Annotated in this window: 61 protein-coding genes (2 of these 61 cut by a window edge); 36 read left to right on the plus strand and 25 right to left on the minus strand. The window is 46.1% G+C overall.

The genetic code is table 11. The features are described 5' to 3' along the window. Positions 1–419 carry the 3' end of a hypothetical protein gene (locus AC0IYG_RS20595; RefSeq protein ID WP_471712940.1) on the plus strand. The gene continues 529 nt to the left of window position 1, outside the view, so only the last 419 of its 948 coding nucleotides appear in the window; its start codon lies off the left edge, out of view; it ends in the stop codon at positions 417–419. Positions 420–455: 36 nt separating this feature from the next. Next, positions 456–1268, plus strand: coding sequence for a DUF5672 family protein (locus AC0IYG_RS20600; protein ID WP_471712941.1), 813 nt, complete (start codon positions 456–458; stop codon positions 1266–1268). A 4-nt stretch (positions 1269–1272) separates the two neighbouring features. On the opposite strand, the gene AC0IYG_RS20605 is transcribed toward AC0IYG_RS20600, so the two are convergent. Then, positions 1273–2163, minus strand: coding sequence for a glycosyltransferase (locus tag AC0IYG_RS20605; RefSeq protein ID WP_471712942.1), 891 nt, complete (start codon positions 2161–2163; stop codon positions 1273–1275). A 102-nt stretch (positions 2164–2265) separates the two neighbouring features. On the opposite strand from AC0IYG_RS20605, the gene AC0IYG_RS20610 reads away from it, so the two are divergent. From AC0IYG_RS20610 to AC0IYG_RS20625, 4 genes are all read left to right on the plus strand, one after another. Beyond that, on the plus strand, positions 2266–4221 hold the full coding sequence (locus tag AC0IYG_RS20610) for a sialate O-acetylesterase (protein ID WP_471712943.1): 1956 nt from the start codon (positions 2266–2268) through the stop codon (positions 4219–4221). Between the two features lie 24 nt (positions 4222–4245). Then, entirely contained in the window at positions 4246–6381 is a 2136-nt protein-coding gene (locus tag AC0IYG_RS20615; protein WP_471712944.1) for an outer membrane protein assembly factor BamB family protein, read from the plus strand. Positions 6382–6510: 129 nt separating this feature from the next. Next, positions 6511–7512: a bestrophin family protein gene (locus tag AC0IYG_RS20620; protein ID WP_471712945.1), complete on the plus strand. Its 1002-nt coding sequence runs from the start codon at positions 6511–6513 to the stop codon at positions 7510–7512. A 5-nt stretch (positions 7513–7517) separates the two neighbouring features. Beyond that, complete coding sequence (locus AC0IYG_RS20625; protein WP_471712946.1) at positions 7518–8237, plus strand: hypothetical protein; 720 nt, start codon at positions 7518–7520, stop codon at positions 8235–8237. Here the strand turns inward: AC0IYG_RS20625 and AC0IYG_RS20630 are convergent. The 4 genes from AC0IYG_RS20630 to rluF all read right to left on the minus strand — a co-directional run bounded on the left by AC0IYG_RS20630 (position 8234) and on the right by rluF (position 12192). Next, the gene (locus AC0IYG_RS20630; RefSeq protein WP_471712947.1) at positions 8234–9310 is read right to left on the minus strand and encodes an AI-2E family transporter; all 1077 of its coding nucleotides are present in this window, start codon (positions 9308–9310) and stop codon (positions 8234–8236) included. The genes AC0IYG_RS20625 and AC0IYG_RS20630 overlap by 4 nt on opposite strands. Positions 9311–9452: 142 nt before the next feature. Next, positions 9453–10166, minus strand: coding sequence for a hypothetical protein (locus AC0IYG_RS20635; RefSeq protein WP_471712948.1), 714 nt, complete (start codon positions 10164–10166; stop codon positions 9453–9455). A gap of 15 nt (positions 10167–10181) precedes the next feature. Beyond that, entirely contained in the window at positions 10182–11432 is a 1251-nt protein-coding gene (locus tag AC0IYG_RS20640) for a serine hydrolase (protein ID WP_471712949.1), read from the minus strand. Positions 11433–11451: 19 nt separating this feature from the next. Beyond that, positions 11452–12192, minus strand: a complete 741-nt coding sequence (gene rluF, locus AC0IYG_RS20645) for a 23S rRNA pseudouridine(2604) synthase RluF (RefSeq protein WP_471712950.1) — start codon at positions 12190–12192, stop codon at positions 11452–11454. Between the two features lie 170 nt (positions 12193–12362). On the opposite strand from rluF, the gene AC0IYG_RS20650 reads away from it, so the two are divergent. Together AC0IYG_RS20650 and AC0IYG_RS20655 are read left to right on the plus strand one after the other, a co-directional pair. Beyond that, positions 12363–13661: an acetylxylan esterase gene (locus AC0IYG_RS20650; RefSeq protein WP_471712951.1), complete on the plus strand. Its 1299-nt coding sequence runs from the start codon at positions 12363–12365 to the stop codon at positions 13659–13661. Between the two features lie 15 nt (positions 13662–13676). After that, positions 13677–14996, plus strand: coding sequence for a Gfo/Idh/MocA family protein (locus tag AC0IYG_RS20655; RefSeq protein WP_471712952.1), 1320 nt, complete (start codon positions 13677–13679; stop codon positions 14994–14996). A 47-nt stretch (positions 14997–15043) separates the two neighbouring features. On the opposite strand, the gene AC0IYG_RS20660 is transcribed toward AC0IYG_RS20655, so the two are convergent. Both AC0IYG_RS20660 and AC0IYG_RS20665 read right to left on the minus strand, forming a co-directional pair. Then, positions 15044–15400 (minus strand): hypothetical protein, encoded by a 357-nt coding sequence (locus AC0IYG_RS20660; protein WP_471712953.1) that lies wholly within the window; start codon positions 15398–15400, stop codon positions 15044–15046. 170 nt (positions 15401–15570) lie between these two features. Beyond that, positions 15571–15897, minus strand: a complete 327-nt coding sequence (locus AC0IYG_RS20665; RefSeq protein WP_471712954.1) for a tetratricopeptide repeat protein — start codon at positions 15895–15897, stop codon at positions 15571–15573. Between the two features lie 95 nt (positions 15898–15992). Here AC0IYG_RS20665 and AC0IYG_RS20670 point away from each other — a divergent pair, with 95 nt between their 5' ends. The 14 genes from AC0IYG_RS20670 to AC0IYG_RS20735 all read left to right on the plus strand — a co-directional run bounded on the left by AC0IYG_RS20670 (position 15993) and on the right by AC0IYG_RS20735 (position 30348). Then, positions 15993–16730 carry an electron transfer flavoprotein subunit beta/FixA family protein gene (locus tag AC0IYG_RS20670; protein ID WP_471712955.1) on the plus strand — a complete coding sequence of 246 codons (738 nt, stop codon included), beginning with the start codon at positions 15993–15995 and terminating at the stop codon, positions 16728–16730. 36 nt (positions 16731–16766) lie between these two features. Next, on the plus strand, positions 16767–17738 hold the full coding sequence (locus AC0IYG_RS20675; RefSeq protein WP_471712956.1) for an electron transfer flavoprotein subunit alpha/FixB family protein: 972 nt from the start codon (positions 16767–16769) through the stop codon (positions 17736–17738). A gap of 242 nt (positions 17739–17980) precedes the next feature. Further along, positions 17981–18577, plus strand: a complete 597-nt coding sequence (locus AC0IYG_RS20680; RefSeq protein ID WP_471712957.1) for a bifunctional nuclease family protein — start codon at positions 17981–17983, stop codon at positions 18575–18577. Between the two features lie 132 nt (positions 18578–18709). Continuing rightward, complete coding sequence (locus AC0IYG_RS20685) at positions 18710–19588, plus strand: cell division protein FtsX (RefSeq protein ID WP_471712958.1); 879 nt, start codon at positions 18710–18712, stop codon at positions 19586–19588. 47 nt (positions 19589–19635) lie between these two features. After that, entirely contained in the window at positions 19636–19851 is a 216-nt protein-coding gene (locus AC0IYG_RS20690; protein ID WP_471712959.1) for a DUF3098 domain-containing protein, read from the plus strand. Further along, entirely contained in the window at positions 19848–20627 is a 780-nt protein-coding gene (locus AC0IYG_RS20695) for an undecaprenyl-diphosphate phosphatase (RefSeq protein ID WP_471712960.1), read from the plus strand. The genes AC0IYG_RS20690 and AC0IYG_RS20695 overlap by 4 nt, the downstream gene beginning before the upstream one ends. 28 nt (positions 20628–20655) lie before the next feature. Beyond that, positions 20656–21357 (plus strand): tRNA pseudouridine(55) synthase TruB, encoded by a 702-nt coding sequence (gene truB, locus AC0IYG_RS20700; RefSeq protein WP_471712961.1) that lies wholly within the window; start codon positions 20656–20658, stop codon positions 21355–21357. Then, complete coding sequence (locus tag AC0IYG_RS20705) at positions 21354–22280, plus strand: bifunctional riboflavin kinase/FAD synthetase (RefSeq protein ID WP_471712962.1); 927 nt, start codon at positions 21354–21356, stop codon at positions 22278–22280. The genes truB and AC0IYG_RS20705 overlap by 4 nt, the downstream gene beginning before the upstream one ends. Positions 22281–22384: 104 nt before the next feature. Beyond that, a complete protein-coding gene (locus tag AC0IYG_RS20710; protein ID WP_471712963.1) occupies positions 22385–23767 on the plus strand; it encodes a mercuric reductase in 1383 nt (460 codons plus the stop codon). 5 nt (positions 23768–23772) lie between these two features. Next, complete coding sequence (locus AC0IYG_RS20715) at positions 23773–24741, plus strand: ABC transporter ATP-binding protein (protein ID WP_471712964.1); 969 nt, start codon at positions 23773–23775, stop codon at positions 24739–24741. Further along, positions 24741–26318 (plus strand): ABC transporter permease/substrate-binding protein, encoded by a 1578-nt coding sequence (locus AC0IYG_RS20720; RefSeq protein WP_471712965.1) that lies wholly within the window; start codon positions 24741–24743, stop codon positions 26316–26318. Before AC0IYG_RS20715 ends, AC0IYG_RS20720 begins: the two co-directional genes overlap by 1 nt. After that, the gene (gene egtB / locus AC0IYG_RS20725) at positions 26290–27456 is read left to right on the plus strand and encodes an ergothioneine biosynthesis protein EgtB (protein ID WP_471712966.1); all 1167 of its coding nucleotides are present in this window, start codon (positions 26290–26292) and stop codon (positions 27454–27456) included. The genes AC0IYG_RS20720 and egtB overlap by 29 nt, the downstream gene beginning before the upstream one ends. A gap of 19 nt (positions 27457–27475) precedes the next feature. Then, a complete protein-coding gene (locus tag AC0IYG_RS20730) occupies positions 27476–28417 on the plus strand; it encodes an L-histidine N(alpha)-methyltransferase (RefSeq protein WP_471712967.1) in 942 nt (313 codons plus the stop codon). Between the two features lie 62 nt (positions 28418–28479). After that, a complete protein-coding gene (locus tag AC0IYG_RS20735; protein ID WP_471712968.1) occupies positions 28480–30348 on the plus strand; it encodes a CocE/NonD family hydrolase in 1869 nt (622 codons plus the stop codon). A gap of 1 nt (position 30349) precedes the next feature. Here the strand turns inward: AC0IYG_RS20735 and AC0IYG_RS20740 are convergent, their stop codons facing one another. Next, positions 30350–31693, minus strand: a complete 1344-nt coding sequence (locus tag AC0IYG_RS20740) for a sigma-54-dependent transcriptional regulator (RefSeq protein WP_471712969.1) — start codon at positions 31691–31693, stop codon at positions 30350–30352. A 3-nt stretch (positions 31694–31696) separates the two neighbouring features. After that, positions 31697–32122 (minus strand): response regulator, encoded by a 426-nt coding sequence (locus AC0IYG_RS20745; protein WP_471712970.1) that lies wholly within the window; start codon positions 32120–32122, stop codon positions 31697–31699. A 183-nt stretch (positions 32123–32305) separates the two neighbouring features. Here AC0IYG_RS20745 and AC0IYG_RS20750 point away from each other — a divergent pair, with 183 nt between their 5' ends. Further along, positions 32306–32926 (plus strand): YceI family protein, encoded by a 621-nt coding sequence (locus tag AC0IYG_RS20750; protein ID WP_471712971.1) that lies wholly within the window; start codon positions 32306–32308, stop codon positions 32924–32926. Here the strand turns inward: AC0IYG_RS20750 and AC0IYG_RS20755 are convergent, their stop codons facing one another. From AC0IYG_RS20755 to AC0IYG_RS20790, 8 genes are all read right to left on the minus strand, one after another. Further along, positions 32927–33691, minus strand: a complete 765-nt coding sequence (locus AC0IYG_RS20755; RefSeq protein WP_471712972.1) for an SDR family NAD(P)-dependent oxidoreductase — start codon at positions 33689–33691, stop codon at positions 32927–32929. Positions 33692–33783: 92 nt separating this feature from the next. Beyond that, positions 33784–34344 carry a helix-turn-helix domain-containing protein gene (locus AC0IYG_RS20760; RefSeq protein WP_471712973.1) on the minus strand — a complete coding sequence of 187 codons (561 nt, stop codon included), beginning with the start codon at positions 34342–34344 and terminating at the stop codon, positions 33784–33786. Beyond that, on the minus strand, positions 34335–34691 hold the full coding sequence (locus AC0IYG_RS20765; protein ID WP_471712974.1) for a hypothetical protein: 357 nt from the start codon (positions 34689–34691) through the stop codon (positions 34335–34337). The genes AC0IYG_RS20760 and AC0IYG_RS20765 overlap by 10 nt, the downstream gene beginning before the upstream one ends. A 37-nt stretch (positions 34692–34728) precedes the next feature. After that, entirely contained in the window at positions 34729–34998 is a 270-nt protein-coding gene (locus AC0IYG_RS20770) for a UBP-type zinc finger domain-containing protein (protein ID WP_471712975.1), read from the minus strand. Beyond that, entirely contained in the window at positions 34998–36224 is a 1227-nt protein-coding gene (locus AC0IYG_RS20775; RefSeq protein WP_471712976.1) for an NAD(P)/FAD-dependent oxidoreductase, read from the minus strand. Before AC0IYG_RS20775 ends, AC0IYG_RS20770 begins: the two co-directional genes overlap by 1 nt. A gap of 44 nt (positions 36225–36268) precedes the next feature. Beyond that, positions 36269–36658, minus strand: a complete 390-nt coding sequence (locus tag AC0IYG_RS20780; RefSeq protein WP_471712977.1) for a response regulator — start codon at positions 36656–36658, stop codon at positions 36269–36271. 34 nt (positions 36659–36692) lie between these two features. Next, on the minus strand, positions 36693–38093 hold the full coding sequence (locus tag AC0IYG_RS20785; protein WP_471712978.1) for an ATP-binding protein: 1401 nt from the start codon (positions 38091–38093) through the stop codon (positions 36693–36695). A gap of 118 nt (positions 38094–38211) precedes the next feature. After that, positions 38212–38571 (minus strand): hypothetical protein, encoded by a 360-nt coding sequence (locus AC0IYG_RS20790; RefSeq protein WP_471712979.1) that lies wholly within the window; start codon positions 38569–38571, stop codon positions 38212–38214. A gap of 109 nt (positions 38572–38680) precedes the next feature. On the opposite strand from AC0IYG_RS20790, the gene AC0IYG_RS20795 reads away from it, so the two are divergent. The 3 genes from AC0IYG_RS20795 (at position 38681) to AC0IYG_RS20805 (ending at position 44283) form a co-directional block, all read left to right on the plus strand. Beyond that, positions 38681–39430: a DUF72 domain-containing protein gene (locus tag AC0IYG_RS20795; protein WP_471712980.1), complete on the plus strand. Its 750-nt coding sequence runs from the start codon at positions 38681–38683 to the stop codon at positions 39428–39430. A 36-nt stretch (positions 39431–39466) separates the two neighbouring features. After that, positions 39467–42217 (plus strand): DNA ligase D, encoded by a 2751-nt coding sequence (gene ligD / locus AC0IYG_RS20800; RefSeq protein WP_471712981.1) that lies wholly within the window; start codon positions 39467–39469, stop codon positions 42215–42217. Positions 42218–42369: 152 nt separating this feature from the next. Continuing rightward, positions 42370–44283: a PAS domain-containing protein gene (locus AC0IYG_RS20805; RefSeq protein ID WP_471712982.1), complete on the plus strand. Its 1914-nt coding sequence runs from the start codon at positions 42370–42372 to the stop codon at positions 44281–44283. A 2-nt stretch (positions 44284–44285) separates the two neighbouring features. Here the strand turns inward: AC0IYG_RS20805 and AC0IYG_RS20810 are convergent, their stop codons facing one another. Together AC0IYG_RS20810 and AC0IYG_RS20815 are read right to left on the minus strand one after the other, a co-directional pair. After that, on the minus strand, positions 44286–44882 hold the full coding sequence (locus AC0IYG_RS20810) for a hypothetical protein (protein ID WP_471712983.1): 597 nt from the start codon (positions 44880–44882) through the stop codon (positions 44286–44288). Between the two features lie 4 nt (positions 44883–44886). Continuing rightward, positions 44887–45696, minus strand: a complete 810-nt coding sequence (locus AC0IYG_RS20815; RefSeq protein ID WP_471712984.1) for a metallophosphoesterase family protein — start codon at positions 45694–45696, stop codon at positions 44887–44889. Between the two features lie 161 nt (positions 45697–45857). Between AC0IYG_RS20815 and AC0IYG_RS20820 the strand changes: the two genes are divergently transcribed. From AC0IYG_RS20820 to AC0IYG_RS20850, 7 genes are all read left to right on the plus strand, one after another. After that, positions 45858–46307 (plus strand): hypothetical protein, encoded by a 450-nt coding sequence (locus AC0IYG_RS20820; RefSeq protein WP_471712985.1) that lies wholly within the window; start codon positions 45858–45860, stop codon positions 46305–46307. Between the two features lie 129 nt (positions 46308–46436). Then, a complete protein-coding gene (locus AC0IYG_RS20825; RefSeq protein WP_471712986.1) occupies positions 46437–46970 on the plus strand; it encodes a hypothetical protein in 534 nt (177 codons plus the stop codon). A gap of 169 nt (positions 46971–47139) precedes the next feature. Next, positions 47140–47610 (plus strand): helix-turn-helix transcriptional regulator, encoded by a 471-nt coding sequence (locus AC0IYG_RS20830; RefSeq protein ID WP_471712987.1) that lies wholly within the window; start codon positions 47140–47142, stop codon positions 47608–47610. Between the two features lie 120 nt (positions 47611–47730). Beyond that, positions 47731–48267: a DUF4199 domain-containing protein gene (locus AC0IYG_RS20835; protein WP_471712988.1), complete on the plus strand. Its 537-nt coding sequence runs from the start codon at positions 47731–47733 to the stop codon at positions 48265–48267. A gap of 314 nt (positions 48268–48581) precedes the next feature. Next, on the plus strand, positions 48582–49025 hold the full coding sequence (locus tag AC0IYG_RS20840) for a DUF6597 domain-containing transcriptional factor (RefSeq protein WP_471712989.1): 444 nt from the start codon (positions 48582–48584) through the stop codon (positions 49023–49025). Beyond that, complete coding sequence (locus AC0IYG_RS20845) at positions 49000–49350, plus strand: helix-turn-helix domain-containing protein (RefSeq protein ID WP_471712990.1); 351 nt, start codon at positions 49000–49002, stop codon at positions 49348–49350. Before AC0IYG_RS20840 ends, AC0IYG_RS20845 begins: the two co-directional genes overlap by 26 nt. An 86-nt stretch (positions 49351–49436) precedes the next feature. Further along, a complete protein-coding gene (locus AC0IYG_RS20850; RefSeq protein WP_471712991.1) occupies positions 49437–50261 on the plus strand; it encodes an NAD(P)H-binding protein in 825 nt (274 codons plus the stop codon). 55 nt (positions 50262–50316) lie between these two features. On the opposite strand, the gene AC0IYG_RS20855 is transcribed toward AC0IYG_RS20850, so the two are convergent. Both AC0IYG_RS20855 and AC0IYG_RS20860 read right to left on the minus strand, forming a co-directional pair. Beyond that, positions 50317–51117, minus strand: a complete 801-nt coding sequence (locus AC0IYG_RS20855; RefSeq protein WP_471712992.1) for an alpha/beta hydrolase — start codon at positions 51115–51117, stop codon at positions 50317–50319. Between the two features lie 182 nt (positions 51118–51299). Next, positions 51300–51686: an SPW repeat domain-containing protein gene (locus tag AC0IYG_RS20860; RefSeq protein ID WP_471712993.1), complete on the minus strand. Its 387-nt coding sequence runs from the start codon at positions 51684–51686 to the stop codon at positions 51300–51302. Between the two features lie 195 nt (positions 51687–51881). Here AC0IYG_RS20860 and AC0IYG_RS20865 point away from each other — a divergent pair, with 195 nt between their 5' ends. Next, positions 51882–52088, plus strand: coding sequence for a hypothetical protein (locus AC0IYG_RS20865; protein ID WP_471712994.1), 207 nt, complete (start codon positions 51882–51884; stop codon positions 52086–52088). Positions 52089–52209: 121 nt separating this feature from the next. On the opposite strand, the gene AC0IYG_RS20870 is transcribed toward AC0IYG_RS20865, so the two are convergent. Next, a complete protein-coding gene (locus AC0IYG_RS20870) occupies positions 52210–52797 on the minus strand; it encodes a Crp/Fnr family transcriptional regulator (RefSeq protein ID WP_471712995.1) in 588 nt (195 codons plus the stop codon). Positions 52798–53026: 229 nt separating this feature from the next. On the opposite strand from AC0IYG_RS20870, the gene AC0IYG_RS20875 reads away from it, so the two are divergent. Further along, positions 53027–53620, plus strand: a complete 594-nt coding sequence (locus AC0IYG_RS20875) for an NADPH-dependent F420 reductase (RefSeq protein ID WP_471712996.1) — start codon at positions 53027–53029, stop codon at positions 53618–53620. 20 nt (positions 53621–53640) lie between these two features. Next, a complete protein-coding gene (locus AC0IYG_RS20880) occupies positions 53641–54012 on the plus strand; it encodes a nuclear transport factor 2 family protein (RefSeq protein ID WP_471712997.1) in 372 nt (123 codons plus the stop codon). Positions 54013–54083: 71 nt separating this feature from the next. Here the strand turns inward: AC0IYG_RS20880 and AC0IYG_RS20885 are convergent, their stop codons facing one another. From AC0IYG_RS20885 to AC0IYG_RS20895, 3 genes are all read right to left on the minus strand, one after another. Continuing rightward, positions 54084–54836 (minus strand): SDR family NAD(P)-dependent oxidoreductase, encoded by a 753-nt coding sequence (locus AC0IYG_RS20885; protein ID WP_471712998.1) that lies wholly within the window; start codon positions 54834–54836, stop codon positions 54084–54086. Between the two features lie 74 nt (positions 54837–54910). After that, entirely contained in the window at positions 54911–55900 is a 990-nt protein-coding gene (locus AC0IYG_RS20890; protein WP_471712999.1) for a helix-turn-helix domain-containing protein, read from the minus strand. A gap of 12 nt (positions 55901–55912) precedes the next feature. Continuing rightward, positions 55913–56243, minus strand: partial view of a polysaccharide lyase family 8 super-sandwich domain-containing protein gene (locus AC0IYG_RS20895; protein ID WP_471713000.1) — the 3' portion only. Its footprint extends 1856 nt past the window's final position; only the last 331 of its 2187 coding nucleotides appear in the window; its start codon lies beyond the right edge, outside the window; its stop codon occupies positions 55913–55915.

The raw sequence follows: 56243 nt of genomic DNA on the forward strand, positions 1-56243 counted from the left end.
CCTTATACAAATCGTGGCTGGACGTTGAACCTGATAACACCTTCGCAAACACGATCGTGATGGCGCGCAGCGAGCGTTACCGCAACTACACGATCAACTACAAATTCCTGAATAATTATCCGAATATCGTCTTCATAGGCGTTGAGAGCGAGTATAACGACATTAAAAAGACCATCCCGGGCATCAAATGGGTTCAGGTGGATGAATTTATGCAGATGGCGCGGATCATTAAGGGTGCGAAATTCTTTATCGGCAACCAGTCCTTCCCCTTTTCCATTGCAGAAGGTTTGAAGGTGCCGCGGATCCTCGAAACATCTTTTGACGTGATCAATGTGGTTCCCGAGGGAGAAGACGGATATGATTTCTTCTTTCAGGAACACCTGGAATCGCTGGTCCAAATGCTTGACAGCCGCAAATAGCGCGCATTATTTCGAACACCCTGACTTCTAAATGAAATGAGTAGCACCAAAAAAGTTGCTGTTATTGTCCCTGTTTACAAAACGCAGCTTTCAGACTACGAAAAGATTTCGGTTCGGCAGTGCAAGAAAATCCTTTCAAACCATCCGATCATTGCCATTAAGCCCAGCACACTGGATCTTTCAGCGCTGGGCAACGATAACATTTTCAAGGATTCCGTCAGTTTTGACCCGGCATTTTTCGAAGGCGTGCAGGGCTACAACAGGCTGATGCTGAGCCCGGAATTTTATCAAACCTTTCTGGATTACGACTTCATCCTCATTTATCAGCTCGATGCATTTGTGTTTAAAGACGAGCTTTTGCAATGGTGCGGCAGCGGCTATGATTACATTGGCGCGCCCTGGCCAAAGCGGCTGGAAGAGCCTGATATCGTGAAAGCGCTCAAAACGAGGACCATTACTTTGTATCACATTTGGAAAAACACAACTGAAAATGGTTTGCCGAGCCAACGGCAGTTCGATAATGTGGTGGGAAACGGCGGATTTTCACTCAGGCGGGTCAAGAAGTTTTTCAAACTCGCTGCGACCATGCAGGATAAGGTGAACGAATATCACCAACGGACGGAACACCAGTTTCACGAAGACGTGTTTTGGAGCATTGAAGTGAACAGAACATTCAGCAGACTAAGAATTCCGTCATTTAAAACGGCTTACAAATTTTCGATTGAAAATAATCCCGAGCGCGGCGTGCGCTTCAACAAAGGCTTGCCATTCGGGTGTCACGCGTGGGACACCAATGATAACCTGCCCTATTGGAAGCCGTATCTGATCGAAATGGGCTATACATTATAATCGCTTAACGACGCATTTTCGCAACCCTCCGCAAGTCGACGAACATTTTATACCATTTCAATTTGCCAAAAATGCGGGAATGCCGCGCGTCCCAGCAAATCTTCATCAGCTCCTGATAAGTTCTGCCTTTGTCGAGCTGCTTTTCAAAGAACCGCTTAAACGCACGCCTTTCATATTGCAAAAGGTTTTTTTCATCCAATCCATCCACATTAACGGGAAGAATGTGGCTCCATTTCCGGTGCACCTTTTCAATTTCCGCTTCCCATTGCGCACTGAAATCGCCCTCGGAAAAGTGGCTTAACAGCACTTCGTATGTTACAGCAATGTCATAATCACGGCCAACGGACAATGAAAAATCAATGTCGTAGGCGTGGAAATGTTTCAGGAGATTCTGGTCAAAAGGCGTTTCCAGCGCAATGTTCTTGTGCGTCACCATCCAGCAGCCGTCAATGCTCGCGACCAGGGAAAGCTTTTCATTTTTAGGGTTTCTGTAATCCCAGAATGCTTCCCTTCCTGAATATTTGAAACCTTGAATGAGGTTGCAGTAAAATTCTCCATTCACTTCAAGATCAGCATTATACCAGCTCGAAGGAACCACCGATTTGTAACCGCCGCCTGCCACGCCCAGTAATCCGAGGTTTGGATTTGAAGCGAATGTGGAAAGCACTTTTCTGCCCCAATCGGCCGTTTTCATTTCAATGTCTTCGTGCATGAAACAAAGGACGTCATACTTCGCAGCACGCGCGCCTTCATTGTATAATTCACAAATTCCCTTCTTGCCCTGGCTGTTATCAAAAGCAATGATCTCATGCGCGACGCCAATGGTCTGCGCAATGTTCTCTTTTACCAAAACAAGATCCTGAGAATTGGCCGAACAGATTATAATAGAAATCATACTATGCTTTAAATATGCAGCGGAAACTTCCAAAATTAGCGTTTTAAGTAGAAACTACACCCCGGCGGCATTTTATAGACGTTATAAAACTTATCTGATTCGATGAAACGCATTTGCATTGTCTTCCTCCTTTTAATTCAAACTTCCGTTTTCGCACAAGTCAAGTTTGCCCGTTTATTTTCAGATCATGTGGTCTTGCAGCGGCAAAAACCAATTCCTGTGTGGGGCTGGGCTAAGGCGGGGGAAAAAGTGAATGTAACGCTTGGACAACAAACTGTGCAGACCAAGACGGATGCCTCCGGAAAGTGGACAGTCCGTTTTAATGCATTGGAAGCAGGCGGTCCGCACGTGCTTAAAGTGTCAGCGAAATCGGGTCAAGCGACTGTTAATGATGTGCTTATCGGTGAAGTCTGGCTTTGTTCCGGGCAGTCGAATATAGAGTGGAATGTTGCTTCGGCGAAGGATTATGAAATTGAGAAAAAGAACGCAAACTTTCCACAGATCAGACATTTCAAAGTGGAGCACCTTGTGACTTTGCAACCGGAAAATGATCTGAAAGAAGGTGATTGGAAAATTGCTTCCGAAGAAACCGTAGGCAATTTTACAGCCATCGGCTTTTTCTTTGCCCGCGAATTATATCAAAAGCTCAATGTGCCCATCGGCATTTTGCATTCATCTTGGGGCGGTTCGCAGATTGAAGGCTGGATCAGTAAAGAAGCGATGGAGACAGATCCTGAGTTGCAAACGTATGCTCAAAATTTGCCGAAGACGTGGGAAGAAGCTGATGTAATGATGGATACGAAGCTCCGAAAAACACTTTTCAAAAAAGAAAATTACACACCAACGGCAGCAGATGAAAAGCAATATATCAGCGGAAATGCAGATTTTTCGACCTGGCTAAAAACTGGCGACCCCATCGGTCAGTGGGATTGGAAAGGACTGATGGGTTACCGCGGCAATGCATTTATGGCAAAGGAAGTCGCTATGCCGGCTGACATGGTTTCGAAAGAGACAACATTATCACTCGCAGAAAACGACAGCCCCAATAAAATTTACATTAATGGAAAACTGATTGCCGAAACTGCCGCAAAAGGCGTGCGTAAGATCACGGTTCCGGTTAACACGTGGAAAGAAGGCAAAAATCAGCTGGTGATTGCACACGGCGTTATGGTGGGCACGTCATGGTTTGGGCCGGGAATGATGGGTGACGCAAATGACCTTTTTGTCCAGGCCGGAAACAGTAAGATCAGCTTGGCAAAAGATTGGCTGCTGATGCCCGCATTCTCTGAAAAACACAACTACGCGCACTTGATGAACAATGTCGGAACCAGCATTTACAATGCTATGATCGTCCCGCTGATTCCGTTTGCGATGCGCGGCACACTCTGGTATCAGGGCGAGTCGAACACGCTCAGAGCTTACCAATATCGCCGGGCGTTTCCGCTCATGATCAACGACTGGCGCAAGCGCTGGAATGATGAATTTTCATTCTATTGGGTGCAGCTTTCGAGCTTTGGCGGTGACGCAAACAGTAATAAGGGCAGCAGCTGGGCCGAGTTGCGTGAAGCTCAAAATATGACGCTTAGCCTTCCAAAAACAGGCATGGCGGTTTCAACTGACGTGGGCAATCCAAACAACATTCACCCGACAAACAAACAGGATGTGGCGCACCGGCTTGCAACCCAAGCATTGAAACAGGATTATGGTCAAAACATTCCCTATAATTCTCCATTGTACGAAAAAGCCCAGTTTCAGAACGGTAAGGCTATTATTTCATTCAAGCATGCAGAGAATGGACTAATGGTTAAAGACCGTTATGGCTATCTCAAAGGCTTTGAAATTGCAGGAGAAGACAAGAAATTCTATTATGCAAAAGCCGAGATCAAAGGCAACACCGTCGAGGTTTCAAGTCCGGATGTAGCCACGCCGGTAGCCGTGCGTTACGCGTGGGCCGATGCACCCGAGGAAGCCAATCTTTTCAGTAAAGACGGTTTTCCAGCCAGCGCTTTCCGCACGGATGACTGGCCCGGCATCACGGTTAACGGCAAGTTTCAATAATCAGCACCTCATTCTATCAGTTATATGTTAAAGCCTCTGTCCGTCTTACTGGCTGCGTCTGCCCTGTTTCTGGTTGCTTTGCAGCAGCAGGATTTTGAAATAAAACCCGCTGAAAACACGGAATGGCCTGAATATCTGGGTGGTCCCGACCGAAATCATTACTCACCGCTGACGCAGATCAACCGGGAGAATGTGAACAAACTGAAAGTTGCATGGACGTATGCTATGCCGGATTCGGGGCAGACGCAGGTGAATCCGATCATTGTCGACGGCGTGCTATATGGCGTTACGAACACGGTCCAGGCATTTGCGCTGGATGCAGCCACGGGAAAGCAGATCTGGATATTCGGCGATAAATCAAAAAACGGCTCCAACACCAGTCGCGGGCTGACTTACTGGAGCGACGGCGCAGATAAGCGCATTATGCACGCAATGGGGCCGCATTTATACGCGCTGGACGCTAAAACCGGCAAGCCGATCGAAAGCTTTGGTGAAAACGGAAAAATCGATCTGAGAACAGGCCTTCCGGAAGTGGCGAAAGACAAATATCTTGTTTCCAACACCCCAGGGACGATTTTTGAGGATCTGATCATCATGCCGATCCGCTTATCGGAGGATTCCGATGCTGCTCCGGGCGATCTCAGGGCGTTTAATGTGCGGACCGGGAAGCTCGTCTGGACTTTCCATACGATTCCATATCCTGGTGAATTTGGCTATGAAACATTTCCGCCGGATGCTTACAAAAACACTTACACGGGAGCTGCTAACAACTGGGCAGGCACTGCCATTGACCGGAAACTTGGCATTCTTTATGTTCCGACAGGCTCGGCAGGATATGATTTTTATGGTGGAAAAAGAAAGGGAGCAAATCTTTTTGCCAACTGCTTACTCGCGCTCGACGTTCGCACGGGCAAGCGCCTCTGGCATTTTCAAACCATGCACCACGACATCTGGGACCGTGACCTCCCCGCCCCGCCCAACCTGATTACCGTAACGCAAAAAGGTCCCGATGGCAAGCCACGGAAAATCGACGCCGTTGCGCAGGTCAGTAAGCAGGGATATGTATTTGTTTTTGACAGGGTTACGGGCAAACCACTGTTTCCAATCAACGAAGTTAGTGCCCCGAAAACTGCTTTGCCCGGCGAATTCCCGTGGCCTACGCAGCCCGTTCCAACAAAACCAGCTCCTTATGCAAGGCAAGCGCATACATTGACCGAAAAAGACATCAGCGAATATGCGCCTGATCATGACTCACTCGTGATCAAATTCAAGACTTATCAGAAAGCATTGTTCGCCGCACCGAGCCAGGAAGGCACAGTAATCTTGCCCGGATTCGATGGCGGTGCGGAATGGGGCGGTGCTGCCGCTGATCCTCAGGAAGGCATTTTATATGTGAATAGCAATGAAATGCCGTGGATCCTCACCATGAAAGACACACCAAAAGCGAGCGAACTTTCTGCATTGAGCCCAGGTGAAAAAGTTTACACGACTTACTGCGTGACGTGCCACGGCCCGCAGCGAAAAGGCAATGCAAAAAGCGGTTATCCTTCGCTGGTGGACATTGGTGCGCGCCGCGACAGGAACTTTGTATCGCAGCTCATAACATCCGGAAAAGGCATGATGCCTGGATTTACAATGCTCACCGCTGACGAAAAACAAGCGCTCGTTTCGTTTCTGTTTGGTGACGAAAAAGTGGAAGCAGCGTCCACGGTGACAGCTTCAAAGAAAACTTATTTGCCTTTTCAAAGCACGGGTTATAACAAATTTTTGGATGCAAATGGGCTGCCCGCCATTGCACCGCCGTGGGGAACGCTCAATGCAATTGACCTGAATACGGGTGAATATCTTTGGAAAATTCCTTTCGGCGAAGTGGAAGCGCTCAGGCAAAAAGGCGTTCCGACAACCGGCACAGAGAATTACGGCGGCCCGGTCGTGACAGCAAGTGGATTGCTGTTCATTGCGGCAACCAAGGACGGGAAATTCAGGGTTTTTGATAAAAAGAATGGAAAGCTTTTGTGGGAAACAATGCTTCCTGCGGCTGGTTTTGCAACGCCGTCTACTTATGCAGTTAATGGCAAACAATATGTGGTGATCGCCTGCGGCGGAACCAAGCTGGGCACCAAAAAAGGCAATCAATATGTGGCTTTTGCTTTGGAATAAGCAAAACTTCCAGCGTCGGTTTCGGCAGTTTTATGTTTAAAATTTTCTGCTTCACGCAAACAAATTCAGGGATTGCGATTTTAAGTGAAATATTGCGGCCAGTTCAACCTCATCTGTCGCAATCCCTGCATGTATACCGCGCGTGAAATCAAATTCGGGATCGTTTTTTCATTTGCATGGAAAACGATCCTTTTCTTTTTTGTCTATGCCTCGCTCCTTTGTCTAGCGAGTTATTATTCCGGCATCACGCTCGGAATTTCTTTTGTCCCGATCGGATTGATCGGAACGGCCGTCGCATTTTATGTCGGTTTTAAAAACAATTCTTCGTACGAAAGGCTGTGGGAAGCGAGGCGGATCTGGGGCGCAATTGTCAATGCCAGCCGCACCTGGGGGACTTATACAATCACATATATCCAACCGCTTCCTGATGATCCGGCTTTCAATCACAACGAAGTCCGCAGTCAGCTCATTCACCGCCAAATTGCATACATTAATGCAATCAGGATTCAACTGAGGGCCAAAAGCGCCTGGAATGACACGACTTCCACAGCACACAACATTGTGAAAGATCAAGTTGAACACCATGATTCGCCACTGCTGCATTCAACAAGCCAGTTCATGCGAACGGAAGAAACGCAATATGTTTTGTCCAAAAAAAATCCGGCAACGCACATCATGAAAATCCAGGCTAAGCAACTCGACGATGCATTTCGCAAAGGGGCGATTAATGAGCGTTTTTACGTTCAAATGATGACCGTTGTGCAGGAATTTTACAACCAGCAAGGCGCTGCGGAAAGGATCAAAAACTTCCCGTTTCCACGTCAGTATGCCTATTTCAGCAAAATATTTGTCTGGCTTTTTATCCTCATTCTGCCATTCGGACTTGTTAATGAATTCGCCAAACTAGGCAACGAAATGATCTGGCTGGCCGTGCCGAGTTATATGATCATCGGATGGGTTTTTAATACGATGGAAATTGTGGGCGACACTAGTGAAAATCCTTTTGAAAACGCAATCAATGACGTTCCTATGACCGCAATTTGCCGCACGATAGAGATTGATCTGCGCGAAATGCTGGACGAAGAGAACATTCCCGCACCGATTACTCCGGTCAATAACATCTTAATGTAAACCCCATGCTCGAAAAAGTACGCCAGTTCTTTCCGGACGCAGTCTCTTCCAGTGACTTTGTCCTCAACATTTACAAAAATCTCGCGGCACATAACCTTGCTCCTGAGCAGATTATGCTAGCCCACTCCATTTGCTCAGATGATGTGAACAGCATTGAATATCCCGAAGAAGGCCGGCAAATGCTGGGGCCGTTTAACCTCGGCGGGCTGAATGGTTATCCGTTTACGGGTCTGACGGGCATGAGCGCTTTTGCACATCACGTTCCCGAGGAAGGCGCCGCGCTAATCTTTTACGCACCGCACATTGGTGTTAGCAATTCAGGCGAGCTTGGTAAAATCATCCGCGTAGGCCAGCATGCGGAATCCAGCTGCTGCGGGGCCGCGGCGCTGGCTTTAAGCCGTTTGCAAAATGATGAGATCACGGCAGGTTCGAAACCGGCTGATGATTACCAGCAGCATTGCTTGCAGGAATTTCTGTTAAATCAAAAAGAACGTGTGATTTCGTCAGAATCGCCCATTAAGGAAGCGACGGAAGTTATTTTGGAAGAATCGGGCTTAATGATTGATCGCCTCGTTCAACAAACGAGCTTTACCGGAAAATATCTGTTTATCGTGGGTGCCGTCATCATCAATACGGATTGGCATTTCGGCTCATTCCTGGAAATGCGGAGGTTTGAAGAATGGGACATTCAAACGAAAACGAAAGTGCGCGACTTTATGGCCTAAGCACTGTCGCGCTCATCCACCTGGTGTTGCACGCCTTCCAGGTCCTTCACCGGTTTTTCATTGCCCATCAGAAAAGCAATTGATTTTGTGTTAGGCAAATACTGGAATGTTACCCGCATAATGCCTGTGAGCGGGATGGCGATCACGGCACCGGCCACGCCCCAAAGAACGCCAAATGCCACAACCGACGTGATGGTCATAAACGGGTTCAAGTCTACTTCCTTACCAACCACATACGGCTGCGTGATGTAATTATCGATCATTTGCGCAGCCGTCATTACAATCAGCACGATCAGCACGCCGGACGGTCCGCTGGAAACCAATGCTAAAACCGCCGCCAGTCCGCCACCAATCGCATTGCCGACATATGGTATAAATGAAAAAACGGCTGCTATTAATGCGAGCAGGAATGCGTATTTAATGCCGCCGATCATAAAACCGGTTCCGTACAGGATGGCCAGAATGATCATCGCTTTAAGCATTCCATAAAAGTAACCGCCGGAAGTTTTGCGGATTTCCTTTAATGCTTTTCTAACCCGAATGTGATCTTGCTTAGGAAAATTAAGCAATATAAATTCCTTAAACCGCTCGCGCTGAGACAGTAACAATACGACATACACAATGATCAGGATAATGTTGGCAATGGTCGCTCCTATTGATCCGATCGCCGCCGGACTTCCGTTTCCAAGTTTGGAAAGCATTGTTTTGGCTTGTTCAAGCTGTGCATTCTGATCAAGGCCTGATTTTTCCTCGATAAAACTTTGTGCATCTTTTAAATACTGCACCGAAGTCTTTTCAATCTCAGGCCAGTCTCTCGAAATCATTCGCACCTGAATCGTAATCAGCGAACCTAAGAAGACCAAAAACAGCAGCAGAACGGTTGTGCTGCCTGCAACGGCCCAGCCTTTTGAAATATTTTTCGACATCAGCCAATCCATGATCGGAATCAGCATCATTGAGAGAACGACGCCAATGGCAAGCGGCGCCAGAAATGTTTTACCGAAATACAAGCCCGCCGGGATAGCGATCAGTAACAATACCCAACCTAAAATTTTTACCAAGTCGTCCTTCATGGAGTAGTTTTTTACAACAGAAGGTTTTAAAAAATCATTCCAACCGGCCCATTACGCGGTTTTAGCTGGATTATGACAAGTTACCGCCCCATTTCCGTTGTAGTGTATACGTTTTTCGACAGTCAGCGAAACGGTCGCTTTGCTATTCCAGACTGCTCGCAAACGACAACGCTTTTTTCAGATCTTCCTCCTTTTCGAAGTTGATCTCGTTGTCTTTCAGATAAGCATTCAGTGCTTTTTTATTTTTGGGAAAAACGCGAAGCAGGCTCGGGCGGTTCGCCAGTATAACACGTTCATTTTTATCGATTAAAAAGAAAATTGCCCTGCGCCTGAGAATGATCTTTTCATTGCCTTCCAATGTCTGGAAATTGCCGGTTTGATTAATGAATGACGAATAGCTGGAAATGGCCGAGGTTGCTGAATATTGATCGTAAGACGCATATTTTTCATTTCCCATTCTCACGAGAAACTGCTTTTTACCCAATTTAACGCCACCGAAATCCTCTATCGCGTGTACATGCCCATGGCCTTTCAGATAATAATATAGATTGTCGCCGACGAAGACTTTGGAAATGTAATCATTGTCAGTCAGCAGCAGTGTGTCTTTTTTAGGATCAATAAAAAGCACTTCTCCGTGAACCAGACTGTAATTTAACTTTGCTTTCGAGATTTTCCCGGTCCTGAACAAAACCTGTCCGTCCTGAAATTTATCAAACTGGTAACGCTCATTGAATGGGATGATCTTGCTTACGTCAGAACCGTTTTTAACACGATAAACGTCTTTTACCGGCTTTTGCGCCAGCGTAACTTTGGCCAAAATGATCAGCACGAAAAGCAAGCAGGAGACCTTCATCATGGCGCAAACATTGTTTTAATATTTCATGATAAATTTAGACAAATCTGGCAAAAATTCCTTCTTTCGGGCCAACTCATATTGATAAATCACTTGACCCAGATTTTTCATGAATGGATAGCAAATTTCCTTGTACTCATACTTGTCATCATTATACACGCCGTCTTCGTTTGAATGCACAACGGCGCTCAGCATGAATTCGACCTTATGCTCGAAATCTACGATAAATGCATTGTCAATGATGAAGCCGTACGAATCGCCATATTTGTTAAAAATGCGAATATTTGACATTGGTTCGGCTTCCTTATCCGCTCCGTAAAAAAGGAATTTTGCGTACAGCAGCCAAAACTCCTTCGGATCATATTTAGGAAAATCACTTTCCGTCGGATATTTGCTCATGTAAGTGTAAATAAGCTTGTAGTCCTCAGCCGTCAATCCAAAACGCTCGCTGGCCGGGAATGCTTCCGGGAACATCAGTTTCTTCATCACCGCCTGCTGATCCGTCAGACTGAACGCATTTTTATTGGCCATATTAAAAGGCTTTTCCACAAAACGGTCGGAACTATCCATATAAGCCTTTCCCATTAATGTGTTGGTCAGCGCGAGCGGATAATTTTCAGGATCAAACTTTCCATGCTGATAATAAACGAGACTATCGCCTTTGTAAAACGTGATGGGATTGGTGTGGCGGGAAGTCAATTCGGTGTCTTTAACGGCATAGCGGTTCAATATCCGGCTCGTCGTGAGGCCATATTTTTTTAATTTCTGGTTGATTTCCGCTCTGCTGATAAATTCATAAAGCCGGTTATAGGCATCATTATCACTGACCAGGAGGATTTTCCTGATATAATGTTCAAGTGACGGCATTCCGTTGGCTGATGAACTGTCTCTTTCCACAGCGGTTTGCTTTGCGAATGCAGCGCCCGTTCGCATTGTGCTTTTCACGGTTAATCCTTTTACATTCAGCTCATTAATTTTTTCAAGCGCAAAAATAACTGTGGGCAGCTTCACCGTGCTCGCCGGAAAAAAGTAATGCAGGTCGTTCAGGTTGTAGCTGAAAGTTTTGAAATGCGGAACATTGTTCTTGTCCCGGTCGATTTGGGTGTACAAGATCTGGACTTCATGCTTCGCAGGGTGGTTCAGAATCTCTGAAAACAGCTCCGGTTTGCTCCTCAACAGGCTTTCAAGCAACAGTGTGTCCGACCGTTGCGCTTCACAGATTATGGAAAATCCGGTCATTAAGAGCAATAATGTGGAGAGACGAATCATATTTCTGATGTTTTAAAACTCACTCTTCCCAGCCTGACAAATAGGAACCTTCCTCAGTTTTCACGGAACCGGCGACAGCCTCATTAATCGTTTTCATTTCGGCATCTGTCAAGTTGCGCCACTTTCCGGTTGACAGGTTTTCGAGCGTCACATTCATGATACGCACCCGTTTCAGCTTGGTAACATGGTAACCCAGATATTCGCACATGCGGCGGATCTGGCGGTTAAGGCCTTGCGTTAACACAATTGTAAAAACGTGGCTGCCTTCTTTTCGGACAAAACATTTCTTGGTAACCGTTCCCAAGATCGGCACGCCAGACGACATTTTTTGAATGAAATCAGGTGTGATCATTTTATCGACCGTCACCACATATTCCTTTTCATGATTGTTACCGGCGCGCAATATTTTGTTTACGATATCGCCATCGCTGGTCAGAAAAATGAGTCCTTCCGAAGGCTTGTCCAGCCTGCCGATCGGAAAAATGCGCTCCGGGTGCCGGATGTAATCGATAATGTTTCCTTTTACGTCCCGCTCGGTTGTACACGTGATGCCCACCGGCTTGTTGAAAGCAATGTATACGGCCGTTTTTTTGACTTTCAGCAGCTTGCCATCGATTTTCACCTCGTCCACTGCCGTGGCTTTATCGCCCAAAACCGCAATGCGGCCATTCAGCATGACGCGCCCCTGCTCCACTAATTTGTCCGCCTCCCGCCGGGAGCAAAATCCTGTTTCACTAATAAACTTATTTATCCTGATCAAAATCGGTGTTGTTAACCCGGCTTTCCAATGCCGGCCATGCCATTATACCAGACAGCAAATTACTGCAAATCATAAAAATTATCCCGTTTTTATAAAAGATTCAAGCACATTGCCTCTTTTGTCACCTGAGATAAAACAATTCACATTCAAAAGATGAAATCTGTCCACTTATGAAAAATCGTTTTTTACCAATTGCTTTCCTTTTCTGGCTTTCCATCATTACTGCCCTCGCCCAGCCTGTGAGGCGTCCGGTCGAGGTCGTCGTAACCACCAACCGCGAAGACTGGACTTACAAAACAGGTGAAAAAGTGCAGTTCCTGGTTACGGTCATGCGCAATGGAAATTTGGTAAAAGACGCATCGGTGCGCTATGAAATCGGTCTTGAAAAACTTGACCCAACCATTAAAGAAACCAAAACAGCAGCTGATGGCAAACTCACGATTGAAGGCGGAACGCTTAAAACGCCCGGATTTTTGAGATGCATTGCATGGGTTGTTGTCGATGGCATTGAATATCGCGGTCTGGCCACAGCTGGTTTTGACCCATTGAAAATTGAGCCCACAGTTGCTAACCCGCAGGATTTCGACGCATTCTGGACGAGCGCCAAACAGGAATTAGCAACTGTTCCTATGGACGCAAAAATGACATTGTTGCCCGAACGCTGCACGGAGAAAGTAAATGTATATCACCTTAATTTACAGAATAACAGAAAAGGTGTGCGTGTCTACGGCATATTGAGCATTCCGAAAAAAGAAGGAAAATATCCTGCGCTGTTGCGGGTTCCAGGCGCTGGCGTGCGTGCATATTATGGCGACGTTGTCACGGCTGAAAAGGACATTATTACGCTTGAAATTGGCATTCACGGGATTCCTGTTACAATGGATCCGTCCGTTTACACAGACATGGGCTTGGGGTTGCTGAATGGTTATCCGGCATATAACATGGACGATCGGGACAAATTTTATTACAAAAGGGTTTACCTCGGCTGCGTCCGCGCCAATGATTTCCTGACCAGCCTGCCGCAATATGATGGCACAAACCTGGCCGTGACAGGAGGAAGCCAGGGAGGCGCTTTGTCGATCATTACAGCAGGTTTGGATCCGCGTGTAAAATGGCTCGGCGCATTTTATCCAGCATTAAGCGACGTTACGGGTTACCTGCACGGCCGTGCGGGCGGATGGCCGCATTACTTTGATAAAAACGGCATTCAGGGAAATAATACGAAAGAAAAAGTCAACACGGTGGGTTACTATGATGTGGTGAATTTCGCGAGACGCGTCAAAGTCCCGGGGTTGTACATTTGGGGATTCAATGACGAAACGTGCCCGCCCACGTCTATGTACGCAGCCTATAATGTAACGACCGCTCCGAAAGATCTGAAACTGTTCCTGGACACCGGCCACTGGACTTATCAGGAAGAAAAGGACATTATGAACAATTGGCTGATAGAAAAATTAACCAAAAAATAGACTAAACACCTTAACATGGATCGCAGAACATTTATAGAAAAAACGGCCCTCGCAGGTGCTGCACTATCCGGTGCCGCATTTTCATCTTTGCCGCTTTTGAGTGCCGTAAGTCGGGCCGCTCCTTATAAAACCGCACTAATCGGAACGGGCTGGTGGGGCACAAACATTTTGCGCTGCGCCATTCAGTCGGGCGAAAATAAAGTGGTTGCGCTTTGCGATGTGGATGATAACCAGCTCAAAACGTGTGCAGCAGAAGTTTCCAAACTCACGCCAGACAAGCCCAAGCTTTACAAGGATTACCGCGAGCTTTTGGCCAAAGAAAAACCCGAAGTTGTGATTGTCGCAACACCGGATCACTGGCATGCGCTGTGCTGCATTGCGGCCATTGAATCGGGCGCGCACGTTTATGTGGAGAAGCCCATTTCGCACACCATTAAGGAAGGACGCGCGATGGTGAACGCCACGCGGAAACATGGCAAAATCGTTCAGGTGGGCACGCATAGGCGTGTTTCACCGCACAATGTGTCGGGAATGGAGTTTCTGAAATCCGGAAAAGCAGGGAAAATCGGGATGGCACGAGCATTCGTACATTACGGCGGCGGACCGGGTCAGAAAACACCCGATTCTGAGCCGCCGCAAGGATTGGACTGGGACTTTTATTGCGGCCCTGCACAGTTGCTGCCTTATAACAAAACCATGCATCCGAGGGGATTCAGAAATTATCTAAACTTCGCGAACGGAACATTAGGTGACTGGGGCATTCACTGGCTCGACCAGGTGCTCTGGTGGTCGGAACAAAAATATCCGAAGAAAATATATTCAACAGGCGGCCGGGCCATCAGACAGGATAACACGGATGCGCCGGACCATCAGGTTGCTGTTTATGATTTTGATGGCTTTACTTTGGAATGGGAGCACCGGAACTTTGCGGCTAATAATGCAGAGAAAACGCATCCGCAGCAAGCAGTAGGCGTTTATTTCTACGGAACCGAAGGCACATTCCACATGGGCTGGCTCGATGGCTGGACATTCTATCCTACTAATCCCAACAAGCCGGTCATTCACCAGGATGCGCAGCTCAACAAGCCCGACGATCAAAATATCCAGCAACTTTGGGCGAATTTCATTGAGTCAATCAGAACCAACAAGCCGCCGGTTTGCGAGATTGAGATCGGTCAGCGCTCAACCAATGTTGCATTGCTGGGCATGCTGTCTTATAAACTTGGCAGAAGCATTATCTGGGATGGTGAGAAAGAAACGATTCAGGGCGACGCTGAAGCGAACAAGCTGCTGAGCAGAGAATACCGGGGTGATTGGAAATACCCGCAGGCTTAAAAAAATTCAGGGATTGTTACGCTACGGTAACAATCCCTGACAAAACCTTAGTCTATTTTAACGACTTCGGCTGGAATATTATATTGATCAATGATTTCACGCGTGAAACGGACATGCCCGCGTGGCGCCATCAGATATAACTTAGCACCTTTCATGCCGGCAAGCTCGCTTAGCAATTTCCATTTTGAAATGCTTCCGCGCAGCTGATCTGTTTTCACCGACACTTCAAGATAATGTCTGTTGAACATATTTACACCAGTCACATCCGGGGTAAATTTGGCATTGTCAGCGGCTCTTTCATATGACTTAGGCGTTTCATAACCTTCCATATTGGCCTGGATATCCTTAAACCCATGCGCCTGTGCCCACTTTACCACAAGTGGAATAAATAATTCCTTTTCCATAATATTAAATGAATAATTTTTTCTGTCCCGTCACCCAGGGAATTCCATAAAAATCAAACTAAACTGAGCAGAGGAAGTGTCTTACCGAAAGCAGTCTGGAATGTAGTATTCTTACTAATCATGAAAGGTACAGGATTTTGTGCTAATCAGCAAATTTTTCCACCATTCACTTAGTCGTCCAATTCGTCCAGAAAACCGTTGTAAGCACGCTGCAGCTCCTGCTGGGCCTTTGTGTTTTTTTGTAACAGTGCGAGCGCCACGCCCTTGCGATAAATTTCCTCAGCCTTTTCAAATTTTTCCAGCCCAGCAAAAAATGCACCAGCATGATAGTAAGTAGGAAGGTAATCCGGATGCTGATTTAGCAGAATATCGAAAAACCGCTCAGCTTCGGCCGCATCCGATTTGCTATACTCAATCGCGAGCGCGTAAACATTAAAAGGATCGTCAGGATCTTCCTGGTAAAAGCTGAGCAGACTAGAAAGTAAGGCGCTATTCATTGTATATTATTATGCTTGCATACTATTTAAGATTTCCCTTAATTTGCCCGGACAAAGATATTTCCAAATCAGAAAATTCAGATAACTAAAAGCTCATGAAAATACTCGTTTGTATATCCAATGTGCCCGATACAACTGCTAAGATAACATTTACGGACAACGACACCAGACTTAATAAGACCGGTGTTCAATACATTATTGGCCCATATGACGATTATGCCCTTGCCCGGGGTGTGGAATTGAGAGAGCAATCGGGTGGTTTGCTGACCGTCCTGCACGTGGGTGAAGCCGATGCAGATCCGCAGATCCGCAAAGCGCTGGCGATCGGTGCCGATGATGCCATCAGGGTGAATGCGGATCCGCTTGACTCCTATTTTGTAGCCGTGCAGATTGCCCATATTGCCAGACAAAACAATTACGACCTGATCCTAATGGGCCGCGAATCCATCGATTACAACAGCGGCGTTGTGCATGGACTGGTGGGCGAAATGCTTGGAATCGCTTCCTACTCACCCGTTATGAAACTGGACATTGAAGGCGGTCAGGCAACGATCAGCCGGGAAATTGACGGTGGGAAAGAAATCCTGAAAGCGCCGCTTCCTTTGGTGCTTGGTTGCCAGGAACCCATTGCCGAGTGGAAAATCCCCAACATGCGTGGCATTATGACCGCAAGAACCAAGCCGCTTAATGTGGTGGAAGCAGTTTCCGTAGAAGATATGACTGCGCCGGAAAAATATTTCTTGCCTGCTCCCAAAGGCGCTTGCAAAATGATCCCCGCCGATCAGGCAGAAACGTTGATCCGATTGTTGCAGACTGAGGCCAAAGTGCTTTAATTCTTCATTTGAATAACATTAAAACCGAAAACGATCATGTCAGTCCTTATATATGTAGAACTGGATAACGGTTCAATTAAAAAGACCTCGCTGGAAGCAGTGGCTTACGGCGCAAAAGTTGCAGAAAAAACGGGTGGCCCGGTTGTAGTGCTGGCGCTCGGAAAAGCCGATGAAGCGGAATTGCAAAACGCAGGAAACTATGGTGCTGCAAAGGTTTTGCACGCATCTGATGAAAAGCTGACGCATGAGAACAGTCTCGCTTACGCTGATGCGCTCTCACAGGCAGCAACACAAGAAAATAGTAAGGTCATTATTTTATCAAAATCCGGGTTGAGCGATGCCATGGCGGCTCGCGCTGCGGCAAAGCTGAAAGCGGGAATCGTTTCCGGCGTGACTGCATTGCCGGAGATTAATGGTGCATTTAAAGTAACCAGAGGCATTTTTACCGGAAAAGCGTTCGCTACAACCGAAATCAAATCGGATGTTAAAATATTGGTTATCAAGAAAAATGTGATCGAAATTGATGACAGCGACGTTGCCACCGCACAAGCCGTGATCGAACCGTTCGCTCCGCAACTGCGCGACAGCGACTTTCAGGCAGCCGTTGTAAGCGTTGAAAAGGCTAATTCCGAATTGTCATTAACCGAAGCGCAGGTCATCGTTTCTGGCGGCCGTGGCATGAAGGGCCCGGAAAACTGGCAGCCGTTGCTGGATCTTGCCAAGGCACTTGGCGCTGCGACAGGCTGTTCCAAGCCGGTCTCGGATCTGGACTGGCGCCCGCATCATGAACACATCGGGCAAACTGGCATTAAGGTTGCGCCAAATCTATATATCGCATGCGGCATTTCAGGTGCAATCCAGCATCTTGCGGGTGTCAATGGCTCCAAATGCATTGTCGTGATCAACAAGGATCCCGAGGCACCTTTTTTCAAAGCAGCCGACTACGGAATCGTGGGAGATGTTTTTGAAATATTGCCAAAACTGACCGAAGCCGCGAAAAATCTGTAAAACGGCAATTTTTAAGCACATTTGAATAAATTGGAATAAAAACCGATTGACCCAATAAAAAAAATAGCTTAAAAATCAGATAATTAACTGCGATTATTTTCATTAGACTGTCAATGAGTCTCTTCTTAACCCGTGGCGCATTTTTTTATGCAGCACGGGTTAATTATTTTTGCAACTTCGATTAAAAATTTCCAAGATATTCACCACAACTGTTAACCAATACTTGCGCATTTAGTTTAAACGTGAAAAAAATCAAGTTAGAAATTCTCGGGCTGTCCCCAAGCCAATCCCAAGCCGGGTCATTCGCACTGGTTCTTGGAGAAGAATTAGGCAATCGTCGCTTGCCCATCATCATTGGTGTGTTCGAGGCGCAGGCTATTGCCGTACAAATTGAAAATATCGTCCCCAACCGCCCTATGACGCACGATCTGTTCAAGTCATTTGCGGTAGGAATGAATTATACACTGAAAGAGATCGTCATTTCTGATCTTAAAGAAGGGATTTTTTATGCCAAAATCGTTTGCACGGACAGCCTGAGAGAGGTTGAGGTTGATGCGCGACCTTCTGATGCAATCGCCATCGGATTGCGTTTTGACATTCCAATTTACACTTACGAAACCATTCTTTCCGAAGCAGGCATTGTTTCGAGTTCGCTAACAGAGGACGAAGATGAGGATGACGATGCGGTGAAAGAAACGCTTAAACCGACCGGATCAGTGAAAGATCAGATGCGTGACTTGTCTTTTGACGAACTGCAACGCATGCTCGACGACGCGCTTGCCAAAGAAGATTATGAAAAGGCAGCCAGCATCCGTGACGAAATGGGCCGCAGAAACTAGCTAACGAATATTTTGTTAGTTAAAAATAGTTAAGGATCGCGCCGTTTTCATCCTATTGATATTATAATTCTTATTTTTGCCACCGTCCAGCCATTCACGCTGAACAACTGCTGAGCGAAACCTTACGCAATTATGCCTAAAAAAAAGAAGATTGGAAGTTATCCCAATGCAATGATTGTGATGAGCCTGACGGCTGCATTATTTTTGATCGGTTTTTGCGGGCTGCTGGTAATCCAATCGAAAAAGCTGGTTTCAATTATCCGCCAGAACATTGAGGTCAGGGTATTTTTGAATAAAGAAGAAACCAAAGCAGGCCAGGATTCCATCCTTAGCATTATCAAAGCAAAACCTTACGTGCTGGTTTCCACCGAGGCCACGCCAATCACTTTTGTTTCCAAAGAGGAGGCTGCGAAGGAATTCATAGCCGGCACCAAAGAGGATTTCGTTTCGTTTTTAGGCGAAAATCCATTGCGTGACAGTTACCGCGTGAAAATTCAGGAAGACTATTTTGAAGAGGCCAAATTACAGCTGATCAAAAAGGACCTCGAAAAAATCGGCGGCGTATATGAGGTCGTGTATCAGGAAGATCTGGCAGACAACATTAATAGGAATGTCACAAAAATCTACATTGTACTGGCCAGTTTCGCGCTGATTATGCTCATAATCATTGTTTTGCTGGTTAATAACACCATTAAGCTCGCCATTTATTCACAAAGATTCCTGATTCGAAGCATGCAGCTCGTCGGTGCAACGAACGGATTTATTCAGCGTCCCTATGTGATGCGCGGAGCCGTTCAAGGTCTGATTGGCGGTGTTCTTGCAGCGGCATTGCTTGTTGTTTTGCAGCAACTGGCGGTTCGGAATGTGGAAGGATTGGCCATGTTGCAGGAATATGACAAAATTATTCTGCTGGTTTCAGCGGTGCTTTTGCTCGGCGTCCTCATTGGCATTTCCAGCACATATCAATCGCTTGCGCGTTATTTAAGAATGGCGTTGGACGACCTGTACTGAGCCATTTTAGTGATTATCAAGAATTGTAACAGCAAAATCTCAATATAATGAGTAACACGAAAAACGAACTTCCATTTGCAGCATCGAATTATACGACGATGTTGATCGGCATTGCAGTCATTCTCGCAGGCTTTCTGATCATGACTTTCGACAGCACCGAATTTGGCTTCGGGTTTCTCGGGCTTACGCTCGGGCCGCTGGTTACGATCGCAGGCTTTATCATCGAGTTTTGGGCAATTCTACGTAAACCCAAAAATTCATGAGTATTTGGCAAGCCATTATTTTAGCAATTGTTGAAGGGATTACAGAATTTTTGCCCGTTTCTTCCACAGGCCATATGATTATCGCTTCCTCGTTCATGGGGATCAGTCATCTGGAATTCACCAAAATGTTCACCGTTAACATTCAGTTTGGTGCGATTTTATCGGTTTTGGTCCTTTATTGGAAGCGCTTTTTTCAAACCACCGACTTCTATTTTAAATTATTTGTAGCATTTCTTCCCGCTGCCGTAATAGGCTTTTTGCTCAATGACTTTATTGACGCAATGCTGGAAAATGTGGTTGTCGTGGCCGTTTCTTTACTCGTAGGCGGCATTATCCTGATCTTTATCGATCGCATTGCCAATGACAATACCCGTGAAAGAGAGATTTCTTATTTCGATGCGCTCAAAATCGGTTTCTTTCAATGCATAGCAATGATTCCGGGCGTTTCAAGATCTGCTTCCACCATCATCGGCGGCATGTTGCAAGGACTTTCGCGCAAGCAGGCAGCAGAATTCAGCTTTTTCCTGGCCGTGCCTACAATGGCAGCTGCGGGAGGTTACAAGCTGCTCAAAACCTACGATACGATCCAGGCGGAAGACATTAAAGTTTTGCTGATCGGTAATCTGGTCGCATTTGTTGTGGCGATGCTTGCTATCAAGTTCTTTATCAGTTTTTTAACCAAATATGGCTTCAAAGTCTTTGGTTACTATCGCATTATCCTGGGCCTGATCCTTTTGGGATTACTTGCATCAGGTTACAAGCTGGACATCGTCTAAGCACTTCATTTAATACGCTTACCGCAATTTGAATAACGACAATAACATACCGGACGAAGGCGAAGTCATCCTCATCGACAAGCCTTTGACCTGGACTTCATTTGATGTGGCCAACAAGCTGAAACGGGCTTGCAAATTCAAGAAAATCGGCCACGCCGGCACATTAGACCCACTCGCGACCGGACTGCTGATCCTTTGCACAGGCAAAAAAACCAAGCAGATCGACTCTTATCAGGCGCAGGAAAAAGAATACACCGGCACATTGGTTTTGGGTAAAACAACGCCTTCAATTGACCTGGAAACGGAATTTGACGCCGAGTTTCCAACTGATCACATTACTCCTGAAATACTGGAACAAGCCCGGCTTGCATTAACCGGAAACATTCTGCAAACGCCGCCCATTTATTCGGCATTACGCGTTGATGGTGAGCGGCTTTACAAAAAGGCGCGCCGCGGCGAAGAGGTGGAAATCAAAAAACGCAGCGTTGAAATTTCACTTTTTGAGATCGATGCGACCAACTTTCCATCTGTTGATTTTAGGATCATTTGTTCAAAAGGTACTTATATTCGCAGTATGGTTCGGGATTTTGGTCAACTGGCCGGCAGCGGAGCTTATATGAGCGCCCTTTGCAGGACCCGGATCGGAGAGTTTGAATTAAAGAATGCCTGGAATCTGACCGATTTCATTCATCAGAAAAGAATTGCATTGAAGTTAGAAGCGGACGAATGAATATTTATCACAGCCTCGATTCCTTTGAAAAACTGGAATATGGCGTCGTAACAAGTGGCACCTTTGACGGTGTGCATCTTGGACATAAAAAAATCCTTTCCCGGCTTCGGGAAATCAGTGAACAGTCTGGTGGTGAAACGGTTGTACTCACATTCTGGCCGCACCCGCGGACCGTGGTTTCAGACGACAGCCAATCGCTTCAATTACTTTCCACGATTGACGAGAAAATCGAATTGTTCGCCGAGCTAGGCATTCATCATTTGCTGATCGTTCCATTCACGCGCGCATTTTCCGAATTATCCTGCCACGAATACATTAAAGAAATCCTTGTTGAAAAGATAGGCACCAAAAAGCTGGTTATTGGTTATGACCACCGTTTTGGAAAAAACCGCGAGGGCAGCTTTGAGTTTTTACAGGAAAATTGTGCGTCTTATGGCTTCGAAGTGGAAGAGATTCCGCGTGAAGACATTGAAAACATGGCCATAAGCTCATCTAGAATCCGCAAGTCATTGATAACCGGGCATATAGAAGAAGCCAATGAGCTTCTCGGAAGGGCTTATTCATTGTCTGGCACGGTGGTAAAAGGCAAACAACTCGGCCGCACAATTGGCTTTCCGACAGCAAACCTGCATTTGCACGAATCATACAAGCTGATTCCAATGAATGGGGTTTATGTTATAAATGCTACGCATAACGACATCAAATATAAAGGCATGCTCAACATTGGCGTCAGGCCGACCGTTGACGGGAGCATCCGCACCATTGAAGCGCATTTGTTTGATTTTGACCAGGAAATTTACGGCGAAGATCTCAAACTGGAACTGCTGCATTATCTGCGTCCTGAGCAAAAGTTTGACAGTCTGGACATGCTCGTTCGCCAGATCAACATTGATAAACAGCATTCCGTAGGTTTTTTCGCATAAAAATAAACCTTACAACGTAAACGAAAAGCGTGTCTTACTGGGCACGCTTTTATTATTATACGTTTTTACTAAATTTATCCAAACAACATCCCGAATTCCTCTATATGCAACATTACGATGCCATAGTAATCGGCTCAGGCCAGGCTGGAACACCTCTCTCGAAAAAACTAGCCGAATCCGGGCTGAAAACAGCATTAATTGAAAAAAGATGGGTTGGCGGGACTTGCGTAAACGACGGTTGCTCCCCTACCAAAGCCATGATCGCATCGGCGAAAGCGGCCTGGTCGGTTTATCATAATAAGCACATTGGCGTTGTTACGGATCATTTTTACGTCGATTTTGCTGCCATCACCAAGCGCAAAGATGAAATTGTGATGCGCATGCGCAGCAATTCGGAAAAAGGAATCAACAAAACCGAAAATCTCGATTTGTATTACGGAACAGCTGCATTTTCAGGGGAAAAAGAGATTACTGTTACATTGAACGACGGTGGAACAGCAGTTTTCACTGCCGATAAATTCTTCCTTAACACAGGCGAAAAGCCATCTATTCCTCAAATCGAGGGCATCGAAGGAGTTGATTATCTAACTTCTACAACGATTTTGGAGCTTGAAAGCATTCCGGCGCATTTGGTTGTGCTGGGCAGCGGATATATCGGTCTGGAATTTGGACAAATGTTCAGCCGCTTCGGAAGCAAGGTGACGATTTTAGAAAAATCGGAGCGGATAATGAAAAAGGAAGACGCTGACATTGCCGCCGAAGTCTCGAAAATCCTGGTCGAAGAGCACATTGATATTTTGACAAAAACAAAAGCAGTTTCCATTTCCAAAAGTGGAGATCAGATTCATTTGAACATAGAAAAAGACGGCCAGCAAAGCCAGCTTACCTGCTCACACATCTTGGTCGCGACCGGCAGAAGGCCTCAAACCAAGGAGTTGTCGCTTGAAAAGGCAGGCATTGAAACGGATGAGAAGGGTTATATCAAAGTGAACGATAAGCTTGAAACCACCGCACCGGACATTTATGCATTAGGCGATGTAAAAGGCGGGCCGGCATTCACGCACATTTCTTACGACGATTACAGGATCATCAGCGAGAATGTGATCAAAGGCGGCAATGCTTCTACGAAACACCGGCTTGTTCCCTACTGCATGTTCATCGACCCGCAACTGGGCCGCGTGGGCATAACAGAACAAGAGGCACGCGAGCAGGGATTGGACGTTCTGGTGGCGACAATGAAAAACGAAAGTGTGGCGCGAGCCATCGAAACGGGTGACGAAAGAGGCATGATGAAAGCCGTCGTGGATGCAAAAACAAAGCAGATCCTGGGCGCCTCAGTGCTTGCCGAGCAAGGCGGCGAAATCGTTACTATTCTGCAAATGGCCATGATGGGCAATGTCACTTACGACCGCATTATGAACGGCGTTTTCGCACATCCGACTTATGCCGAATCCCTGAATAACCTTTTCATGTCGCTGGAACAGTAAAACTCATGATCGTTGCCGAACACATCAGCAAAAGCTTCAATGATATCAAGGCAGTTGACGGCATTTCTTTTAGGGTAAAAGAAGGCGAAACGATGGTTTTGCTGGGCACGAGCGGGTGCGGTAAAACCACAACGCTCAAAATGCTTAACCGCCTCATCGAAGCGTCTTCCGGCACCATTGCCATTGATGGAAAAAATATCTTCGATCAAAAGCCGGAAATCCTGCGACGTACAATCGGCTACGTTTCTCAAAGCAACGGCCTTTTTCCACATTACACGGTTGAAGAAAACATTGCAGTCGTTCCCAAACTGCTGGAATGGGACAAAAGCCGGACACGAAAAAGAGCAGAAGAATTACTGGATCAACTGAAATTGCCGCTCTCAACATTCGGCCACAAATATCCGGATGAACTCAGCGGCGGACAACAGCAGCGCGTGACCATTGCCCGCGCGCTGATCTCGAATCCGCCCGTGTTGCTGATGGACGAGCCTTTCGGCGCATTGGACCCGATTACGCGCGCAAGTGTCCGGAAAGAGTTTTTGGAGCTGCCCGAATTGAAAAGCAAGACCATCGTGCTTGTGACGCATGACGTTCAGGAAGCTTTCGAGCTCGGCGACCACATTTGTTTGATGGATAAAGGCAAAATTGTGCAGGCAGGCACTGCGCAGGACTTGATATTAAGGCCAAACAATGATTTTACCAGAACATTTTTCGATAACCAACGATTTTTCCTCGAACTGAGCGCATTGACATTTGCGGACATTTGGAACTCTGGCATCAATGCTGATTTAGAAAATGGAATGAATTCTGATGGGCCAATCGAAAGCGGAATCACTTTATGGGACGGAATGCAAATGCTGGCGAAGTCGCAAGACATTGCTTTGAATGTGCACGACAAGCCTTGGGGCAAGCAGAAAACTTTTACAATGGCCGCAATTCAGGACGGTTATAAAGCTATAAAACAGCAGATTTAATGGAGGTCCAGCAAAGCTTATTCGAGTTTATGGCGCAGCAATCCGACAAGCTGTGTAGTCAGACGCTTGCACATATCGGCCTCACCTGCATTTCGTTGCTCGTTGCCGTGCTCGTCGGCCTTCCGCTCGGGATCTGGATAGCGCAACGCAAACGTGCAGCTTGGTTTGTTCTCGGCATTGCAGGCATTTTGCAAACGATTCCGAGCATTGCGCTGCTTGGATTTATGATCCCATTATTGGGAATTGGTGCGCTTCCTGCAATTGTTGCATTGTTTTTATACGCATTGCTACCGATTATCCGAAACACTTATACAGGAATAAGAGGAGTTAATCCGGCTGTGACCGAATCTGCGCGCGGCATGGGCATGAGCAGCTGGCAAGTGCTTTTTAATGTTGAATTGCCTCTTGCCATGCCTGTTATCCTTGCGGGCATTCGTACAGCAACCGTTATTAATGTGGGCGTTGCAACGCTTGCCGCATACATTGCAGCGGGTGGACTCGGTGAATTTATCTTCGGCGGCATCGCTTTGAATAATGCCAATATGATCCTGGCAGGCGCAATTCCGGCAGCTTTGTTAGCGATTTTGCTCGATTTTCTTTTGTCATTAGTACAAAATGCGAATGTCCGTAAAATGCGAAAAGTTACGGTCGTGCTGCCGGTTTTGCTCTTAATGCTATCTTCATTTTATGTATTTCCGTATGCCGGTGCTAAAATGCTTGGCGGGTTTACGCCTGAGTTTATGGGGCGAGAGGACGGCTATTTAGGCTTGAAATCAAAATACAAACTGAACATGCCCACGGTGGTGATCAGCGATGCGGTCATGTACAAGGCGGCTTACGAAAAGAAAATCGATGTCATCAGCGGATACAGCACAGACGGTCGCCTGAAAGCGTACGATCTTGTGACATTAGTGGATGACAAACAGATTTTTCCACCCTACTACGCGTCTCCGCTGATCCGTAAAGATGTTTTGGCCAAATATCCGGAACTGGAACCCGCGCTTAACCTGCTTTCCGGCCGCATTAATGATTCCATTATGACGGATTTGAACTATCGCGTCGACTATTTGAAGCAAACGCCTGAAAGAGTGGCATATGACTTCGTAAAAGCCCAAAATCTTTATAAAAAGCCGCAAAACAGGAATAAGGGAACGATCCGGCTGGGATCGAAAATATTTGCTGAGCAATACATTCTGATCAACATTTACAAAGCACTTATTGAAGGAAATACGCAGCTAAAAGTTGACACAAAAACCGGCCTGGGTGGAACCAAGATATGTTTCGATGCATTAACGAATAATGAAATCGATATGTATCCCGAGTACACCGGCACCGGTTTGCTCGTGATCCTGAAACCTTCTAAGAACGATCTTTTACAACTCGCCGGAAGCCGCGATAAGGTTTTTGATTTTGTCCAAAAAGGATTTTCAGACCAGTATAATTTGCAATGGCTGCGACCGATCGGCTTCAATAATGCCTATGCTTTGATGATGCGCAAAGAACAGGCACAATCATTGAATATACGAACTATTACAGATTTAACAGACTATGTATCCACTGACAACCACCAGCCTTAGCGAGACATATAATAGCGTAAGAAGTTACTCCGAAAAAATATGTGAGCCGCTGGAAACCGAAGATTATGTGCCGCAGCCAGTCCCGTTTGTAAGTCCTCCAAAATGGCATCTGGCGCATTCAACATGGTTTTTCGAAACATTTATCCTCAAACCATTTCTCCCCGGATATCAGGTCTTTGACACCGATTATAACTATCTGTTCAACAGCTATTATAACAATGTAGGAGAACGCACATTGCGCACCGACAGGGGAAATGTTACACGGCCAACCACCAAGAATGTGTACGCCTACCGGCAACATGTGGATCGCTGTATGGAAGAGCTGCTCGAAACATTAACCGATCCGCAGGCATTAACATTGGTTGAGCTTGGCCTGCACCACGAGCAGCAGCATCAGGAATTGCTCGTAACGGATATCAAATACATTCTGGGCCACAATCCCCTTTTTCCGGTTTACAAAACGGGGCATAATCTCGTAAATGATGTGAATTCTGAAACGGGCTTTGTCTCAATTCCCGAAGGCGTTTATGAGGTGGGGTTCAATGGCGAAGGTTTTTCTTTTGACAATGAGCTCGGTCGCCATAAAGTGTATATCCATGATTTTGAAGTCTCAAAGTCGCTTGTGACCAATGCTGAATTTATGGCATTTATGGACGCGGGTGGTTACCAGGATTTCAACTTATGGCTGGATGCAGGCTGGTCTTGGGTGAATGAGCATAACATTACATCACCCATGTATTGGCACAAGATCAAAGGTGAATGGCATTATTATACGCTTGATGGACTGCAAAAAGTAAATCCGGACGCTATTTTGAGCCATATCAGCTTCTTTGAAGCATCGGCCTTTGCACAATGGAAAGGCATGCGGCTTCCCACAGAATTTGAATGGGAAACTGCCTCAGCGCAGCTCAATTGGGGCAAACGCTGGGAATGGACCAACAGCGCTTATCTGCCTTATCCCGGATTTTCCAAAGCACCCGGAGCAGTTGGTGAGTACAACGGCAAATTCATGATCAACCAGATGGTCCTTCGCGGCGCATCTGTTGCAACGTCACCAAATCACAGCAGGAACACTTACCGCAACTTTTTTCACACACACGAACGCTGGCAATATACCGGAATCCGCCTGGTCAAGTAATCGCATCAATTCAAACTCCATGTCAGACAATACATTTGCAAAAGATATACACCAAGGCCTTTCTGCACCATTAAAGCACATTTCCTCCAAGTATTTTTACGATGATATAGGCAGCGGGATTTTTCAGGATATCATGAAAATGCCCGAATATTATCCAACTGCCTGTGAATTCGAAATCTTATCATTACAGCGCGCGCAGATCCTTGACAAACTGAATTTTAACGAGCCCTTTAACATTGTTGAGTTCGGTGCCGGCGATGGCATTAAAACGCGGCAATTATTAAAGCATCTTGTCGACACGGGCGTTGACTTTTCCTATGTGCCGATCGATATCTCTGCCAAGGCTATTGAAGAGCTGGAAGCGAACATGCTCGACCATTTGCCTTCATTGAAGAACAGGCCGATGATTGGCAATTACTTTTCCATGATCGAAGCATTGTCCGCTTCACAAGAACCAAGCTTGTTTCTGTTCCTGGGCGGTAACATTGGCAATTACGAAAAAGACGAAGTGGACGCACTGCTGACCAGCTTTCATCAAAGCATGAAGCCGGGTGATAAACTGCTGACCGGTTTTGATCTGCAAAAAAATCCATCCACGATCCGCTATGCTTACGACGACCCCACGGGAATAACCAAGGCATTCAATATGAACCTTTTACACCGCATTAATCGTGAGTTGGGAGGAAATATAAAGACGAATCAATTTGATTTTTATTCGCATTACAATCCCGTTAATGGTGAAGTAAGGAGTTATTTGGTTAGTTTGGCAAAACAAAAGATCCATTTGCAGCGAATCGACAAATGCTACGACTTCGAGCAAAACGAACTCATCCGCACCGAGTTATCTAAAAAATACACCTTGCGGGAAATAGAAGAAACCGCCACCAAAAACGGGTTCAAGGTTTTAGAGCATTTCCTGGATTGCAAACATTACTTTACAGACAGTCTTTGGGAGAAATGAATGAACGTTACGCAACATCCTGTTTAAAAATCCTAAGTAGAACAACTTTCTTGGCGGTTTTCATGCTATTCATCACGCTGAATGCATTTGCACAGCCTAAGCTGAATGAGGATTCACTCTACATTCGGCAGCATTACAACAAGATTGAACGGATGGTGCCGATGCGGGATGGGGTGAAGCTGTTTACCTCTATTTATTTGCCAAAAGACATTTCGGCGAGCAAAAAATATCCGATCATGCTTAGCCGCACGCCTTACAGCGTTGCGCCCTATGGTGAAGAACTTTTCAAGACTTCCATCGGGCCGAGCATGCATTTTGCGCGCGAGGGTTATGTTGTCGTTTATCAGGATGTGCGCGGAAAATATATGTCTGAGGGTGAATTTGAGGCATATAGGCCGTTTATTCCTGTCAAAAGATCAAAACAGGAAACGGACGAGAGCTCGGACACTTACGATACAATTGACTGGCTCATCAAAAACATTGACGGAAACAATGGTAAAGTCGGGACCTGGGGAATTTCGGCACCCGGTTACTATACGACCATGACAACCATTGAAGCGCACCCTGCATTGAAAGCCGCTTCACCGCAAGCACCTGTAACAGATTGGTTTATGGGAGATGACAGGCATCACAACGGCGCATTCTTTTTGATGGGCACGTTTGCTTTTCTGTCATCATACGGAGCCCCGCGCCCGCAACCCACGCCAAAAGGAACGCCCGCTTTTTCAGCTTACGGCACGCCTGATTCTTATGAATTTTACAAAAACCTCGGTCCGCTGAAAAATGTGAACGAGAAGATCTTCAAAAACCAAAACCGCATCTGGAACCAGATGATGGATAATGAAACTTACAACGATTTTTGGAAAGCACGCACGCCGGTGCCGCATTTGAAGAACATTAAACCCGCAGTGATGGTGGTTGGAGGCTGGTTTGATCAGGAAGATTTATATGGTCCGCTCAAAACTTACCATGCCATCGAAAGCAACAAACCTACATCACCGAATTTGCTCGTTATGGGCCCCTGGATCCATGGCGGATGGGCACGTGGATCGGGTGAATCGTTGGGTAATATTCCGTTTGGGTCCAAAACAAGCGCCTTTTATCAGCAGGAAGTCGAGTTTCCTTTTTTCAATCATTACCTGAAAGATGGAGCGCAACCTACGCTTCCTAAGGCTTATATATTTGAGACCGGCGCAAACGAATGGCGTAAATATGATCAGTGGCCGCCTAAAAATACGGTTGAGAAAAAGCTTTACATGCATCCGGATGGCACACTGTCCTTCTCCCCGACCATGACAACCATGCAAGTCGGCGCGAAACCAGCATTCGATGAATATGTGAGTGATCCTGACAAACCGGTGCCTTACACTTCCGAGATCCGGATTATTCGGGGAAGCGATTTTATGTATGAGGATCAGCGTTTTGCATCCACGCGGCCTGATGTGCTCGTTTATCAATCAGAGGTTTTGCAAGAAGATGTTACCATTTCAGGAAATGTCTTTGCCAACCTTTTTATCTCTTCCACGGGCACCGATGCTGACTTTGTGGTGAAGCTGATCGATGTTTATCCAGGCGATGCGCCTAATGACAGTCCGGTTAATCAAAACATGAAAATGGGCGGTTTTCAGCTGCTCGTTCGCGGAGAAGTGATGCGTGCGAAGTTCCGGAAAAGCTTTTCAGAGCCCGTTCCGCTCGTTCCTAACAAGATCGAAAATGTAAAATTTGATATGCAGGACGCAGCGCACCGTTTCAAGAAAGGTCATAAAATCATGATCCAGGTGCAAAGCTCGTGGTTCCCGCTGGTGGATCGCAATCCGCAGAAGTTTGTGAATATTTACAAGGCCAGCGAGCAGGATTTCCAAAAAGCCACACATCGGGTGTATCTGTCAGGGAGCAGCGCTTCGTATGTGGGAGTTAGGGTAATTGAATAGTTCAGGCTTGCAGCTTGTATTCTTCGATTTTCCTGTAAAGTGTAGCAATGCCAATTTCTAGCAAGCGGGCAGCTTCGGCTTTGTTGCCATTTGTGTAATTCAAAACCTTCTGTAAATGAAGTTTTTCTGCGCTGGCCAGGGAAAATGCAGAAAGATTTTTTGATCCTGTGTTCTTGCCGAGCAGCAATTCCAATGGCAAACTTTCAACATCCAGTTCTTCACCGTCTGTCAGGATCACACTGCGCTCAATGACGTTTTTCAGCTCCCGAATGTTGCCGTTCCAAGGATTTTGCTCCAATGCTGCAACGTAGGCCGGTGACAATGATTTTATGCGCTTATTGGCCTTCAATGCATATTGCGCGGCGAAACTTTCGGCAAGTGCCTCAATGTCGGCAACGCGTTCGCGCAATGCCGGAATGGTGATCTGGAACACAGATATGCGGTAAAAAAGATCACTTCTGAAATCGCCCGCAGCGATGTGTTTTTGCAGATCGCGGTTTGTCGCCGCAATGATGCGCACATTAACTTTCGTGGGCGTCGTATCCCCTATCTTGATAAATTCCCCCGATTCAAGCACACGGAGCAACTTTGCCTGCAACTCCAAAGCAAGCTCACCGACTTCGTCCAGGAATATCGTCCCCTGATTTGCTTCTTCAAAAAGCCCTTTTTTATCTTTCGTAGCACCCGTAAATGACCCCGCCCGATGCCCGAACATTTCACTTTCCAAAAGGTCCTTCCCGAAAGCAGAACAGTTAATGGCCACAAAAGGCTTCTTAAACCGGTTACTGCCTTGATGAATCGATTGCGCGAACACCTCTTTGCCGGTTCCCGTTTCGCCTAGCAGTAAAACCGTCGTGTCGGTGGGCGCTACGCGTTTTGCAAGATCAACGCAAGCTTGTAATTGTTTGGATTTGCCGATGATGGCGTCGAAGGAATGTTTCTGCCCGAGCTGTTTTTCAAGAGAAGCAACACGTTTGTTGAGCTCGGCCTTTTCGAGTGCTCTGTAAATGAGCGGAATAATCTTATTATTGTCGTCTCCTTTGGTAATGTAGTCAAATGCGCCGTTTTTGATCGCCTGCACGCCATCCGGAATGTTTCCGTAAGCAGTCAGCAAAATCGTTTCCAGCAATGGATATTTATCACGAACTGTTTTTGCAAAATCAACCCCGTTTCCGTCAGGCAGCTTCACGTCACACAACACCACATCCACTTCAACCTGATCAAGTTTTTTCAATGCGGATTTAATGTCGCCAGCTTCCACAACTTCGAAACCTTCCAGCGTAATCACCCTGGCGATCAGCCCCCGCAACTTCGCTTCATCGTCAATGATCAGGACCTTTTTCACGGACTATGCGTAATTGTTTGGATGCAGGCAGCTTTGCCAGTATTCGAAAATGATCTTGATTCTTTTTTTCAGATCGTCGAAACTGTTCTCTTTTTTGAAAAAGCCCTGAATGGTGGCTTCGTAAGCGGTGGAGATAATGTGCGGATTGTCGGCAGTGCTAAGAAATACAAACGGGATCGACTTCTTCCTCAAATATTCATTTTCCTCGATCCGATGACGCAGCTCCATTCCATTCATCACAGGCATGTTGATATCACACAGAATGATAAACGGCTGCTCCTTAGTGGTTTCTAGATAAAGAAGAGCTTCAAGTCCATTAGTGAAAAAAATCAGTGGGTTTGGGATCTGCAATTCCTCCACGACGCTTTTGATCAAAAACTGGTCATCGAAATCATCCTCGATGGAGATGATTGGTCCTTTAACTGACATTATGAGACTTTTTGTGATTGGTTGTCTCTGTAAATATCACATTTATTCAAATTAATACCTATTTAAAGGGCATTTCAAATAATCCGTCTCGCGTAGATATCCATCCGGATCGCGTTAGCCGGACCTCCAAGCGGACGTTATTTTTGCATCACATTTAACCGCCATGATTAACCGAAATAACCAATGAAAAAACAATTTTTAACACTGTTAACACTCATTTCCATCTCATTTAGCTGCACCGACCACGATGTAGAAACTACGAATTACGAACTGGACGAAGCCGTTTCTGTTGCAGAATGGCAGGGACATTTGCGAAACGGCTTCACCAACAACGGCACAATTGCCGTCAAGAGCGAAAGCTTTGTTATCCGCGATGGAAAAGTCCAGAGCGGTTCCTTTTCCATTCCGCTGTCGTCAATCGTTAACCTGAACCAGCCTACGGAAGAATTGAAGGAGGCGCTCGTGCATCATTTGCAGAGTCCGGACTTCTTTAATATGGCATTGCACCCAAATCTGACATTCGAAATCGAGACGGTTTCACCATACTCAGGAACGGGCGAAAATGTCATTGCAGGAGCCAATTATTTGGTGAACGGAAATTTAACGATGTTAGGAAACGCCATTCCGGTTTCATTTCCAGCGAAAATTGATTTTGCAGGGACAAACGTAAAAATGGAAGGAAAAGTAAAAATAGACAGGACCCAATGGGGAATTGACTTCGCCACGGATCCTGCCTTGCCAGACGATAAGGCGATCAAAAACGAGATCGACATTCATTTGAAGCTGGTCGGCAACAAAATTTGATTACAAATTCATTCCACCCGAAGCCTCGATCCGCTGGGCATTGATCCAGCGGGCGCCTTCGGTGCACAGGAACGCAACGACAGAACCAATGTCTTCCGGTTCACCGACACGGCCCAGCGCCGTAACAGCATTCATATGTTCCTCTAATCCGGAAAATGATTCAAATGCTTTTTTGGTAAAATCAGTGTGAATGATGCCTGGCGCGACCAGATTCACATTGATGCCGCGCGGCCCCAATTCTTTCGCCAGATATTTTGTCAAAACTTCAATCGCGCCTTTCATGGATGCGTACGCCGCATAACCGGGTGTGGTGAAACGTGTGAGACCGGTGGAAAGATTGATAATGCGGCCATTGTCAGCAATAAATGGCAACGCCTTCTGAATGAGGAAGTAAACGCCTTTAAAATGCACATTCATTAAAGCATCGAAGTCCGCTTCCGTCGTTTCTGCGAATGCTGAGTTTGCGTCAATCCCTGCATTATTGATCAGGAAATCAAATGACGTTCTGCCCCATTTGCTTTCCAGAATGGTCCGCAAATTCGCAAAAAATGCATCAAATGTTTGTGTGCTCGCCGTATCCAGTTGCAAAGCGACTGCTTTTCTGCCCAGTTGCTCTATTTCTGCAACGACTTCGGCAGCTTCCTGCGCCTTGCTGCGGTAAATGATGATGACGTCCGTTCCTTGTTTAGCAAGTTTAAGCGCCATGTTTTTGCCCAATCCCCTGCTTCCGCCAGTTACCAATGCAATTTTATCTCCTTGTTCCATCTTTTTGTTTGATTAAATTGATGAAACAAAGGTAGGCGCACCGGTAAGGGCAAATCTGCTGCTTTCAAACCAAAACTTGCGAAATTCAAATCTCAGGCCCTGAAAGCGCTTGGTGTAAGGCTGGTATGCTTCTTAAACAGGTTGTTGAAATGCGAAGGCTCTTCAAAGCCCAGACTGTAAGCAACTTCGGAAACATTCCAGTCCGTGTGCTTCAACAGAATCTTGGATTCCTTAATGATCCGATCAGTGATGAGCTCAGTTGTGGTTTTGCCGGTAACCATTTTCAAGACCTTGTTGAGATAATTGACATGAATCGCGAGTTGGTCGGCATAATCCTTTGCAGAACGCAATGCGAGTTTCTGATGCGGGGGCTCAATGGGAAACTGACGTTCCAGGAGTTCGATGAAAAGGGACGACACGCGTTTGTAAGCGTTCGTTTCGTTAAATAATGCTGTCGCAGGCTGCAATTTTTGTCCGTTATGGATCAGTTCCATCACATAATTGCGGATCAGATCATACTTGAATGCATAATCAGAAGATATTTCCTTGAACATCTTCGCAAAAATTTGCTTAATGTCCTCGATCTGCGAATCGTCCAGAAAAAAGATCGGAACGCCGCCTGGTTTAAAGACCGGCAGCTCTCTCAGCAGCATTCCGCTATTATTTTGAGTGAGAAAATCTTCCGAGAAAATGCAGAAGAAGCCAGACTGTTTCTCATCAACCGATTCCCAGTTGTAAGGAATGAGCGGCGTGGCGAATAACAATGCATTACGCGCTCAATATCAATCACTTTATCCGCATATTCGGCCCGATTTTTACCAATAATGAGGCTGATCTTGTAATAAGCACGGCGATTATAAGGAATTGTCTTGGGCTTCGAATCCCTGAACAGTTCTTCCGTTTTAAAGACATTGAAATGCCCGATTTCCTTCTTAACCGGCTCAGGAATCAGCTGTGAAGTGTCTTTGTAAAATTCCGGGAGTGAATACAACTTTGCCATAAGTCAAAGTTACGAAATTCAATCCGGGAATTTTAAGTCAGTTGTATTCGACGAATGATTCATCCTTATAACACCAAAGCCAGTTTTCGCCTCGTTCTGCCGAAATTACAACCGGATGAGCGGTTGCATGATAATGCTGTGTCATGTGCTTGGAAGGCGAACTGTCGCAGCATAATGTTACGCCGCAGGTTTGGCAGGTGCGTAAATGCACCCATTGCCCACCCGATTTGACACATTCTTCACAAACATATTCGACCGGTTGTTTCAGTTCAGTAATCGCGCTGATGTGTTCACAAACTTGATCCATTATACTTCATTTAAATATTGATGAACAAAACTGATTGCCATAGAACCTTCTCCCACGGCCGAAGTGACGCGGTTCATCGCACCGGCGCGCACGTCACCCGCAGCAAAAATCCCTGGCGAGCTCGTTTCCAGCAGATACGGGTCACGCTGTCCTTTCCAAACCTGACGGAAATTGTCATAGCTTTTCATTTCACGGCCCGTTTCAATAAAGCCTTTATTATTCTTAATGATCTGTAAACCAACCCATTCCGTGTATGGCCTGGCACCGATGAAGATAAACAATGCATCCGCAGGCACATCCCGCTCTTCACTCGTGTTCAGATCAACGAGCCTTAATCCTTCTAAATGCTCATTTCCCGTCGCTTCCACAATTTCCGTGCAGCCGAGGATCGCAACATTTTCCGTGTTATTAATCTGATCAATGAGGTAAGACGACATCGACGAAGTCAAGTCATTTTTGCGAACGATAATGCGCACATTTCTTGCAAATTTGGACAGATACATCGCCGCCTGGCCCGCAGAATTGCCACCACCCAGCACATACACATCCTTATTTCCGCAGGAACTGGCTTCTGTGCTCGCAGCACCATAGTAAATTCCCTTTCCGGTAAAGTCCGCAATTCCTTTTGTTTCCAGCTTGCGATAATCAACGCCCGTCGTAATTACCACGGCGCGGCCATTTATTTCCGTCCCATCTTCCAGCACAATCGTTTTATATTGGTCTTTCAGCTTAATCTCACGAACGGATTGCGGCGAAAGGAATTCGGTCCCGAAACGCGTTGCCTGTGTAATCGCTCTTCTCGTCAATTCCGAGCCGCTTAACCCGGAAGGAAAGCCCAGATAATTTTCAATTCTTGAACTCGTACCAGCCTGACCACCAGGCGCTTTGCGCTCGATCAATAAAGTACTTAAACCCTCCGAAGCTCCGTAAACAGAAGCCGCTAATCCGGCCGGTCCCGCGCCGATAATGATCACATCATAAATTTGCAGCTTAACCTTTGCATTCAGCCCAATTTTCGAAGCAACATCGATCAATGTCGGTGTTTTCAAAATAGAACCGTCTTCGAAAACAACCGATGGGAAATCAGCCGGCAGCAATCCGTTGGTGCTGATAATCTGTTTGCCAACGTCGCTTGAACTCGCGTCCATCCATTGATAAGGAACAAGGTTACCAGCCAGAAAGTCCTTTATTTCGTGTGATTTGGGCGAAAACTGATAACCGATCACCTTAATGCCCGTAAAGTCGGGACGATAATTCGCTTGCCAGTCGTTCAGCAGTTCATCAATGGCTGGATATAGTTTTTCCTCCGGCGGATCCAGGGTTTCATCAGATAATAATCCAGTTGCACGTCATTGATGGCCTTAATAGCCGCGTCCGTATCTGAATATGCGGTCAGTAAAACCCTTTTGGCAAACGGAAAAAGCACCATTGCCTTTTCCAGGAAATCAACGCCCTGCATTTCCGGCATCCGCTGATCGGACACAAAAATGGCGACTTCTTCTCCCTTATTTTGAAGTTCGAGCAAGCTTTCCATGGCCTCTTTCACCGAAGTTGTGCTCAAAACCCTGTATTTATCCCTGTATTGGGCTTTCAGATCCCGGCTGATTGCCCGCAAGACCTGCGGATCGTCATCAATTGAAAATATAATGGGCAAACCCATAGTCAAAATGTTGTTTAGAGGTAAAGAAATCTAACTATCCATTGATAGGGAAACATACTAAAAATTCCGTTTTGCCCGGCGCAGTCTGCAAGGTGACCGATCCGTGATGCTGCTTAATGATGCGTATGACCACATCCAGTCCCAGTCCTGTGCCTTTTCCAATTGCTTTTGTAGTAAAAAACGGATCGAAAATTTTACTCTTGATCTCAGCGGGAATGCCCGGTCCATTGTCACAGATCGACACTTTTACAAACTCCTTGTCGCGGTGCGTAATGATATGGAGCTCGGGGTCCGGCTGGTTTTCCAATGCGTCTATTGCATTGTCAATCAGGTTTGTCCACACTTGATTGAGCTCGCCAACCATAACCATTACGGGTGGAAGGTTGAGGTCAAATTCTTCCGTAACCTTAATATTACCCTTTTTCAACTTATAATTCAGCATGGTCAGGGTATTTTTGATGCCCGTGTGAATGTCGGTAAGCTCCCGCTCTCCACCCCTGTCCATATGTGTAAAGGTTTTTACAGATCCCACCAGATCGGCAATGCGCTTGGATGCTTCCTGAATATCCGTCACCATTCGTTCGGTGGTCAGGTTGTTATTGATCCAAAGCAGGATGGGCGAAAAATCGTCCTTGTTGATCTTGCCCTTCAACTCTTCCAGATCGGACTCAGTTAAGCCAAACTCGACCATATTTTCCGAAATGTCGTCGCAGCCACCAATGTTGTTCGCGTCCAGCCAGTCCAGGATTTCATCTTCCCGCTCGGAGCGCTGCATCATGCTGAGGACCGGCCGGTTGGTATTTTTCATGATTGCCGTCATTTTCGCATTGATAAGTTCAATCTCATCGGGTGAAAGATGAATGGAAATGAGCTTTTTGAATGCGCCCGGCTGTAATAGTAAGTGTTTTTTCAAAGAGTCAGAACCGCGTACAATGGCCGCAGCGGGGTTATTCAGCTCGTGTGCAAGCCCTGCGGACAGCTTTCCAAGCGCCATCATTTTCTCGTTCTGCTGTTCCAGCTCCGTAAATTCACGGACCCGCGAAGTCATCACGATCACCAGCGCCTGTGTGAGCTCATAATGCGAAACTATAAGCTCGCGCATCTGCTCAACAGGGAAAGTCATCAGTTGCGTAAGCTCGGTGCATTGTCCATAAGCGACGCCTACTTTTCCTCTTGAAAATGGCAGCACGCCTGTAATGTTGCCCGCCACGAGTTCGGCGATGAATAATTTTGTGTTGTTCTGAATCCGGTACAGCTCAATGCGGCCGGAAAATATCACATGCGTGCCTTTCAGCGGTGCACCGGGCGAAGTCATGAGCTCACCCTCCGGCAATTCGTAATGTTCACTTCTGTCGATCAGCCATTGCAGCTGATCCTCAGGCACATCCTGAAATACTTTGATGGATTTCAGATCTGCTACTTTAATGTCCTTCATTTAGCGAAAAGGTTGGCGTAAGTCAATCTCCTAATTTCGACAAATTCGCGAATTTGAGGACAATTTTTTATGCTAACCTGCCGAAATGAAGCTTGAAGCAACAATGTGTCCTGCTTTTTCAGGCTGCGCTTCCCGTTACAATGCGGTTGTAAATCTTGTATTCGGGAAAACCATTAATGTGTTCCGCCAGGCTGATCTCCACCCAATCTCGGTTGCTTTGATGCATAAAGACACCATTACACGTTGGAAAAAGCAATTTCAATGTTTCCATGGAAGCCTCGTCCATGTTTATTTCCTCGTGACCAAGCTCCGCTGAATGATAATAGCCCGTGCATAAGCCGAGAGAAGTTTCAAATTCTATTTTGACCAAACTCCCCGAAAGCTCTTCCTGAACGCTTTCGACGATGATTTCCTCGCGAAGATCTTCTGCCGTTCCCAGTGTTTCCTCTTGTTCGCCCAAAATATCAATAACAGCCATATTGTAATGTGATTGGTATGCTTTCAGCAATCAAAAAACCATTCCTGAAATCCGGCCGGCAAGCATTCGGTATGATTATTTTATTGTCGGCTTCCCATTTCACCGCGATATGACAGCAAGCAGTAACATTCACATCGGGACTTCCGGATGGAGCTATAAGCATTGGAAAGAGGTTTTTTATCCTGCCCACGTGAAGCCGGCCGATTACATTGGTTACTATGCCAGCCACTTTTCGGTAGCAGAGCTGAATGGGAGCTTTTACAAATTGCCTAAGCAGGAAACGGTGGAAAAGTGGATCAGTAAAGTGCCCGAAGATTTCCTGTTTTGTCCAAAAATGAGCCGTTTTTTAAGCCATATGAAGAAACTGCACGATCCGGAAGAGCCATTACAGCGCTTCTTCGGGATTTTCGGACCATTTGAAAAACATCTGGGGCCCGTGCTCGTGCAGCTTCCGGATAATGTCAGATTTAATGAAAGCGTCGTAAGACCGTTTTACGAAATCTTGCAAAGTGATTATCCGCAGTTCAGGTTTGCGATGGAAGTGCGCGATCATTCTTGGTTTTCGGACGAAAGCATTCAGCTGATGAAGCAGTTCAAAATCATTCTCGTTATGGCGCAATCGGCCATTTATCCGTATTTCGAGGCGATTACGGCTAAGGATATATTTTTCCGGTTTCACGGGCCTGAGTCACTTTACAGCTCGTCTTACTCGGATGAAATATTGAGAGAATTTGCAATGAAATTTATTGATTGGGTAAGGCAGGGGCATGTGGTCTGGGCATTTTTCAATAATGATGTCGACGGACATGCTTTAACGAACGGAGCTAAACTGAAAGCGCTGGTAAGCGAGCTCAGCTAATATAATTCACATCATTTCATTTAAAATCTTGCAATCATGAGCCTGGTCAAATACAAAGAGAAGCGTTCCTTTGAAAAAACACCCGAACCGAAAGGCGGTAAAGCTGATTCGGAAGAACTTGTTTTTGTAATACAAAAACATCACGCATCACGGCTGCATTATGATTTCAGGCTGGAAATGGATGGTGTGCTCAAAAGCTGGGCCGTTCCCAAAGGTCCGTCCACTGATCCGGCCACGAAGCGTTTGGCCATGATGGTGGAAGATCATCCTTATGATTACAAAGATTTTGAAGGCATTATCCCGGAAGGAAATTACGGCGCCGGAACTGTTATGGTCTGGGATGAAGGCACTTATGAACCATTAGAAGAAGCCAAAACCAAAAAAGACAAGGAAAAAATTCTGCTGAAAGAACTGCATTCGGGCTCAATCAAGATCCGGATGAAGGGCAAAAAGCTTCACGGTGAATTTGCGCTTGTGAAGACAAAAGGCATGTCTGAAAACTCCTGGTTGCTGATCAAGCATCGCGACAAGTTCGCCTCACAAGCGGACGTTACAGCAAAAGACAAATCAGTCATTTCAAATAAAACGCTTGAAGCCATCCGGGCCACCAGCGATAACATTTACGGCGAACCGAAAGAGGAGGAAAAAGAGAAAAAGCAGAAAAAAGAGCCTAAGAAAAAACAGGAAGATGACAAACCTGTCGTGGCCGTGGACGAGTATCTTGAAAAAGAAAAAGACGACAAATCCGGTGAAAAGAGCGCTGCAACATTATTAAAGAAAGCAAAAAAGGCCAAGTTTCCGGATGAACTTACGCCAATGCTCGCCACACTCGTAGATGAGCCTTTTGATGATCCGGGATGGGAATATGAAGTCAAATGGGACGGTTACCGCGCCATTGCGTACATGAACGATGGACATCTTGAATTGAAATCGAGGAATAAGAAATCATTCAACGAAAAGTTTTATCCAATATACGACGGGTTGTGCAAGTGGAAGAAAAATGCGGTCATTGATGGAGAAATTGTGGTCATTAATGAGAAAGGACATTCGGATTTTGGTGCGTTGCAAAACTGGCGCAGTGAAGCAGATGGTGAACTGGTTTATTATGTGTTCGACATTCTCTGGCTCGACGGGAAAAGTCTCGTGGACCTGCCCCTAACCGAACGAAAAGCCATTTTACAGAGCATAGTAACGGAAGACAGCCCCGTCCGGATCGGTTACAGCATTGCCGCTGAGGGCACCGCTTTTTATGAAGCCGCCCGCGGAATGGGACTCGAAGGCATTATCGCGAAAAAGTCTGACAGCGTTTATCACACTGGTTTGCGAACAAATGATTGGTTAAAGATCAAGGTTCACAAAAGACAGGAAGTGATCGTTGCCGGTTACACGCGCAATGCGGGAACTTCGAAACATTTCAGCGCCTTGCTCCTGGCCGTTTATGACAATGGCGTGTTGCAATATGCGGGCAAAGTTGGCACTGGTTTCAAGGATAAGCAGCAGAAAGAAATGCTTGAACTTTTCAAACCTTTGGAAACGGAGGAAAGTCCGTTCGAAGTTGCGCCGGATTACAACAAGCCCTCCCGATTCCGGCCCAATCCGCCCAAAGCAAATGCAACCTGGCTGAAACCCGAGCTGGTTTGTGAAATCAGCTTTACGGAAATCACGTCCGACGGCGTTTTCAGGCATCCGTCATTTGAGGGAATGCGGGAGGACAAAAAGGCAAAAGAAGTTGTCCGCGAAATAGAAAAACCCACGGAAGTGGCCGTTAAGGAGGAAGAAAAGGCGGTTAAAAAGAATGCTAAATCAGTGGAGAAAGAGGAGGTGATCAAAAAGCCTTCGAAGTCGAAAAGAAAGACATTACTGAACCCGACGGATGAGACGCAGGTCAGAAATATCAATGGAAATGATATTAAATTTTCCAATCTGAGTAAAATTTTCTGGTATCAGGAGAAGCTTACAAAGCGCGATTTAATTAACTATTATTACCAGATCGCACCCTTTATTATGCCCTATCTTGAAAACAGGCCGCTGTCATTAAATCGCTTCCCCAATGGCATTGAAGGCAAAAGTTTTTACCAAAAAGATGTGACCGGAAAAGTGCCTTCCTGGGTTGAAACATACCCTTACACATCCAATGATGAGGATCAGGACAAGAATTTCATGCTTTGCAATAATGAAGCCGCGCTGCTTTATATGGCCAATCTGGGCTGCATTGACATGAATCCATGGAACAGCCGCACCGATAAGCCCGATAACCCGGACTGGTGCCTGCTGGATCTCGATCCGGACACGACCAACACATTTGAACAGGTCATTGAAACGGCGCAGGCCATTAAAAGGCTGCTGGATTCACTCAAAATTCCGGCTTACTGCAAAACATCGGGCTCTACGGGCTTGCACATTTACATTCCGCTGGGTGCGAAATATTCTTACGACCAATGTCAGCTTTTTGCACAATGGGTTGCCAGCCAGGTGCACCAGGAATTGCCAGCGTTCACCAGCATTGAGCGCATGACCAAAAACAGAAAAGGTAAACTATACATTGATTATCTGCAAAACAGGCCCAAGGCAACATTGGCTGCCCCCTACTCGGTAAGGCCGAAGCCAGGTGCCACGGTTTCGATGCCGCTGCATTGGGAAGAGGTCAAGATCGGGCTGCAATTGAAGCAATTTACGATCCTGAATGCAATGGACCGGCTGGACAAGGAAGGTGATCTGTTCAAACCGGTTTTAGGCAAAGGCATTGATCTTGAAGCGGTTATCAGTCAAATTGACTCGGGTGAATGAAAGGAAAACTTCGCCTTCAGAGCAGAAGATTAAATATTCTAGTAACATAATATTGAAAAATCATGAAATCTGGCATTTAAAATATAAATTGTCAATATATACTCCAACGTTGTGCCCATTAAGGATAGCCCGAGAAACTAAAATTCAACATCATGGATTTCAGCCTGGAAGGTGGAATGGTACATGGCGATTATTTAAGCCGTATTTACGAAATACAGCGCATTGCAAGAGTCGGCAGCTGGGATGCTGATGTGACAAATCAAGCGATCGTATGGTCGGATGTCGTGAAGGAAATTCACGAGGTTGATGCGGATTACCAGCCGGATTTTGCATCTGTACTATCATTTTATAAGAAAAACTCGGATCGGTCCAGGTTACTGCGCGCCATCCGTGAGGTCGTAGAGAACGCTTCCGTTTTTGACATCGAACTCGAAATTACCACGGCGAAAGGTCATTGCCGGTGGATACGGATTAGCGGGCGCGCTGAGCTTCGCGACGGCATATGTGTCCGGATTTACGGCGCAGTGCAGGACATTCACGACCGCAAAGTCGCTGAATTCGCGCTCATGGAATCGCGCAACCGGTTTGAATCCTTACTCCAGACCGTCGACGGCATTGTCTGGGAAGCAAATGCGGCCACATTTGAATTCACTTTTGTGAGCGATCAGGTGCAAAAGATCCTGGGTTACTCACGCAAGGAATGGATGGAAACGCCCGGCTTCTGGCAAAACCACATTCACCCCGAAGACCGGAACATTGCCATTGGCACATGCCATGCGCACACGCTGGCCGGCAGAAATCACGTTTTCGATTATCGGATGTTCGGCGCAGACGGCCGCATTGTCTGGATCAAAGACATTGTCGCCGTGATCAAAGCGGAGGGCCAGCCTACCGTGCTGCGCGGCGTGATGGTTGATGTTACCGACAACAAACGATTCGAAATTCTGGAACATCTTGAAAAAACAGTTCTGGAATTGAATTCGACCAAAAAACCATCTCTCGACCGTATTTTATCCGAATATTTGCTGGGCATAGAGCAGCTTTACCCGCGCATGAAGTGCTCCATTATGGCCATCATTAACGGCAGATTGTCCAACTGGTCCTCTCCCAGCCTGCCTGAGAGCTACATTTCAGGCGTTGAAGGTCTGGCGATCGGGCCGAATTCAGGTTCCTGCGGGACGGCTGCATTTCATAAGCGTCGGGTTATCGTCAGCGACATTGCTACCGATCCCACCTGGAAAGATTACGCACATCTTGCACTTCCATTCAACCTGCGTGCCTGCTGGTCACACCCAATCCTGGATTCGGAAGGCAATGTGATCGCAACTTTCGCCATTTATTATGACCAGGTGAAGGTGCCTGATGAAGATGAGCTCAAAGTAATTGACCGTGCGGTTGCGATCCTGAAAGTGATTTTTGAGAATAAAAAGAACTCGGAAATCATCGACATGAGCCGCTCCCGCCTGCGCAAATATGTGGACGCGCTCAAAAAAAGCAATGAACGATACGAGCTCGTTAACAAAGCAACCAATGATGCAATTTATGATTGGGATATCCTGTCAGATCATACGCAATGGGGAGACGGCTTCGAGCGGCTCTTCGGATTTCAAGTGGCGAACAAGGAATTTCAGTTAAAAGACTGGATTGACAAACTCCATCCAGCCGATCAAATGCGAACGGAAGACGAATTGCACCAGCATTTGATGGATAGAACGAAAAGCAACTGGACATCAAATTACCGCTTTATCCGCGCCAATGGCACATATGCTTACGTAGAAGAAAACGGTTACATTCTGCGTGATGCCGAAGGTTCTGCCATCCGCATGATCGGTGTTTTGCGTGATGTGACGCGGCAAAAACACGAGGAGCACAAATTTCAGGAAATCGCGCATATGCAGTCACACGTGGTGCGCGCGCCGCTGGCCAGGCTCATGGGACTTGTGGACTTGATCAAGCATTACCCGAACACAGACATTGAAAAGCAGGAATTGCTCGACCATTTGCTGATCAACGCCAAGCATCTGGACGAAATCATCCGCCATATTTCTGAGAAAACGGAATTTTAATGTCACAAGCCTAATCTCAGCCCGAAAGCCAGGTTTACAATGTCGGACGGTCTGAGATAGCCGGTGTTCTGCACATAGCTGATCAGCAGCAGATCGTAAGTTCCCAGCTCGTAATATGCTTCAAGCGATCGTTTTCTTTTGCCCAATGTCACCTCTTTTCCTACTTTTCCGCCGATGTAAGCGCCCGGCCGGAATGAGGTTGCCCACCAGTAATAGTTCTGTGGATAGTGCGAAGGCAGCTTGGTGTCAAACTGTGTTCCGAAAGTGTAGCTGAGATAAAATCCGATGGAAAAAGGCTTAATGTAATAAGTATTTTTTAACGGAATACGCCAGGGCGAATAGGTCGTTTTCAGCGTTGTGCTCACCAGCGCATCGCCACCAAACTTCTGAGGCAAAAAGCCAAACATCAGGTCCGTTTCTAATGTTTTGTTGCGCGAAATGTATCCCGGGCCTCCTGAAATAAATCCGATATTGCCTGCAAACTGCGCCTTAATGTGATCAGGAACATACCATTTCCTTTTCAGATCCTGCTCATAAGTTTCCTGCGCAGCCGCCGCAAATGATGCGATAAGTAAAAGCAGTAAAAGTAATTTTTTCATAAGATCAATATTCTATTCGTTCTGCTTTGTAACCACCTTTCCAGGTTGTAAAAAGCCAGTATCCCCGCTCGCCTGAGCTTGTAGTCAGATAATAATGCACACCGTCATTGTAAAACTCGCCGTCGCGAAACGTATGCTGATGCCCGTATAGCGTATACTTTACATTCGGATCGTCCGCCAGCAATTTGGCATAACGCTCTTGCAGCTTAGGATCAAAATCACCGTCAAAAGGCGGAATGTGTGCCACAACGATCGCGTTTTTATTAGCCGGATTGTTCGCAAGCTGGCCTTCCAGCCAATTCAGGTCCGGCACGGCACCATTATAGATGTACTCGCGCGAGTTCGTGTTAATGAAAATAAATTTGTTATCTCCGTAGTCAAATGAATAATCCATGGGGCCATACATCTTCCGGTAAGCAGCAGGACCATTCGCCACGAGGTCGTGGTTCCCGATCACAGTCAGATAAGGAACTTTCAGTTTCACCATAATTTCGTTGACCCATTTGAATTCCTGCGAAAGCCCGAAATCAGAAATATCACCGGCGTGGAGCACAAATGCGAGATCTTTTTGGCTGTTGGCACTTTTGATAAAATCATCCGTTTCATCATACCAGCGCTGCGTGTCGCCCATCAGGATAAATTTCACCGTGTCGGTTAGCGGTCTGGCCTGAATGCGCTCGATATTTTTTTGATTCAGGTTCCGCTCGTCTTTATCGAAAATGACCTGATTGGGGTTGTATTGAAAAACACCCTCGCAGCTGCCCAGGATAAGCCCGAATGCAAGGAAGGTGAGTTTTGAGAAAAATTTAAACATTGGATAGAAAGAGTAGTTCTTTATGCTGTATACGCAGCGCTCTTGGTTTAACTCCTAATCCCCGCTTATAATTCCTGTCAAATGACTGTTTTTGTTGTAGAAACACACATTTGTCGGGCACGGTTATTGCAATGTGCTGTTAATCATATTTATAAAATGTTATGAAAATTCAAACCTTACGGATACTGGCCATGCTGGGATTCCTCTCTATCACAATGCCCTCCATGGCGCAGGTTGTTTCCAAAGACTCGCTCAACACATTGAAGGAGCAGCAGGAAACGATCAAGATTTCAAAAGAACTAAACGACCGCAAGTTGGAGTTGGCCAAGCTTGAAAATGAGCTGGAAAATGCAACACGCGAAGCCGAAAAGACAGCCGAAGAAGCGCAGCGCTCAGCAGATGACAACCGGAAAAACGCAGAAAAACTAGGTGATGACCCACAAGACAAGAAACTTGCACGCCGCGCAGGAAATAGCGCAAGCGGTGCTCGGAAAGATGCAAAACGTGCCAGAAAAGCAGCCGATCATTTAGATGATCTGCGCAAGGATATTGAGTCATTAAAGCGGAAAATTGCTGATGATGAAGCGAAGCTGGGCAACATGCCGGGCTGATCTTCATGAAGACAATCACATGATCCTCTTCTTTTTGTGAGTGCATCCATTGATTTGGGTGCACTCTTTTTTTGTTTAAAGCCGGGCATGCTTTTTGTTAATGTTGTGGTAAATCAACAAACAGAAATCATGGCTACAGCAACAGCAAAATCGGATACCAAAAAAACAGCCTCAAAGGCTTCAACCACCTCAAAATCAACTTCGAAAGCAGCGGACAAGTCGGCTTCGGCAACAAAGGCTCCGGCTAAGTCATCTACGAAGGCCGCAGACAAATCGGAAACTAAAACAGCTTCAAAAACTGCTGAAAAATCCGGATCGAAAACAACATCCAAAGCTGATTCAAAAGCAGCTTCGAAAAGCACTTCGAAAAAGAGCTCGGACAGCGATTCCAAATCCAACACCACCACAGACCATGAGGAAATCAAGGCGTGGGTGGAAGCAAGAGGCGGAAAACCATCCAAGGTGAAAGGCACCGGGACGAAAAAGTCCGAAACTGGAATATTGCGAATAGATTTCCCTGGTTATTCCGGAGAAGATAAATTGCAGGAAATTTCCTGGGACGAGTTCTTCGAAAAATTTGACGAAGGAAATCTTCAATTTTTATATCAAAGCGAAACAGCGGACGGAAAAGAAAGCCGTTTCAATAAATTCGTTTCGAAATAACGTTCAACCCGTTACAACACTCGAAAAAGCTGCACAAATTGTGCGGCTTTTTTTGTGCGCGCTTTTTCTATAATTGCAAAAAATTGGCTCTACAAGCATGGCATCATTCGCTTATGTTATTTCATTAATGTTATTTTTGGGATGCTAAGCCGGTTCAAAAATAACATTGATGATTCGCGATTTCGTTGTTAAACACAAGCCAACCATTCTCTACGGCATTTCGCTGGCCCTGCTCCTGTTTTTGCTCAAATGGCTTGAATTGCGATTCATCATTATCGATCACATTTTTGAAATCTACGCAGGATCCATTGCGTTGATTTTTACCGGGCTGGGCATCTGGCTCGCATTAAAACTGACTAAGCCCAAAGTCGAGACGATTGTTGTTGAAAGAGAAGTTATTCGCCAGACCAATCATTTCCAGTTTAATAAGGAAGCACAGCAACGTTTGGGATTGAGCAAGCGCGAGTTGGAAGTGCTGCAATTGATTGCCGACGGCCTCAGCAATCAGGAAATTGCCGAACGGCTTTTTGTTTCCCTCAACACAGTAAAAACCCATTCTTCCCGACTCTTCGAAAAACTGGAAGTGAAAAGCCGGACCCAGGCTGCGGAGAAAGCTAAACGCTTGCAGATCATCCCCTAACAGCATCATACTTTGGTGTGATCTTGTGGATAGTGGGTCAAAATCACCCGAAAGTATGAATCAAATTAGCGCCCGTATCCTCAATTTTGCTGCATAACCATTCAAAAATTATTCGCAGTTATGAAAAAAACAATACTCATTTGCGGCCTGATTGCAGGCATCATTGTATCCGTGTTCATGGTCACATCCACAGCCATGTGTTACAGGAGTGAGGATTTCGATGGCAGCATTGTTATCGGTTACGCGTCAATGCTGCTCGCCTTTTCTTTGATTTTTGTCGGCGTTAAAAATTACCGTGACAAGTTCAATAATGGTGTTGTAACGTTTGGGAAGGCATTTCAGATCGGCCTTTTCATTACGCTGATCGCTTCCACGGTCTACGTAATTGTCTGGCTGTTTGATTATTACTTATTTGTACCGGACTTTATGGAGAAATATACAGCCCATGTTATCAAACAGTCACAAGCAGAAGGCTTGACGGGTGCAGCAATGCAGGAAAAAATTGCGGAAATGGATGGTTACAGAGCGCTTTATAAAAACCCGCTCATGATCGTACTTTTCACTTACTTTGAGATCTTGCCCGTGGGGCTGGTTGTATCGCTGATCTCTGCATTGATTCTTAAAAAAACGCCAGCGCAGCAATTGCCGGTGGCCTGATTTCCGTGAGCATTACCTTAACCTTTATCAACCAATTCTAATTTATAACTTGGTAAAATGAAGGTAAAAATAGTGTGTGCATAGTAGAAGTATAGTGTGTGTGATCCAGAACTTTATTAAGCCGTTACAAATAAAGGCTAATAGAAACAGGTTCTCAAAGGCGATGATTGACTGGTGGCGCTCAATTAGTAATCGGTAAAAAGAGGCACAAAATGTCGGTTTTTTACTATTTCCGCTAACCGGTTGCCGTTACATTTGACTTACTCCATTATTTTAAGGTAAAAAAGGGCCTTTATCCAGTAAAAACTTTTGCTATGCAGCCTGTCATCAGAGAATCAGTTTTGACCAAATACATCAAGAATATCTGGATCCTCGAAAATCACGACATTCAAAAAACGGATCATTCGCTGAAGTTCTTCGCCGATGGATGTTCCGGGCTCATGTTCCAGCAATCTGAAAACGGCGTATTTATCGATGATGAGCCCCTGGCTGAGCTTTTGCTTTACGGGCAGACCGTAAAACCCATCGAAATAAAGTGCACCGGAAGTTATAGAATGATCGTCTTTATATTGTTTCCCTATGCCGTGCATGCATTATTTGGTTTGAATGCGTGTACATTGACGGACACTTGCCTCAACATGCGGACTTACTCCGAAACGTCAAACGCAATCGTGGATGCGCTCATACAAGCACAAACAACTGAGGAGCAAGTCAAGATAATGGAGCACGTTTTTGATCCAACAGGCGAATGCAAGTAAGCTGGATCAGGAAATTGAGCAAATGACCACATTCATTGTGAATGCGAAAGGTGCGGTGGCTTTGAAAGAGCTGCAAGAAGATTCCGACATTTCCGAGCGCACACTGGAAAGAAAGTTTACAAAGCAAGTGGGTGTATCGCCAAAGCTTTTTTCGAAAATCGTGCGTTTCCAGTCTTCAATTCAACAAATGGACGCAGGGAATTACGAAAAGCTTTCAGACATTGCATACGAAAACGGTTACTCCGACCAATCACATTTCGTTCGCAACTTTAAAGAATTTACCAGCATTACGCCACGCGCATACAAGCCAAAATCTTTTTTATAAAAACGCAGCATTGACGGTTTTGTCCAAGTTTCCGCCTTCCAGCCGCCGTAGTTTTGATTCGAAAATTAAATCAAAACAATTAGCACATGAAAACGCTTGTATTAGGCGCAACGGGCAAAACCGGCCGCAAAGTTGCAGAACGACTTGAAACATTAAATGTCGATGTCCGGATCGGTTCCCGGACGGCAACACCTGCATTTGAGTGGGAAGATGAAAACACCTGGACAGCCGCTCTGGAAGGCATGGAGGCTGTTTACATTACTTTTCAACCAGATCTCGGCGTTCCGGGATCACCCGCCATAATCGAGAAATTCACAAAGCTGGCTTCGCAATCTGGTATCAAAAAGCTTGTGCTGCTTTCGGGCAGAGGCGAAGAAGAAGCGCAGGCATCTGAGCAGGTTGTCATGCAATCGGGGTTGGATTGGACCATTGTGCGGGCGAGCTGGTTCAATCAAAATTTCAGTGAAAGCTTCCTGCTTGACTCCGTTTTGGCAGGCCACGTTGTCCTGCCGGTTGGTGAAGTGCTTGAACCGTTCGTGGATACGGACGACATTGCGGATGTTGCCGTGGCGGCTCTCACGCAAGACAGTCATAACGGGAAATTATACGAAGTTACAGGCCCCCGGCTGCTCACTTTTGCGCAGGCAATTGCAGCAATTTCGGCCGAAACCGGCAGGGAAATAACTTATCAGGAAGTCTCGGTTGACGAATATGCCGCTATGCTTGCAGCTTATGCCATTCCCGATGATTTTATCCAACTGCTTAGTTATTTGTTTTCGGAGGTTTTGGATGGCCGAAATGCTTGTTTATCGCATGGCGTCGAGGAAGCACTTGGGCGGAAACCGAAGGATTTCAGTGCATATGTGAAGGAAACGGCTGCAACGGGCGTGTGGAATCTGAACGGAGAATAAAAAAACGAGATTGCCCTGAAAAATCTCTCAGGGCAATCTCGTTAACAGACTAATATTAAAGCATTTGGACCCGATACAAATCTATCCAGCTGTTTATATAATCGATGACTTCTTCAACGCCAGGCTCTCCACAAATGTAATGTGAGCGGCCTTCAAATTCTTTGAATGTGGTAATGCCAGCTGTATCTTCATAAGCGTCGCTATTTTTTTCAACAAGCTCTGTCGGCACAATTTGATCTTCTTTCGCACTGATAAACAGCATGGGAACGTGCGGCTTTTCAAGATCCACGTGTGCTGATGTGCCCAAGCAACCTCTTAACACATTGCGGCTGTCATGCGTGGCGGTTTCCTCGAACGCTTGTCTCGCCTGTTCTTCGGACAATGTATTTGCAAAACCTTCACGAAAACTTTCGGGTGTCTGAAAAAACGGCTCATCGCCTTTAAAGGGATTAGTAATGGTTGCCACATTTTTGAAAAACGGCCAGTCACAAGTCATCATCATATTGGGTGCAACCGAGCAGATCGGAACTCCCACGCAAGCCAGATTTTTGTTGACGAAAAGCTGGGTAAGCAATCCACCAACCGAATGTCCGATAATAATGGGGCGGTCTTCCGGAGCCGAACTCTTCCCTCCTGCTTCTATAATCACATTTTCCATTGCCGTGATCACGTCATCCAACATTAAGTCGCCCAATGTTGCCGGCGGATTTGCCCGCAATGCCGACGGCTCTCCTTCGTGATCCGGCGAGGCCGGCACAATGCATTTATAACCCTGGGCAGTGAAGTGGTCAACCCATTTGTTCCAGCTTTTGGGATTTTGAAACATTCCGTGGATAAAGACAATCGTTCCTTTCATTTCGTCTATTGATGAGTGGTTAATAACGTAAAGCGACTACATAATAAAAAGCCTGCCAAAATCCTCAATCACACTGAATTACTACTTGGGGGAATAAATTCGCTGCTTGTGAGCAAACAGCACCAAAAAGCCGTGCAAATTCTGAGAATCAGGTTCTGCACGGCTTTTAGACTTCGAAAAAATCAAGGTTGATGGCTGCGTTCAAAAGCATTTTCCTGTTCGCCTTGCGCAACGCGTCTGGTTATTAAACCGGCTCCGGTTTCAAATAGACCAAGGATCAGATGGGGCAAAAATACCTGGTCGGCAAAACCCAGAATCCACGGTGAAGCAGCAAGGAACAAGCCCGTAACAATGTCAATATTGAGATGGACCGCCATGGGAATGCTTCTTACCATTCCGCCTTCATAATCTGTAAATAGCGACATTAGAATAGCCACTGTTCCTACGGCAATGAGCACCCATGTTGCGGGCAGATTGTCGTTGAATTTGAGGATCCAGGGCATTGCGATAAACAAGATGCCGGTCGTGTAGTCCAGCATGGCGTGCATTTTTGTGCTGATAATTTTCATAGGAAACATTGTTAAGTTGTTGATGAATTTTAGAAAACGGCGTTGTTAAAAATTGTGCCAAAAGATCAAACTCCTCCTCAACAATGTGGCGTTCGGAGCCATGCAGATGCATTTTTCTGTATGTGGTCGCAAATCAATTTGCTATATTTGAAAATCAGGGCTTCTCCTGACGTTACACTTTAAATTTTATCAGACATGACTGTTCACGATCTCGACGAACTAGCGGAAGGATTTCAACTCAAATATCCTGAGCTAACCAAATTTGAAGCACTGCAACTTGCGCAGCAAAATCAAATCCTGAATGCCATCCACGAATTGAATGGAACCACGCCAAGCGGACGTCCGCATTTATCCCTCATCCACGACAAGCTAAGTCAGATTTTGACGCAACTGGAAAAATAGGTTTCGGCCCGATCCGGTTTTATCGTTCCAGATCATGTTGGAATGAAAAAAGGTCTGTACTGAATTTCAGCGCAGACCTTTTTTATGCGGTAAAACAACCTTAACGATCAGTTTTATCACATTATCCTCTCAGTGATTGTTGCCGGATGCGGCTCAATGTTTCCTTTGTAACACCGAGATAAGAAGCAATAATGTGCTGCGGGAAACGCACAAGAAATTCAGGATAAAGCCGTCGAAGCTCTTCGTAGCGATATTCTGCCGTGTGATTTTTTGACGAAAGCAGGCGCTTTTGACTAGCCATGTGATTATTGTCGTCCAACACAATCCGCATTTCCTTAAAGGCAGGAATGCTGTTGACACGCTCATAGTAATCATTGGTTTTAGGCAATAATAACAGGTCTGTTACTTCCCAGGCGTCAATGTTATATATGCTGGGTGTTTGCCTGTGATAACTTTCCCGATCGGACGTCCACCAGTTTTCGATGCCCAAATTAAGAATGTGCTCGCTGCCTTTCGCATCAACCGTGTATTGCCTCGTTGCCCCTTTCACAATGAATGCGATATACTTGCAAACTTCCCCCTCCTGCAAGAGAAACTGTTTTTTCCGCAACCTTTTCGGTATAAAAGCCTGGTTTAATAAGTCAATGTCATCCTCGGACAGCAGACTGGTTGAGCGTTCCTGAATGTAGTTTATAAGCGGAGTTAGCATTCACTGAATCTTTGTAATAAACATCAAAGATACGATCTTGAACAATTTGCATCCACAGTTTAAAAGGCAAATTACAGACTGGAATAACGGTTTCATTGATCTACATCAACGCTATTTGTTGCGCTATGTCATCGCTTTGACTTTCCTGCATTCCCGAACTTCGCATTTGATATGGCAAGCGCATATGCATATTGCCAATAAATGAATTAAAACATTATAATATAAAGCGATGAGTTATAAAATTGGAATAATCGGATCAGGGAATATCGGACGTGGGTTAGCAAAGCATTTAGCCAAAACAGATTATCAAATAATGCTGGCAAACAGCCGCGGTGCCGAGTCACTGGAAACGCTGATAACATCCATAGGCGGCTCCCTGAAAGCCGGTGAGTTGAAAGAGACGATTCAAGATTCAGACGTAATTTTCATAGCCGTTCCCTGGACAAGCCTTGAAGAGCTGGCAGATGAATTCAAGGCATACGAAGGAAAAATCATTGTCGACGCTACGAATAACATCGTTTCCGTACGTCCTTTCAGCCTTGCCGACTTGGGAGGCAAGTCAACCGGAGCGCATGTTTCCACGCTTTTTCCAGCGCAAACGGTTGTGAAAGCATTTAACACGCTGCCTGCGGCAACACTTACAAATCCAACCCAAAGCACTGACGGCGCAACTGTGATCATGATCAGCGGCGACGATTCGGAAGCGAAGAAAAAAGTTGCGATCATTGCAGAAGCGATGGGATTTGCACCGATTGATCTGGCACTTTTCAGGACGCCGGAAAATATCAGGATGTCGGCGGCGCACTGTCCGGCGTGGAATTAATCAAAGTCAAAAAAGCTAACATGGATAGTCAATTGATCAATAAGCTGCAAGAAAATCATGTTGCGGCGTGGAATGAAAGGGACCGTGAAAAGAGGGATAGTCTGCTGAGAACGATCTATGCAGAAGACATTAAAATGTACGACCCGAACTCCATTTTCCAGAGTTTGAGCGAAATCTCGGATCTCATCAGCACGCTGCACACCGAGGATCCCGATTTTCAATTCAGCGCCGCCAAGCCTATTGAATTTACACAAAACGGAGCGCGCCTGTATGGTAACATCGGCACAAAGGAAAACCCCAATGCCATGCGCAGTATGGACTTTTTTATCATCGAAAACGGCAAAGCCAAACATTTATACGTGATGATGGAGCCGGGCGACCAAGGGGCTTAACAAAATTCACCGCCTGACCCTCACCAAAAAATGGCGACCATTCAGGCGGTGAAAACTGCTCTGATTCAGATTTACAAATACATTCCGCCCGTCACCTCGATGCGCTGGCCGTTGACCCATTTGGCGTCTTCGCTGCAAAGGAATGCAACTACGCCGCCAACATCGTCGGGTAAGCCCACGCGGCCCAGCGCTGTGATGCCTTCTACATATGTGCGGATTTCTGGTGAGTCGTCCATCGCGCCGCCACCGAAAATGGCTCCCGGCGCGACCACATTTGCCGTGATTCCACGTGCACCCAATTCGACGGCCAAATATCTCGTGTAAACATCCACGCCGCCTTTCATCAGCGCGTATGCAGATGCCCCCGGAAAGCTGACACGCGAAGTTGCTGATGAAATGTTAATGATCCGTCCGCCGTCGTGGAGATGATTCAATGCTTTTTGAGTGAGGAAATAAACACCTTTCAAATGAATGTTCATCATCTCATCAAACTGTGCCTCAGTGGTTTGCGTAACAGAGGCCGTCAGGCTTGTTCCTGCATTGTTAATCAGGAAATCGAAACGGTCTGTTCCCAAAGTGGTTTGCAATGTCGGGGTTAGCTGAGCGAAGAAATTGTCAAAACCACTTGTATCGGCCGTATTAAGTTGAAGGCTCACTGCCTTTCTTCCCAGGGCTGTGATGGCAGCGACGGTTTTCTCAGCTTCCGCCCGGTTACTGTGATAAGTGAACAGCACGTCGATGCCTTTCTGTGCTAATTTTATTGCAATGTCTTTACCAATGCCGCGGCTTCCGCCGGTTACTAATGCGATTTTTTGAGTTGTCATGGGACTATTTTGTAGCAAATTTTAAACACTACAAAGGTCCGTCAATCGAAGAATGCCCGGTTTGTCCCGGACAATCAATTATATGTATAATTCAAACTTTTTGTCTGACTGCGAAATGCGCCGGGTGAAAGCGAAGTTTCATTTTTGAAGAATTTAGCGAAATGTGCGAAATCCGAAAAGCCAAGACTATCTGCAATTTCGGCTATGGTCCAGTCCGTATGCCGCAGCAATGCTTTTGCCTCTGAAAGAATGCGGCCGGCGATAAGCTCCGTTGTTGTCAGATTCGTGGTTTCTTTAAGGACTTTGTTCAAATGGTTGATGTGCACCGCAAGGTGATCGGCATATTGCTTCGCCGTTCGCAATGCTATTTTCTGGTGAGGACTTTCGAGGGGAAACTGGCGTTCGAGCAGCTCCAAGAACAAAGAGGTTGTCCGCGCCGAAGCACTGTGATTCGGATGAAGCATTACGGTCGACTGCAACTTCTGCCCGAGATGAATCAGTTCTAATGTGTAGGCACGGAGCAAATCGTATTTATAGGCATAATTGGAATTAATTTCTGCCTGCATGTTGTCAAAAATGCCCTGAGCCCGCGCAATGTCAGCATCGGACAACTCATAAACCGGATGCTCCGGTGATTTGAAAATAGGCAGATCATCCAGCATTACGCCGCTCACTGTCGGGTGCAGAAAGTCAGCTGTGAATACACAAAACTGCCCTGTTTGCCTGCCCATCGGCGACCAGTATATCGGACTTTTCGGTGACGAAAAAATGAGTGTGGGTTTCTTGATCGCAACGGCTCTGTCCGGATATTCGGCCTGCGATTGACCGGTCAAAAAGCTAATTTTATAAAATGAACGAGAGGCGCACGAGAGCGTCGTTTTCTCACGCATTTCCGGCATGATCTCCGACAGACTAAACACATTAAAATGCCCTACTTCCTGTTGGATTCCCTCAGGCAAAAGTGCGCTGAGATCTGTGGATGTTCCGTTGGAGATGCGCGAACAAAGGTCTTCAAATGAAGTGGTCTGCATAATGCTCGTTTTGTAAAAAACAAAGGTAAGCATTATGCAGGCAAATTACAGACTTACACTCTGTCCAGCCATCCCATCCGTGGGCATTTTAAAAGTAAGCAGCATTTTGCCTCCCCCGGCATCCGACATTTGCACATTGCCCAAACCAGATTTGACTTTGCCCGTAACCTCCAATTGCAGCTGAGCATGCTTACCGGTCGGATCAGAAATGGTGATTTTATTTACATGATCCTGCTTCACTTCCAGCATCACCATGCACGGTCCTTTGGCTGTCACAGATAATCCTTTCGCAAACTCAATTTTCCCTGGTTTATAAAAAACAATTTGCACCAAACCCAGCGCTGCATGACGCACAGCCTGCATTTCCGGAGAATTG

It is taken from the genome of Dyadobacter sp. AC419 (assembly GCF_979253085.1).

Excerpts from the sequence above, each read along its gene's own strand:
- AC0IYG_RS20600 (WP_471712941.1), top strand. The coding sequence starts at position 456 with ATGAGTAGCACCAAAAAAGTTGCTGTTATTGTCCCTGTTTACAAAACG.
- AC0IYG_RS20605 (WP_471712942.1), bottom strand. The coding sequence starts at position 2,163 with ATGATTTCTATTATAATCTGTTCGGCCAATTCTCAGGATCTTGTTTTG.
- AC0IYG_RS20610 (WP_471712943.1), top strand. The coding sequence starts at position 2,266 with ATGAAACGCATTTGCATTGTCTTCCTCCTTTTAATTCAAACTTCCGTT.
- AC0IYG_RS20615 (WP_471712944.1), top strand. The coding sequence starts at position 4,246 with ATGTTAAAGCCTCTGTCCGTCTTACTGGCTGCGTCTGCCCTGTTTCTG.
- AC0IYG_RS20620 (WP_471712945.1), top strand. The coding sequence starts at position 6,511 with ATGTATACCGCGCGTGAAATCAAATTCGGGATCGTTTTTTCATTTGCA.
- AC0IYG_RS20625 (WP_471712946.1), top strand. The coding sequence starts at position 7,518 with ATGCTCGAAAAAGTACGCCAGTTCTTTCCGGACGCAGTCTCTTCCAGT.
- AC0IYG_RS20630 (WP_471712947.1), bottom strand. The coding sequence starts at position 9,310 with ATGAAGGACGACTTGGTAAAAATTTTAGGTTGGGTATTGTTACTGATC.
- AC0IYG_RS20635 (WP_471712948.1), bottom strand. The coding sequence starts at position 10,166 with ATGATGAAGGTCTCCTGCTTGCTTTTCGTGCTGATCATTTTGGCCAAA.
- AC0IYG_RS20640 (WP_471712949.1), bottom strand. The coding sequence starts at position 11,432 with ATGATTCGTCTCTCCACATTATTGCTCTTAATGACCGGATTTTCCATA.
- AC0IYG_RS20650 (WP_471712951.1), top strand. The coding sequence starts at position 12,363 with ATGAAAAATCGTTTTTTACCAATTGCTTTCCTTTTCTGGCTTTCCATC.
- AC0IYG_RS20655 (WP_471712952.1), top strand. The coding sequence starts at position 13,677 with ATGGATCGCAGAACATTTATAGAAAAAACGGCCCTCGCAGGTGCTGCA.
- AC0IYG_RS20660 (WP_471712953.1), bottom strand. The coding sequence starts at position 15,400 with ATGGAAAAGGAATTATTTATTCCACTTGTGGTAAAGTGGGCACAGGCG.
- AC0IYG_RS20665 (WP_471712954.1), bottom strand. The coding sequence starts at position 15,897 with ATGAATAGCGCCTTACTTTCTAGTCTGCTCAGCTTTTACCAGGAAGAT.
- AC0IYG_RS20670 (WP_471712955.1), top strand. The coding sequence starts at position 15,993 with ATGAAAATACTCGTTTGTATATCCAATGTGCCCGATACAACTGCTAAG.
- AC0IYG_RS20675 (WP_471712956.1), top strand. The coding sequence starts at position 16,767 with ATGTCAGTCCTTATATATGTAGAACTGGATAACGGTTCAATTAAAAAG.
- AC0IYG_RS20685 (WP_471712958.1), top strand. The coding sequence starts at position 18,710 with ATGCCTAAAAAAAAGAAGATTGGAAGTTATCCCAATGCAATGATTGTG.
- AC0IYG_RS20690 (WP_471712959.1), top strand. The coding sequence starts at position 19,636 with ATGAGTAACACGAAAAACGAACTTCCATTTGCAGCATCGAATTATACG.
- AC0IYG_RS20695 (WP_471712960.1), top strand. The coding sequence starts at position 19,848 with ATGAGTATTTGGCAAGCCATTATTTTAGCAATTGTTGAAGGGATTACA.
- AC0IYG_RS20705 (WP_471712962.1), top strand. The coding sequence starts at position 21,354 with ATGAATATTTATCACAGCCTCGATTCCTTTGAAAAACTGGAATATGGC.
- AC0IYG_RS20710 (WP_471712963.1), top strand. The coding sequence starts at position 22,385 with ATGCAACATTACGATGCCATAGTAATCGGCTCAGGCCAGGCTGGAACA.
- AC0IYG_RS20715 (WP_471712964.1), top strand. The coding sequence starts at position 23,773 with ATGATCGTTGCCGAACACATCAGCAAAAGCTTCAATGATATCAAGGCA.
- AC0IYG_RS20720 (WP_471712965.1), top strand. The coding sequence starts at position 24,741 with ATGGAGGTCCAGCAAAGCTTATTCGAGTTTATGGCGCAGCAATCCGAC.
- egtB (WP_471712966.1), top strand. The coding sequence starts at position 26,290 with ATGTATCCACTGACAACCACCAGCCTTAGCGAGACATATAATAGCGTA.
- AC0IYG_RS20730 (WP_471712967.1), top strand. The coding sequence starts at position 27,476 with ATGTCAGACAATACATTTGCAAAAGATATACACCAAGGCCTTTCTGCA.
- AC0IYG_RS20735 (WP_471712968.1), top strand. The coding sequence starts at position 28,480 with ATGCTATTCATCACGCTGAATGCATTTGCACAGCCTAAGCTGAATGAG.
- AC0IYG_RS20745 (WP_471712970.1), bottom strand. The coding sequence starts at position 32,122 with ATGTCAGTTAAAGGACCAATCATCTCCATCGAGGATGATTTCGATGAC.
- AC0IYG_RS20750 (WP_471712971.1), top strand. The coding sequence starts at position 32,306 with ATGAAAAAACAATTTTTAACACTGTTAACACTCATTTCCATCTCATTT.
- AC0IYG_RS20755 (WP_471712972.1), bottom strand. The coding sequence starts at position 33,691 with ATGGAACAAGGAGATAAAATTGCATTGGTAACTGGCGGAAGCAGGGGA.
- AC0IYG_RS20760 (WP_471712973.1), bottom strand. The coding sequence starts at position 34,344 with ATGCTGCTGAGAGAGCTGCCGGTCTTTAAACCAGGCGGCGTTCCGATC.
- AC0IYG_RS20765 (WP_471712974.1), bottom strand. The coding sequence starts at position 34,691 with ATGGCAAAGTTGTATTCACTCCCGGAATTTTACAAAGACACTTCACAG.
- AC0IYG_RS20770 (WP_471712975.1), bottom strand. The coding sequence starts at position 34,998 with ATGGATCAAGTTTGTGAACACATCAGCGCGATTACTGAACTGAAACAA.
- AC0IYG_RS20780 (WP_471712977.1), bottom strand. The coding sequence starts at position 36,658 with ATGGGTTTGCCCATTATATTTTCAATTGATGACGATCCGCAGGTCTTG.
- AC0IYG_RS20785 (WP_471712978.1), bottom strand. The coding sequence starts at position 38,093 with ATGAAGGACATTAAAGTAGCAGATCTGAAATCCATCAAAGTATTTCAG.
- AC0IYG_RS20790 (WP_471712979.1), bottom strand. The coding sequence starts at position 38,571 with ATGGCTGTTATTGATATTTTGGGCGAACAAGAGGAAACACTGGGAACG.
- AC0IYG_RS20795 (WP_471712980.1), top strand. The coding sequence starts at position 38,681 with ATGACAGCAAGCAGTAACATTCACATCGGGACTTCCGGATGGAGCTAT.
- ligD (WP_471712981.1), top strand. The coding sequence starts at position 39,467 with ATGAGCCTGGTCAAATACAAAGAGAAGCGTTCCTTTGAAAAAACACCC.
- AC0IYG_RS20805 (WP_471712982.1), top strand. The coding sequence starts at position 42,370 with ATGGATTTCAGCCTGGAAGGTGGAATGGTACATGGCGATTATTTAAGC.
- AC0IYG_RS20810 (WP_471712983.1), bottom strand. The coding sequence starts at position 44,882 with ATGAAAAAATTACTTTTACTGCTTTTACTTATCGCATCATTTGCGGCG.
- AC0IYG_RS20815 (WP_471712984.1), bottom strand. The coding sequence starts at position 45,696 with ATGTTTAAATTTTTCTCAAAACTCACCTTCCTTGCATTCGGGCTTATC.
- AC0IYG_RS20820 (WP_471712985.1), top strand. The coding sequence starts at position 45,858 with ATGAAAATTCAAACCTTACGGATACTGGCCATGCTGGGATTCCTCTCT.
- AC0IYG_RS20825 (WP_471712986.1), top strand. The coding sequence starts at position 46,437 with ATGGCTACAGCAACAGCAAAATCGGATACCAAAAAAACAGCCTCAAAG.
- AC0IYG_RS20830 (WP_471712987.1), top strand. The coding sequence starts at position 47,140 with ATGATTCGCGATTTCGTTGTTAAACACAAGCCAACCATTCTCTACGGC.
- AC0IYG_RS20835 (WP_471712988.1), top strand. The coding sequence starts at position 47,731 with ATGAAAAAAACAATACTCATTTGCGGCCTGATTGCAGGCATCATTGTA.
- AC0IYG_RS20840 (WP_471712989.1), top strand. The coding sequence starts at position 48,582 with ATGCAGCCTGTCATCAGAGAATCAGTTTTGACCAAATACATCAAGAAT.
- AC0IYG_RS20850 (WP_471712991.1), top strand. The coding sequence starts at position 49,437 with ATGAAAACGCTTGTATTAGGCGCAACGGGCAAAACCGGCCGCAAAGTT.
- AC0IYG_RS20855 (WP_471712992.1), bottom strand. The coding sequence starts at position 51,117 with ATGAAAGGAACGATTGTCTTTATCCACGGAATGTTTCAAAATCCCAAA.
- AC0IYG_RS20860 (WP_471712993.1), bottom strand. The coding sequence starts at position 51,686 with ATGAAAATTATCAGCACAAAAATGCACGCCATGCTGGACTACACGACC.
- AC0IYG_RS20865 (WP_471712994.1), top strand. The coding sequence starts at position 51,882 with ATGACTGTTCACGATCTCGACGAACTAGCGGAAGGATTTCAACTCAAA.
- AC0IYG_RS20870 (WP_471712995.1), bottom strand. The coding sequence starts at position 52,797 with ATGCTAACTCCGCTTATAAACTACATTCAGGAACGCTCAACCAGTCTG.
- AC0IYG_RS20875 (WP_471712996.1), top strand. The coding sequence starts at position 53,027 with ATGAGTTATAAAATTGGAATAATCGGATCAGGGAATATCGGACGTGGG.
- AC0IYG_RS20880 (WP_471712997.1), top strand. The coding sequence starts at position 53,641 with ATGGATAGTCAATTGATCAATAAGCTGCAAGAAAATCATGTTGCGGCG.
- AC0IYG_RS20885 (WP_471712998.1), bottom strand. The coding sequence starts at position 54,836 with ATGACAACTCAAAAAATCGCATTAGTAACCGGCGGAAGCCGCGGCATT.
- AC0IYG_RS20890 (WP_471712999.1), bottom strand. The coding sequence starts at position 55,900 with ATGCTTACCTTTGTTTTTTACAAAACGAGCATTATGCAGACCACTTCA.